Source organism: Pseudomonas sp. OF001 (assembly GCF_904426495.1).
Lineage (GTDB): Bacteria > Pseudomonadota > Gammaproteobacteria > Pseudomonadales > Pseudomonadaceae > Geopseudomonas.
In genome coordinates this window covers 115,344-161,197 of the sequence record NZ_CAJGBM010000056.1, presented here as the reverse complement: position 1 = coordinate 161,197, position 45,854 = coordinate 115,344, and the positions used below count along the sequence as shown (strand labels likewise).

The window sequence follows — 45,854 nt, the reverse complement described above, 5'->3', positions numbered from 1 at the left end:
GTGATATCAGTCATTACCTGATGTATCGGTACAACTGGATCAGGCCGCATCAAGCCAACGACGGACTCCCGCCCGCCGTGGCCGAGAAAAAACTTAACCCACTGTCCGGGATGGCTTGACCACTACAATCTATCCAATGGACTAACCCCCCCACCCGGCCCATTAGGGGTCTCCTAATGGTCTGACCGGGGGGGGCGGCCCATTATATATAGGGCCGGTGGGTAGCTAGGTGTTTTTCCCGAAGCGCTTCTCGCTGATGCTCGCTACGCGACCGACCCCCCCACTCGGTCCATTATATATAGGGCGGATGGGCTCCCCATTTTACTAAGCGACCAACCCCCCAAACTGCTCCATTGACTCAAAGGCTTTTTACGGCCCGCTTCGGACAGCATTTTTCCTGTCCATGGGGGGAGTTCGTGATGCGCAGGGCTTGTTAACGGGGATGGCGTTGCAGGAATCGCAAAGTGCTTTAAAAGTGCTCTCAGTGTACTTTTCGATGCTTTTTTTTGAGGGCGCCATCTTTTCGTTTTCACAAAGAAACGAAGTCAGGTCATTTCAGAGACGCAGAGTGCGCGAAAAGTATTCTCAGTGTACTTTTTACGCACCCGCGGCTAGGGAAGGTCTGAAATAGTCCCGACTTCCGTCTTCGCCCTGCCCGGCAAGCCGAAAAACGAAGGTCTCTTACGTCAATCGCCGGCTATCTCAGCGCTCCGACGCTATTCCTTGCCCTTCACGAGCACCCTGTGGGCTACTGCCTGCATCACAGACGCACCTCACCCGCCATCAGCAGTCGTTTCCGCATCATCCAGAGGTTCGACAGGGCAAACAGGGTGACCAGTTGAGCCGTGCTCTTCGCCAACCCACGGAAACGCGCCTTGGTGTAGCCGAACTGGCACTTGATAACCTGGAACGGATGTTCAACCTTGGCTCGCGTCTGGGCCTTGGCCTTCTCGATCTGGCGAATCATGCGCCCGAGCAGGCTGCTCTTGCCGAGCGGCTTGTAGATACTGCGGCGAGCGGCAACCGACCAGATGACCTTGCTGCACTCATGCTCGGCGCGTTTTTCGACGCCGGTATAGCCGGCGTCCGCGCAGACATACGACTCTTCGCGTGCAGCAATTTGTCGACCTGGGTGACGTCAGCGACGTTGGCCTCCGTGCCGATCACGCTGTGCACCAGCCCCGAGTCGTCGTCGACGCCGATGTATGCCTTCATTCCGAAGTAGTACTGGTTGCCCTTCTTGGTCTGGTGCATATCCGGATCGCGCTTGCCATCCTTGTTCTTGGTCGAGCTGGGCGCATGGATGATGGTCGCGTCGACGGATCGCTGTAGCCGAACCAGTTCTGCATGAGGTGCACCCGCAGAATGGCAGCCAGCGGGTAGGCCGGACGCCCACCTTCGCCTCTCGGGTAGTGTCCGATGAGCAAATGGAGTTCCAACTGCTCGACCGCATGAGCTTCCAGCACTTTGCCGGACTGAAGCACTCCGGCCGGGTTCCGGACCGCAACACGATCTGGTGTTTTCACGAACGTCTGGTGCAGGCCAATGTCGAGCATCAGATCTGTGCCGAGGCACAACTCCAGTTGCAGGCGCAAGGCTCCCAGGCACGCGAAGGGCAGATCATCGATGCCAGCATCGTTCGCACACCGACCCAGCACAACACAGCCGATGAGCAGGTTCGTGGTGAAGGAGCTGGCGATGCCAGTCGAGTGGGTGACCAGCCAAGCGCCGGCAAAAGGATGTCGAGGCACGCTGGACGAAGAAGCACGGCAAGTCGTACCTCGGCTACAACCTGTCGGGGAGCATGGATCGCTGGCACAAGCTGATCTGCTGCATGAGGGGGAGCGATGCCAGCGAGGCCGACACCCTGTATCTGGTGGCTGTGTTCAACCGGGGCAACAGCAGCTATGGCGAATCACGCGCCCGAGCAGGCTGCGCTTGCCGAACGGCTTAATAAGTTAACCGGATAGCCCTCGGTAGTGGTTGTAGCCTCGCTCGACTTGGGTAATGCGCCAAAAAACTCAATTACCCTCAACACATACTGAAGCATCTCCTGCAGAGTCTACTTATCAGTTCAAACGCACACCGAACCAACAATGAACACGACTCTGATTCTGCTCGCTCAGTACAACGCCCAGGCTATCATTCCGCTCGATAAGATATGCGCAGACTATTTTCGTCACCTTACGCCGGAGAAACTGCTGCGCAAAGTGATGGCTGGCGAAATCGACCTGCCAATCGTGCGGATGGAAGGCAGCCAGAAAGCCGCGCGCGGGGTACACCTGAACGACCTCGCCCAGTATCTCGATACCCAGCACCAAAAAGCACTCGCCGAGAACGACAGACTCCATGGCCGGACGCCGCACAAGACCCGCTGAGCAGGCATCAGCTCGCCTTCGCAGTCTCCCGAGCACCGAGCACGACGGGGGCAGCGATGATCTTCTCCAACCAGAGCCACCCTTGGTAGGGATCACCCCGCCCTTGCAAGTGTGTGTAACGGCGCAGCGAATTCCAGTCCCGATGTCCCGAGACACTGGCAACTCGCGGAATGTCCCACTCCATCTCGAACAGTCGACTGATTCCATCATGGCGAAGGTCGTGGAAGTGCAGGTCTTCAATTCCGAGGAACTTGCATGCCCTGGTCCACGCAGTGGAGATCGAATCACCGTTGTAGGGAAAAATCTCAGGGCAGCTGCGCGGCATGCTGTGCAGGATAGCCCAAGCTTCGTCAGGTAAATGACACCACACATTGTTGCCGACTTTCTGGCCAGGGTTCTTCATGTCCCTCACCAGAACCGCCTGCCGGCGCTCGTCGAGATCGTCCCAGCGGATCCGGGTGATCTCCTCCTGGCGGCGGGTGGAAAACAAGGCGAATGCCAGTACCTTGGGCATATTGATAGAACTCGGGCGGCGCTGCTGCATCTCGAAGAAATACTCGAGTAGGCGATCAAGCTCTACCTTCGTCGGCCGACGATCCCGCTCGGCACTCTTGGCGACCATGCCCAACTTGCGCAGCACCTTGCGCGCGTCCCCCATGGCGTGAGGGTCAACTTCATAGCCCCATGCGGGCTTGGCTACCGATAGCACGGAGCCAAGGTGCGACAGGTCATTATTGATGGTTTGCGGTTTGATCGCTCCGCCGGCAGGCTCCAGCCTCCATCGCGCGTAATCGACCAGGATCTGGCTGGTAATGTTCTGGTCGAGAACCTCGCCCAGCCAGGTCTCACCGATCGCTTTCAGCGTCGCCCGCTTCGTCTTGCCCAGCGGCCTGATCCGCTCATACTCGTCGAGATAGCGATCGATCATCTCCTTGACCGTCGCTCCCTTTCGATTGGCGCGCTCGAGCGCACCGGGCTCTGACAACTCGGTCTCCCGTCGCTTAATCCAGGCCTGAGCAGTCTGCTTGCGATCGAAGGTCTGGCTTTCCTGATAGACTTTCGCGCCATCACGCATGATCCTGATCTGTGCCGTATAGCCGGTGGTGCCGTCCTTGCGGCGCCGCGATGTGATCGTGCCCATTTCGATTTGCTACATGACCCTTTTGATTTGCTACATTGTAGCAACGCCCCTCAAAAAACAAGCAAAAACGGGGCAAAACGGGCCAGAATCAGACATCCAAGAATGCTATCAAAATCAGCCTCAAACCCAGCAGTCACGCGGCCTGAGCCGTCCCGCCGCTTTTCCGTTGCGCCGATGATGGACTGGACCGACCGCCACTGCCGCTTCTTCCTGCGCCTGCTCTCCCGGAACACTCTGCTCTACACCGAGATGGTCACTACCGGCGCGCTGCTGCATGGTGATCGCCAGCGCTTCCTCGGCTACGACCAGAGCGAGCATCCACTGGCGCTGCAGCTCGGCGGCAGCGTGCCGGTCGAGCTGGCGGCCTGTGCGAGGCTGGCCGAGGAATGGGGCTACGACGAGGTGAACCTCAACGTCGGCTGCCCCAGCGACCGGGTGCAGCACAACATGATCGGCGCCTGCCTGATGGGCCATCCGGCGCTGGTCGCCGACTGCGTGAAGGCCATGCTGGATGCGGTGAGCATCCCGGTGACGGTCAAGCACCGCATCGGCATCAACGGCCGCGACAGCTATGCCGAGCTGTGCGATTTCGTCGGCCAGGTGGCCGAGGCCGGCTGCCGCAGCTTCACCGTGCATGCGCGCATCGCCATCCTCGAGGGCCTGTCGCCCAAGGAGAACCGCGAGGTGCCGCCGCTGCGCTACGAAGTGGCGGCGCAGCTCAAGCGCGACTTCCCCGACCTGGAGTTCGTCCTCAACGGCGGGATCAAGACGCTGGAGGAGTGCCAGACCCATCTGCAGACCTTCGACGGCGTGATGCTCGGCCGCGAGGCCTACCACAACCCCTACCTGCTGGCAGAGGTCGACCAGCAGCTGTTCGGCATCGAACGCCCGGTGCCCAGCCGCGGCGAGGTGCTGCGCCAGCTGCGTCCCTACATCGAGCGGCACATGGCCGCGGGCGGCGCCATGCACCACATCACCCGCCACGTGCTCGGCCTGGCCCAGGGCTTCCCGGGGGCGCGGCGTTTCCGCCAGGTGCTGTCGGTGGACGTGCACAAGAGCGACGATCCGCTCGGGGTCTTCGACCACGCCATCGAATTGCTCGGCAGCCACTGACCAACTGCGCACCGGCGAAAATACGCCTGCGCCTTGCCCGGCGTCACCGAAATGGCGTTGAGCACAGGGGCTCAGCTCGGTTAATGTCGGATGATCTGTAACGACAGGGTTTCGTCTGATGTCATCCAAGCTGGAGCAACTCAAGCAGTACACCACCGTGGTCGCCGATACCGGCGACTTCGACGCCATCGCCCGCCTGCAGCCGGTGGACGCCACCACCAACCCGTCGCTGCTGCTCAAGGCCGCCGCCCTGCCCCGCTACGAGGGTCAGCTCAAGGCGGCCATCGCCGGCGCCGGGCAGGACCTGGGCCTGGCCTGCGACCGCTTTGCGGTGGCGGTGGGCAGCGAGATCCTGCAGATCATCCCCGGCCGGGTATCCACCGAGGTGGATTCGCGGCTGTCCTTCGACAGCGCCGCCACCATCGAGCGCGCCAGGCGCCTGATCGGCCTGTACGAGACCGCCGGCATCGGCCGCGAGCGGGTGCTGATCAAGGTCGCCTCGACCTGGGAAGGCATCCGCGCCGCCGAGCAGCTGGAACGCGACGGCATCCAGACCAACCTGACCCTGCTGTTCTCCTTCGCTCAGGCCCAGGCCTGCGCCGATGCCGGGGTGTTCCTCATCTCGCCCTTCGTCGGCCGCATCTACGACTGGTACAAGAAGGCCGAGGGCCGCGATTTCGTCGGTGCCGAGGATCCCGGCGTGCGCTCGGTGACGCGCATCTACAACTACTACAAGGCCAATGGCTACGCGACCGTGGTGATGGGCGCCAGCTTCCGCAACATCGGCCAGATCGAGCAGCTGGCCGGCTGCGACCGCCTGACCATCAGCCCCGAGCTGATGCAGCAGCTGGCCGACGACCAGGGCGAACTGCCCCGCCATCTCTGCGCCGAGGGCGCCGCAGGCGAAGCCCGCGAGAGCCTCGACGAGCGCGCCTTCCGCTGGAAGATGAACGAGGACGCCATGGCCACCGAGAAGCTGGCCGAGGGCATCCGCCTGTTCGCCCGCGACCAGGAGAAGCTGGAGGCGCTGCTGGCCAGCAAGGCCTGAGTCCCCCTGCAACGAAAAAAGCCGACCTGCTCAGGTCGGCTTTTTCATTCACGGCCGGATCAGTGTCGCTCCAGCGCCGTCACCAGGTCGCGGAAGGCCTCGCGGTTGTGCTCGTTGAGCCCCATGAGGATGCGGTGTGCTTCGAGCACCTTGGCCTTGACCAGCTCCTCGGAAACATCCTGCGCCGGCAGGTCGCTCAGGCAGTCCGGGCAGGGCACCGGGGTACCGAGGATGTTGAACACCTGGTCGAAGCCCATGGACTCGAGCAGGCGGGTGATGTCCGGATTGGTGGTCACCAGCGCCGGCAGCAGGCCGACCTTCTGCCGCGAGAGGATCGACAGCTTGGCCAGCAGGCCGAGGGTGGTACTGTCGATGCTCGAGGTTTCCGTCAGGTCGATGACGATCGACGAGAAATTGCGCGCCCCGAAGATCTTCTCGATGGTCGCATCCAGCGCCGAGCACAGGGTCAGACGCACTTCACCGACAAACTTGAGAACGAAGGTGCCATCCTGCTCGGCAAACTGGATCTTACCCGTACTCATGCAAACTTCCTGCTCAGCACCAGCAAGGCGATATCATCCGGCATCTCGCCGAGGTTGGCCAGCCCGAACACCTGGCGCAGCCCTTCCAGACTGCCGCCGGCCTGGCCGACCATCAGCGGCAGGATGGCTTCCTTGGCCTTGAGCGTGTCGCCCGGCAGCAGATCAAGGATGCCATCGGAGAACAGGGTCAGGCTGAAGCGCTCGGGCAGCTGCAGCTCGCGATCCTCGAAGGTGGCCTCCTCGAACAGGCCGACCGGCAGGCCTCGCCCTTCCAGGTAACGCGCCTGACCATCGCAGTAGAGCACCGGCAGCGGCAGGTGGCCACCGACGCTGTAGGTCAGGGTGTTGGTGCTTTCGTCGATCACTCCGCCGAGCATGGTCACGTGCTTGCCCAGCTTGCAGTTGATCAAACCGCGGTTGATGTGGCCGAGCACGTCGGAAGGACGGAACTCGGGCAGCGGACGGTTGCGGTGACGGCGCGACTCGTAGAGCAGGCGCGTGGTCATGAACTTGAGCAGCACGGTGACGAAGGCCGAGGAGGCGCCATGCCCGGAGACGTCGGCCAGATAGAAGCCGATCCGCCGTTCATCGACCCGAAAGTAGTCGACGAAGTCGCCGGACAGGTAGAGCGACGGGATGATCTGGTGGGCGAAGTGGAATTCGCCGGCCTCCCAGGGCGTCACCGGCAGCATGTTCATCTGCACGTGGCGCCCGGCGTTCTGGTCTTCCTGGAGAAGACTCAGGCTGGCCTGCAGCTCGCGGTTGGTAGCCTCCAGACGCTCGCGGTAGCGGCGATTCTCCTGGCGCAGGCGCGCGCGGTCGAGCGCGCGGCGCACCGAATGCTCGAGCATGACCAGATCGTCCAGCGGCTTGACCAGATAGTCGGCCGCGCCGCGGCGCAGGGCCTCGAGAGCGTCGCTCATCACCCCGGCGGCGGAAATGACGATGACCGGCACCTCGCAGTCGCGCTCGGCGATCTGGCGGATCATTTCCAGCCCGTCGAGCTGCGGCGTGGCCAGGTCGCATATCACCAGATCGGGGCGCTCGAGTTCGAGCAACTGCAGACCGGCACTGCCAGTGGCAGCCTGCAGTACACAGAATCCGGCATCCTCGAGGTAGCTGTGCAGGCTGGCACGAACCTCGTCGTCGTCATCAATGACCAGCAGCTTGGCACTGATTGTGTGCATGAATCATCCAGGCAAACGGCGCCGCGGGCGGCTCGAAACTCGGTTTGATCACAGCGGCGGCCGGGGCCGCCGATCTATGGCGCGACACTACTCGCATCGGCTGCGGGGTTCAAGCCGGGGGCCGGCTGCCGACATGGCTGCTTGCAGCGGCCCGATGCCGCACGGCGACAGCTCCCGTCAGGCAGCCAGGTTCAGAAGTCGTCCTCGACCTGGCCATCCTGGACCTTGAACTCGCGGTTCTGCAGGTAGGCGTTGCGAATGAACACGTACTTGTCGCCGGTGACGACCTTCTCGGCCGACAGCAGCTCGGCGCGGGTATCCACCACGTCGACGGCACGGGTGGTGTTGCGCGTCGGCACATGGTCGATGGCCCGATAGAACGAGTGCAGGCTGTCCACCGCCAGCCCGGAAGCATCGCGCGGCGAGCTCGGGCCGAAGAACGGCAGCACCAGATAGGGGCCGGAGGAAACGCCCCAGGCACCCAGGGTCTGGCCGAAGTCCTCGTCGTTGCGCAGCAGGCCGGCGTGGCGGGCCACGTCGAAGAAGCCACCCACGCCGACGGTGGTATTGATCAGGAAACGCGCGGTGTCGACACCAGCAGCGTGGAACTTGCCCTGCAGGCTGTTGTTGGCGAAGTTGCCGACCTCGCCGAGGTTGGCGAACACGTTGCCGATACCGTCCTCGAGAAACTGCGGCGTCACGGCCTGGTAGCCCCGCGCCAGCGGCTTGAGCGCCCAGATGTCGAGGGTATCGTTGAACACGAAGACCGGGCGGTTGAAAGCCTCCCAGGGATCTTCCTCGCTGGCCTGGGTGACGGCAGGCAGCAGCGCCAGGCCGGCCACAGCCAGCAGACCGGCCGAACGACTCAGCCAACGAGCGCAACGATCGCGCATGTACCTTCTCCTCGTGCTTCCACACGACCAGCCCTCTTGGCCGGCCACTTACCATCCGCGCAGTATACGCCTGCCGCGATTTCTTGCAGCCACTGCCGACCCGCGGCGCTTGACGCCGATCACCCGCGAGCTCGCGCGGTGGGTTAGTCTTGAAAACACGGGACGGCCGCAGTGTCGCCACCCCTCCACCGCAAAAGGAACCACGTCATGCCCGCACGCCAACTCCAGCAGCAACTGCAAGACCTGCGCGACCAGCTGGCCGAAGATCCGCCTCTGAACGATGAGGACAGGGCCGCACTGATCGAGCTGATGAGCGAAATCGAAGTGCAGCTGGCTCGCGAGATCGCCAGCGAGCCGGACGCCAGCCTGGTGGACGGGGTCAACCTGGCGGTGGAGCGCTTCGAGGCCAGCCATCCCACCCTGGCCGGCAGCCTGCGCTCGATCCTGCAGACCCTGGCCAACATGGGCATCTGAGCCGGCGACAGGACGACGAGGCCGACTCGTACCGGTCGGCTTTCGCCTGTCCGGCTACTGGCGCACCAGCCGGCGGTTGTCAGGATTGACCGGATGGGTGCTGCGGTAGGGGTTGATGTCCAGGCCGCCGCGGCGTACGTAGCGGGCATGCACGCAGAGATGCTCTGGCGCGAGCAGTGCCTTGAGGTCGAGGTAGATGCGCTCGACGCATTGCTCGTGGAAATCGCCGTGCATGCGCAGCGACACCACGTAGGCCAGCAGCGCGGCGCGATCCAGTGCCGGACCGCGATAGTCGATCACCACCGTGCCCCAGTCAGGCTGGCCGGTGACCGGGCAGTTGGACTTGAGCAGGTGGCTGTACAGCGTCTCGCTGACCACCTGCGCACGATCGCAGGCCAGCAGTCCGGCATCCGGCGGGCCGTAGCAGTCGATGGCCACGTCCAGCTCGTCGAGGCATTCGCCGGCGGGGCGTGCCACGCCCTCCTCCGCCACCTCGTCCAGCGTGCGCACGCGCACCGCCACCGATGCGCCGGCCGCCGCCGACAGGTCGCGCGCCAGCACCTCGGCGAGCGCCTCGCGGCTGGCGAAGCGGGTCTGGTTCAGCGAGTTGAGGTACAGCTTGAACGACTTGGACTCGATGATGCAGGGCGAATGGGCGGGAATCGCGAACTCGCCGATGGCCACCAGCGGCTTGCCCCTGTCGTTCAGCCAGGACAGCTCGTAGCAGCTCCACAGGTCGACACCCTGGAACGGCAGCGCCTGCGGGTCGATGCCCAGCTCGCGCCACTTGGGCTCGCGCGGGATGGGGAACAGCAGCTCGGGGGCGTACTCGGCCACGTACTCGGTGGTCTTGCCCAGCGGGGAATGGTGGACGTCTTGCGCCATTGCGAAACTCGACAAACGTAAAAGTGGAAGCCTGACGGCCGCGGGCGGCAAAGGCAAGCCCGCCCGGCGACCATCCGGCCGGAGTCACTGGCGCATGCCCACGCCACGCTTGAGCAGCTGCAGGCTGACCGTGTAGAGGATCGCCGCCGCCAGCAGCATCAGGATGATGGCGGTACCGATGTGGATGTCGGAGACGCCGAGGATGCCGTAGCGGAAGGCGTTGACCATGTGCAGGATCGGGTTGGCCAGCGATACCGTCTGCCAGAACTCGGGCAGCATGTGGATCGAGTAGAACACCCCACCCAGGTAGGTCAGCGGCGTCAGCACGAAGGTCGGGATGATCGAGATGTCGTCGAAGTTGCGCGCATAGACCGCGTTGATGAACCCGCACAGCGAGAAGATGGTCGCCGCCAGCAGGATCACCGCGAAGGTCACCAGCGCGTGGTGGATCTGCAGGTGGGTGAAGAACAGCGACAGCGCGGTGACGATGGCTGCCACCGCCAGACCGCGCAGCACGCCGCCGATGACGAAGCCGACCAGGATCACGTGCGGCGAGGCCGGCGAGACCATCAGCTCCTCGACGGAGCGGTGGAACTTGGTGCCGAAGAAACTCGACACCACGTTGCCGTAGGAGTTGGTGATCACCGACATCATGATCAGACCGGGAACGATGTACTCCATGTAGGAGAAGCCGTTCATATCGCCGATCTGCCGGCCGATCAGGTTGCCGAAGATCACGAAGTACAGAACCATGGTGATCGCCGGCGGCAGCAGGGTCTGCGGCCAGATGCGCATGAAGCGGCGCACTTCCTTGCGCACGATGGTTTGCAGCGCCACCCAGTTGGCTTGCAGTTCAACGGACATTCACTGGCCTCCGGCGAGATTCTTGGCCACCAGGGAGACGAACAGCTCCTCCAGGCGGTTGGTCTTGTTGCGCAGGCTGAGCACCTCGATGCCCTGCGCGGCGAGCTGGGCGAACAGCGCGTTCACCCCCTGGCTCTTCTCCACCTGCACCTCGAGGGTCAGCGGGTCGACCAGGCTCACCGGGTAGCCCTCCAGGCGCGGCGCCGCCGGCTGCGGGCTGCGCAGGTCGAGCAGGAAGGTCTCCACGTGCAGCTTCATCAAGAGCTCGCGCATGCTGGTGTGCTCGACGATGCGGCCGTGGTCGATGATGCCGATGTTGCGGCACAGCTGTTCGGCTTCCTCGAGGTAGTGGGTGGTGAGGATGATGGTGATGCCCTGCTGGTTCAGCTCGGTGAGGAAGCGCCACATCGAGCGGCGCAGCTCGATGTCGACCCCGGCGGTGGGCTCGTCGAGGATCAGCAGGCGCGGCTGGTGGATCAGCGCGCGGGCGATCATCAGGCGGCGCTTCATGCCGCCGGAGAGCATGCGCGAGGGCACGTTGCGCTTGTCCCACAGGCCCAGCTCGGTGAGGTACTTCTCCGCGCGCTCGCCGGCGAGACGCGCCGGGATGCCGTAGTAGCCGGCCTGGGCGACGAGGATGTCGAAGGCCTTCTCGAACTGGTTGAAGTTGAACTCCTGGGGCACCACGCCGAGGCAGCGCTTGAGCCCGGAGGGATCGCGGTCGAGGTCATGGCCGAACACCTCGACCGTGCCGCCGGTCTTGTTGACCAGGGTGGAGAGGATGCCGATGGTGGTCGACTTGCCCGCCCCGTTGGGACCGAGCAGGGCGAAGAAGTCGCCTTCGGCGACCTCCAGGTCGATGCCCTTGAGGGCCTGGAAGCCGTTGCCGTAGGTCTTGGTCAACTGGCGGATGGTCAGTGCGGAAGTCATTGAAAGGAGGCACGCGCGACAATTCGAGCGCACTAGATAAGGGCTGGGGAAGGCAAATGCAACCACGGAGCACCGGCGAGCGGGCATTTGCGGGCGCTAATCGCACGAAGGCCAGCTGCTATACTCGCCCGCCGTTCCACTGCCGGATTCTGCCATGGCCACTTCCTATATCGACCATCACCTCGCCCTGCTCGCCCATCTGCGCACCATCCTGGCCGCCCTGGGCGAGGCCGAGCAGGTGCCGGAAGACAATCACGCGCTGTTCCTCGAGCGCTTCGACGAGCTGCTCGCCGAGCTGCCGCGCCAGACCGAGGACGCCATCTACCTGGGCCAGGAACTGATGGCCCAGGTGTTCCACCGCTATCCGCAGATCGCCCACCTGGTGCCGCGCGACCTGCTGTGGTTCTTCGGCGGCGACTGCCTGCACTACATGCCCGACGAGGAAATCGAGCTGTACCAGCAACTCGACGAGCGCCGCTTCGCCGCCGAGGAGAATGACGAGCCGTTCGACTGGGAGCGCGAGAAGCAGCTGCTGGCGTTGCCCGACGACAGCCCGCGCCACTGAAGCCGTGCCCGCCTCTCCCCACAAGGGAGAGGCTGCGCCGGCAAAAAACGCGCACAAAAAAAGACGCCACCCGAAGGTGGCGTCTTTTTCGATTTGGAGCGGGAAACGAGACTCGAACTCGCGACCCCGACCTTGGCAAGGTCGTGCTCTACCAACTGAGCTATTCCCGCAGTGCCTTGACGGCTCCCGGATCTCTCCGGGGTTACGCTGCGCTTGCGCGCGGCGCCTGGTGCAAACTGGAGCGGGAAACGAGACTCGAACTCGCGACCCCGACCTTGGCAAGGTCGTGCTCTACCAACTGAGCTATTCCCGCATTGCCTTGACGGCTTCCGGATCTCTCCGGAGTTACGCCCCGCTTGCGCGTGGCGCCTGATGCAAACTGGAGCGGGAAACGAGACTCGAACTCGCGACCCCGACCTTGGCAAGGTCGTGCTCTACCAACTGAGCTATTCCCGCAAAAGTGGCGTCCCCTAGGGGACTCGAACCCCTGTTACCGCCGTGAAAGGGCGGTGTCCTAGGCCACTAGACGAAGGGGACGCGGCCTGGAACTTACAACAGCTTTTGACTGCCACACTTTCCAATCCTTCCGGCTTTCTCTCGAATCGGCTTTCGCTTCGTCGTGGGCTTCGTTCCGGAAGTGCGCGCATTCTAGAAAGCGCCTCCCCAGGCGTCAACCCCTGTTTCGAATTTTTTTTCAAATCAATGGCTTGCACACGATTCGCAGCGACTGCGGCGGATCGCGAAGCCGCTTGGCGAACGCGGGCCACATGCTATAAACGATGCCTCCGACCACAACAAGGAATCGCTCCATGAGCCTGATCCTCTACGGTGCCACGCTCTCGCCCTTCGTCCGCAAGGTCCGCCTGCTGCTGGCGGAAAAGGGTCTCGACTACCAGCTGGAAATCGTCGCCCCGTTCAACCAGCCGGACTGGTTCATGGAGATCAGCCCGCTGGGGCGCATCCCGGCCCTGCGCGACGGCGAGCTGACCCTGGCCGACTCCGGCGTGATCGCCCAGTACATCGAGGAGCAGTATCCGGAGGCACCCGCCCTGTACGGCCGCGACGCCGTCGAGCGCGCGCGCATCCGCTGGCTGGAGAAGTACGCCGACTACGAGCTGGCGCCGCTGACCACCTTCTGCGTGTTCCTCAACCGCGCGCTCAACCCGACCATGGGCAAGCCGTGCAACGAGGAGGCGGTGCAGAAGGCTCTCGCCGAGAAGCTGCCCAGGCACTTCGACTATCTGGAGAAGGCCCTCGGCGGCGCCGACTACTTCGTCGGCGACCGCCTGAGCGTGGCCGATCTGGCCTTCGCCTGCCAGATCGCCAACCTCCAGCACGGCGGCGAGTCGATCGACGCCGCGCGCTGGCCGGGCCTGGCCGCCCTGTACGCGCGCCTGTGCCAGCGCGCCAGCCTGCAGGGCGTGCTGCCGGACGAGTGCACCCTGCTGGCCAAGCTGCTGGCCCGCGCGCAGAACGCCACCCCGGCCTGATCGAGCGCCGGCCCGCTCAGCGCGCCTCGCCCTCGAGCAGGGCGAGCCCCACCCAGTGCCGTGCGAACTGCTGGGCGCAGCGACCGTTGCGGTTGCCGCGTCCACTGGCCCAGCGGATCGCCGCCTTCTCCACCGCCTCGTCCCACTGCCAGTCCAGTCCGGCACGCGCCGCCAGCACGCCGATCCAGTGCTGCACCACCTGCAGATACTCCGGCTGGGTGAACGGATAGAAGGACAGCCACAGGCCGAAGCGGTCGGACAGGGCGACCTTGTCCTCCACCGCCTCGGAGGGATGCACCTCGCCGTCCACCTGCTGCCAGTCGAGGTTGTCGCTCAGCCGCTCGGGAACCAGGTGGCGGCGGTTGGAGGTGGCGTAGAGCAGCACGTTTTCCGGCGCCTGCTCCAGCGAGCCGTCCAGCACGCTCTTGAGCACCCGGTAGTCGCCCTCGCCGGCGTCGAACGACAGGTCGTCACAGAACAGCACGAAGCGCTGCGGCAGGCCGGCGAGCTGGGCGACCACCCGCGGCAGGTCGGCCAGGTCATCGCGCTCGATCTCGATCAGGCGCAACCCCTCGGCGGCGTAGGCCGCCAGCAGGGCGCGCACCAGCGACGACTTGCCGGTGCCGCGCGCGCCCCACAGCAACGCATGGTTGGCCGGCAGGCCGGCGACGAACTGCCGGGTGTTGCGCCCCAGCTGCTCGCGCTGACGGTCCACGCCGAGCAGATCGTGCAGCTGCAGATCGAGGCGCACCTCGAGCGGGCGCAGCGCACCATGACTACCGTTGCGCTGCCAGCGCGCCGCCAGACAGGTCTCCCAGTCGATGGTCTGCACCGGCTCGGGCAACAACGGCCGGACGCGCTCGAGCAGGCCTTCGACCCGCCCCAGGAATTCATTCAGACGACTTTCCACGCAAGACTCCCTGAAAATGACGGCGACGCGCCGGCCGCCGACACCGGCGACCGGGCGGCCACGCCACCCGCAGCCACACAGCGTCGCCCTTCGTATATGGATATCCCCTTCAGCCGGCGCCCTTCCTCCAGGCAGGCCAGCGCCGCGAGACGCTGGAAACCATGCCGACCCGCCAGCCGGCCCGCACCGCGACGGGCCGCCTCAGGCGCGGGGCTTGAGGCGCAGGGCCACCGAGTTGATGCAGTAGCGCAGGCCGGTCGGCGCCGGGCCGTCGGGGAACACATGCCCGAGGTGGGCATCGCAGCGCGCACAGAGCACCTCGACGCGGTGCATGCCATGGCTGAAATCCTCCACCTGGCGCAGCGCCTCCGCGGAGGCCGGCTGGAAGTAGCTCGGCCAGCCGCTGCCGGAGTCGTACTTGGCGTCCGAGTCGAACAGCGGCGCATCGCAGCAGGCGCAGTGGTAGGTGCCCGGCGTGGTGCAGTGGTAGTACTCGCCGGTGAAAGGCCGCTCGGTGCCCTTGAGCCGGCAGACCTGGAACTGGCTTTCCGACAGCTCCTCGCGCCAGGACTCCAGCGGTTTCTCGACCTTGTCCATGTAATTCACCTCGCCTTGGAAAAAAGCCCGCCCCTTCCCTTTCACCGGGCACGGGGCAGTCGTATGATGCGTGGCTTTCAGTCTGTCACCCGCGTCTGCGCCTGCCAAGCCGCCCCCCGGACGATTTGCGCCAGCGCCGAAGCGGGCGGGTCATATCGGGGTCCCCTCATGCAGGTCAGCAAATCCAACAAGCTCGCCAACGTCTGCTACGACATCCGCGGGCCGGTACTCAAGCACGCCAAGCGCCTCGAAGAGGAAGGCCACCGCATCCTCAAGCTGAACATCGGCAACCCCGCGCCGTTCGGCTTCGAAGCCCCGGAGGAAATCCTCCAGGACGTGATCCGCAACCTGCCGATCTCCCAGGGCTACAGCGACTCCAAGGGCCTGTTCAGCGCGCGCAAGGCGGTGATGCAGTACTGCCAGCAGAAGAACATCGAAGGCGTCACCATCGAGGACATCTACCTCGGCAACGGCGTGTCCGAGCTGATCGTCATGGCCCTGCAGGCCCTGCTCAACAACGGCGACGAGGTGCTGATCCCCGCCCCCGACTACCCGCTGTGGACCGCGGCCACCAGCCTGGCCGGCGGCAAGGCGGTGCATTACCTGTGCGACGAGCAGTCGAACTGGTACCCGGACATCGACGACATCAAGGCAAAGGTCAGCAGCAACACCAAGGCCATCCTGCTGATCAACCCGAACAACCCGACCGGCGCGGTGTATCCGAAGGAAGTGCTGGAGCAGATCGTCGAGGTCGCCCGCCAGCACAACCTGGTGATCTTCTCCGACGAGATCTACGACAAGATCCTCTACGACGGCGCCGAGCACATCTCCACCGCCTCGCTGGCCCCGGACGTGCTGTGCCTGACCTTCAACGGCCTGTCCAAGTCTTACCGGGTGGCCGGCTTCCGCTCCGGCTGGGTGATCATCTCCGGTCCCAAGCACAAGGCGCAGAGCTACATCGAGGGCCTCGACATCCTCGCCAACATGCGCCTGTGCGCCAACGTGCCGGCCCAGCACGCGATCCAGACCGCGCTGGGCGGCTACCAGAGCATCAACGACCTGGTCCTGCCGCATGGCCGCCTGTACGAGCAGCGCAACCGCGCCTGGGAACTGCTCAACGACATCCCCGGAGTCAGCTGCGTCAAGCCGATGGGCGCGCTCTACGCCTTCCCGAAGATCGACCCCAAGGTCTGCCCGATCCACAACGACGAGAAGTTCGTCCTCGACCTGCTGCTCTCCGAGAAGCTGCTGATCGTCCAGGGCACCGCCTTCAACTGGCCGTGGCCGGACCACTTCCGCGTGGTCACCCTGCCGCGGGTCGACGACCTCGAGCTGGCCATCGGCCGCATCGGCAACTTCATCAAGGGCTACCGTCAGTAAGCCACTCCCGGCCCGCCGCCCCTTCCGGGCGGCGGGTGCGAGCCTCGCCATGCACCTGCAGATCGACGATTTCTACCAGGACGCCAGCCGCGCCCTGCTCGCCCTCTACCGGGCCTTCCCGCGCAAGACCACCCTCTACATCGACGACCTGATCGGCTACCACGAGCCCGACGAGTACGGCCTGCCCGCCGTGCGCCACCAGAGCTGTCTGGGCACCCTGCTGTGGCTCGGCGAGGAAGGCTACCTGCGCCACGAAGGCACCATCCGCCACGAGGCGCTGGAGCAGGCGGTACTCAGCGAGAAGGGCTTCCTGCGCCTGAGCGGCCGCATCGCCGACGCAGCGCTGACCGACAGCCATCTGCCGCCCAGCGTGCTGCGCGTGCACGCCACCCTCGCCTGGCAACTGCAGGAGAGCCTGGCCAGCGGCGACAGCGAACGCCTCATCCAGCTCGCCCGCCGGCTGTTCGCCCCGAGCCAGAGCGGCGCAGGCGACACAGTTTGAAATAGCGCTGCGGTTGAATTGCCCCCCGGGGCAGCCTTATATAGCCGCCTAGACTCATCGCGACTCTGCCGCAAGGAGACGGTTCAAATCATGATGCGTATTCTGCTGTTCCTGGCCACCAACCTGGCCGTACTGGTGATCGCCAGCATCACCCTGAAGCTGCTCGGGGTGGATCGCTTCACCGGCCAGAACTACGGCAGCCTGCTGATCTACTGCGCCGTGTTCGGCTTCGCCGGCTCGCTGATCTCGCTGTTCATCTCCAAGTGGATGGCGAAGATGAGCACCGGCACCGAGATCATCAGCCAGCCGCGCACCCGCCACGAGCAGTGGCTGCTGCAGACCGTCGAACAGCTGTCGCGCGACGCCGGCATCCGCATGCCCGAGGTCGGCATCTTCCCGGCCTACGAGGCCAACGCCTTCGCCACCGGCTGGAACAAGAACGACGCGCTGGTCGCCGTCAGCCAGGGTCTGCTCGAGCGCTTCTCGCCCGACGAGGTGCGCGCCGTGCTGGCCCACGAGATCGGCCACGTGGCCAACGGCGACATGGTCACCCTGAGCCTGATCCAGGGCGTGGTGAACACCTTCGTGATGTTCTTCGCGCGCATCTTCGGCACCTTCGTCGACAAGGCGATCCTCAAGAACGAGGAAGGCAACGGCATCGGCTACTTCGTCGCGACCATCTTCGCCGAGCTGGTGCTGGGCATCCTCGCCAGCATCATCGTCATGTGGTTCTCGCGCCATCGCGAGTTCAAGGCCGACGCGGCCGGCGCCGACCTGGCCGGCACCGGCGCGATGATCGCCGCCCTGCAGCGCCTGCGCGCCGAACAGGGCCTGCCGGTGCACATGCCCTCGAGCATGACCGCCTTCGGCATCAACGGCGGCCTCAAGCACGGCCTGGCCGGCCTGCTGATGACCCACCCGCCGCTGGAAGACCGCATCGAGGCACTGATGCAGCGCGGCCGCTGACCAGCGACTGCAGCAAGGTTTCACACTGGGGGGCGACGCGAGTCGCCCTTTTTTTGTCCGCTCGCTACCATGGCACCGTCATCCGTCAGCGAGATCTCCCGATGCGCCAACCCCTTCCCCTGCTGTTTGCCGCCGCCCTGCTCCTGCTGGCCGGCTGCCAGAGCACCTACTACGCCGCCATGGAAAAGGTCGGCGTGCACAAGCGCGACATCCTCGTCGACCGCGTCGAGGCGGCGCGCGACGCCCAGCAGGAGGCCAAGGAGCAGTTCCGCGACGCCCTGGAGCGCTACCGCAGCGTGGTGCAGGTCGACGGCGGCGAGCTGGAGGAACGCTACCGGGCGCTGGACAGCGAATACCGCTCCAGCGAGGACAGCGCCAACGCAGTGCGCGCGCGCATCGCGGCGGTGGAGGACGTGGCCGAGGCGCTGTTCGACGAATGGGAAGGCGAACTGGCGCAGTACAGCAACGCCAGCCTGCGCAGCGCCAGCGCCCGCGAGCTGGCGCGCACCCGCCAGGACTACCGCAGCCTGATCCAGCGCATGAAGACCGCCGAACGGCGCATCGAGCCGGTGCTCAGCGTGCTGCGCGACCAGGTGCTGTTCCTCAAGCACAACCTCAACGCCCGCGCCATCGGCGCACTCAAGGGCGAGTACCGCACCCTGCAGGGCAACGTCGACCAGTTGCTGCGCGACATGCAGCGCGCCATCGACGAATCCGACGCCTTCGTGCGCCGCCTGCAGAGCGCCGGCTGAGGCTGGCGGGGCCGCCGCGCCCCGCCTTCCCCCCCGGATCAGCGGCGGGTCAGTCGGTAGACCCGCTCGTGCAGACGACTCAGGCCACGCTCGACGAAGCGCCAGTTCTTGTCCCGCACTTCGTACTCACCCAGCAGCTCGATCTGCCAGCCCTCCCCGTAGAGCGCGTGCACCTCGGCGTCACTCACCGCGAACGGCGGACCATCCATCTGCTCCTGGGGATAGTCGAGGGTCACCAGCAGGCCGCGACAGCCGCTGGGCAGCAGTGTCTGCAAGTGAGCGACATAGCGCCGACGCATCTCCGGCGGCAGGGCGATCAGTGCGGCACGATCGTAGTAGCCGCTGCAGCCGGCGGCCTGCGCCGGTGCCAAAGCGAAGAAGTCCCCCTGCAGGAGCGCAATGCCCTCCGCCTCGTGCCGCTGCAGCCCGCCGTCGCTGCTGACTGTGGCGTGCAGCCCCTGCTCGGCGAAGAAATCACCGACCGCCTTCGCGGCCAGCTCGACACCGAGTACCCGGCAACCCTGCGCAGCCAGCCAGGGCATGTCCAGGCTCTTGCCACACAAAGGCACCAGCACCTCACTGCCTGCCGGCAGCTGCAAATTGGCCCAGTGGGCCTGCAGATAGGGGTTCACCTCCCGGAGGTGAAAGCCGATCTCGTTGCGCGTCCAGCGCGCCTGCCAGAAATCTTCGTGCATCGGGGCCTCCCTTCGATTGCCGGATTCGATATCAATGGTCGAAAACTTATGCTGGATTTCGATCATTGGCCTGCCGAAGATAGCAACATCGCCATCCGGAGACACCCCATGCTGCCCAGCCTGTTCATTTCCCACGGCTCGCCGATGGTCGCCCTGCAGCCGGGCGACACCGGCCGCGCCCTCGCCCGCCTGGCCCGCGAGCTGCCCAGGCCCAGGGCCATCCTGGTGGTGTCCGCGCACTGGGAAACCAGCGACCTGCGCCTGACCTCGGCGCCGCGCCAGCAGGCCTGGCACGACTTCTACGGTTTCCCGCCGGCGCTCTACGCGCTGGACTACGAGCCGCCGGGCGCCCCCGATCTGGCCCTGGAGATCGTCGAACTGCTGGAGGACGCCGACCTGCCGGCGCACCTCGACCCGCAGCGCCCGCTCGACCACGGCGCCTGGGTGCCGCTGCTGCTGATGTACCCCGAGGCCGACATCCCCGTGCTGCAGCTGTCGCTGCCCAGCCGCCAGGGGCCGGCGCTGCAGACCCGACTCGGCCGCCTGCTCGGCGACCTGCGGGCGCGCGGCGTGCTGCTGATCGGTTCGGGCAGCATCACCCACAACCTGCGCGAACTGGACTGGGACGCCACCCCCGGCACGGTCGAGCCCTGGGCCCGCGAGTTCCGCGACTGGCTGGTCGCGCATCTGGCCGCCGACGACGAGGCCGCCCTGCACGACTACCGCCAGCAGGCCCCCTGGGCGGTGCGCAGCCACCCCAGCGACGAGCACCTGCTGCCGCTGTTCTTCGCCCGCGGCGCCGGCGGCGCCTTCAGCGTCGAGTACGAGGGGTTCAGCAAGGCCACCATCGCCATGGACATCTACCGCTTCGACTGAGCGCCGGGAATTCGCCGGCACAAACAAAAACGCCCCGAACCAGTCGGGGCGTTTTCGTGTCAGCGCAGGATCAATCCTCGTGGTAGCGACGCAGGCGCAGGGCCTTGCCGCCGACACGGGTTTCCTTCAGGCGGCCGAGCAGGCGCTCCAGGCCCTCTTCCGGCAGCTCGACCAGGCTGAAGGTCTCGCGCACCTGGATGCGACCGATGGCTTCGCGCACCAGCTTGCCTTCGTTGATGATGGCGCCCAGCAGGTTCTTGGCGGCAATGCCGTCGCGCTTGCCCAGCGCGGTGCGGCAGCGCACGCGGCCTTCGGCCAGCGGCTCCATCGGGCGGCGGGCGCGCGGCTCGCCGCTGCGCTCACCACCACGCTCGCCGCGCTCGCCAGCCGGCGCACGCTCGCGGGCCGGAGCCGGGGCCAGCGGCTGCTCGCGGCGCACGCCTTCCAGATCAAGAGCCTGGCCCTGGGTCTGCTTGGCCAGCAGCACGGCGGCCAGCACCTCGGGGGTGCACTCCAGGCGACGGCACAGCTCGGCGCAGACCTGGCCGCGGCTGGCTTCGGCGTCTGCCAGCAGCGGCTGGAGGCTGTTGGCCAGACGCTGCAGACGCGCTTCCAGCACGGTTTCGGCATCCGGCATCTTGATCTCGGCGACCTTCTGCCCGGTGACACGCTCGATCACCTGCAGCATGCGGCGCTCACGCGGGGTGACCAGCAGCAGGGCACGGCCTTCGCGACCGGCACGGCCGGTACGGCCGATGCGGTGCACGTAGGACTCCGGGTCGTACGGCATGTCGATGTTCAGCACGTGGGTGATGCGCGGCACGTCGAGGCCACGGGCGGCCACGTCGGTGGCGATCACGATGTCCAGCACGCCGTTCTTCAGCGACTCGACCACGCGCTCGCGCTGGGCCTGGGCGATGTCGCCGTTCAGCGCGGCGGCACGGTAGCCGTTGCGCTCGAGCATCTCGGCGATGTCGAGGGTGGCCTGCTTGGTGCGCACGAAGCCGATCAGCGCGTCGAACTGCTCGACCTCGAGCAGGCGCAGCACGGCGGCCTGCTTCTGGTCGGCATGCACCATCAGGTGGGCCTGCTCGATGCGCTCGACGGTCTGGGTCTTGCTGGCGATCTTGACGTGCTTGGGCGTCTTCAGGTTGCGCTCGGCGATGGCGCGGATCGACGCCGGCAGGGTCGCGGAGAACAGCACGGTCTGGCGGCTTTCCGGCAGGGCCTGGAAGATCGCCTCGATGTCCTCCATGAAGCCGAGCTTGAGCATCTCGTCGGCCTCGTCGAGGACCAGGCGCTGGACGCTGTTCAGCAGGTTCTCGTCGCGGCGCAGGTGGTCGCACAGGCGGCCCGGGGTGGCGACCACCACCTGGGCGCCCTGGCGCAGGGCCTTGAGCTGCGGGCCCATGGGCGCGCCGCCGTACACCGCCACCACCTTCACGCTGCCCATGTCGCTGGAGTAGCGCTCGAAGGCCGCAGCGACCTGCAGGGCCAGCTCGCGGGTCGGGGTGAGGATGAGGATCTGCGGCTCGCGACGGGCCGGGTCGAGCAGCGACAGCATCGGCAGGGCGAAGGCCGCGGTCTTGCCGGTGCCGGTCTGCGCCTGGCCGATCATGTCGTGGCCGGCGAGGATCACCGGAATCGACTGCGACTGGATGGCGGACGGCTCTTCATAGCCGACCGCGGTGATCGCAGACAGCACGGCCGGGTGAAGATTGAGCGCGGCGAAGCCGCCAACGATGGATTCGGTCATGGGTATTTGCCTCGTGTAATCCGCAAAGACCCATGGCCAGCGCTGCGCCAGCCAAAAGCAAGACCCGTGGGGTCACCCTGGCAGCCTGGTCGGCGGGGATTTGCGAAATCGCGTGAAAGGATAGTTCGTCAAGAAATGTCCGTGGGGACGGACGCACAGCAGAAGCAGCGCTCCCGGGAAAAGATGTTCCGGAAGGGCGCGTGTCAAAGCCGGCGCGCATCATAACGCAAAATGTGTGCCGAGTCGCGCCCTTTTTGTCCCGCCCCGTCAGCTCGCCGGGCGCAGCGCCGCGATGAGCCGCTCCAGGGAATAGCCGAGCGCCCCCTCCAGCACCGCGGCGCGCTGGCGCAGACGCTCCTCGTCCAGCTCCTGCCCGGCGTCGGCCGGAATGAAGAGGATCACGTTGCCGTCGCTGACCGGGATCTCCCAGTAGCTGCGGCGGAACAACCCGCGCAGCAGCGCCGCGCCCAGCGGCTTGCCGTCGGCGGTGCTCCACTGGTTGATCACCAGCCAGCCACCGGGGCGCAGGCGCGCGCGGCAGGCCTCGAGAAAGCCCCAAGCGAGGTGCGCCGCCGCCGGCCCGGTGTCGGTATAGAGGTCGAAGAAGATCACGTCCGCCGGCGCGCACTCGTCCAGCCGCTCCTGGGCGTCACCGATGCGGATGCTCAGGCGCGGATCGCTGGCCAGCCCCATGAACTCGCGGGCCAGGCGCGGCACCTCGGGGCGCAGCTCCACCGCCTCCACCGTGGCGAACGGCAGGTGCTTCAGGCAGGCCATGGTCAGGCTGCCGCCGCCCAGGCCGAGGAACAGCGCATGCTCGGCGCGCTCGGGCAGCAGCGCGCCGAGCAGCATGGCGCGGGTGTAGTCGTACTCCAGCCAGGCCGGATCGGGGACATAGCTGCAGCTCTGCTCGACCTCGTCGCCGAACTCGAGGAAGCGGTAGTCGCCGGACTGCACCACGCGGATCACTCCGTAGTCGTCGTGCACCTCGGCCAGCTGCTGGTAGTCGCTCATCTCGTGCCCCCGGAAAAATGGCCCGGCATCCTAGCAGAGCCGCCCTGGCGATGCAGGGACTCTATCGGAACCATCGGCCCGGCGGGCGGATCGATCGGTTACCATAGCCGGCATACCGACACACGCAAGGCGAGCAGTGATGAGCCAGACCTGGAGCCCCGACAGCTGGAGAGGCAAGCCGATCCAGCAGCAACCCGTGTACCCCGACGCCGAGCACCTGGCGCGCGTCGAGCGGACCCTCGCCGGCTATCCGCCGCTGGTGTTCGCCGGCGAGGCGCGCGAGCTGCGCCGGCAGTTCGCCGAGGTCACCCAGGGCCGCGCCTTCCTGCTGCAGGGCGGCGACTGCGCGGAGAGCTTCGCCGAGTTCTCCGCCGGCAAGATCCGCGACACCTTCAAGGTGCTGCTGCAGATGGCCATCGCCATGACCTTCGCCGCCGGCTGCCCGGTGGTCAAGGTCGGACGCATGGCCGGCCAGTTCGCCAAGCCGCGCTCGGCCGGCGAGGAGACTATCGAAGGCGTCACCCTGCCCGCCTACCGCGGTGACATCGTCAACGGCATCGGCTTCGACGAGAAGAGCCGGGTGCCGGACCCGGAGCGCCTGCTGCAGGCCTACCACCAGTCCACCGCCAGCCTCAACCTGCTGCGCGCCTTCGCCCAGGGCGGCTTCGCCGACCTGCACCAGGTGCACCAGTGGAACCTCGACTTCATCGCCAACGCCGAGCTGAACGAGAAATACGGTCAGTTGGCCGACCGCATCGACGAGACCCTGGCGTTCATGCGCGCCTGCGGCCTGGAGGATGCCCCGCAGCTGCGCGAGACCAGCTTCTTCACCGCCCACGAGGCGCTGCTGCTCAACTACGAGCAGGCCTTCGTCCGTCAGGACAGCCTGACCGGCGGCTGGTACGACTGCTCGGCGCACATGCTGTGGATCGGCGACCGCACCCGCCAGCTGGACGGCGCCCACGTCGAACTCCTGCGCGGCGTCGGCAACCCGATCGGCGTCAAGGTCGGCCCGAGCATGCAGCATGACGAGTTGCTGCGCCTGATCGACATCCTCAACCCGGACAACGACCCGGGGCGCCTCAACCTGATCGTGCGCATGGGCGCCGACAAGGTCGAGGCGCACCTGCCGCAGCTGATCCGCGCGGTCGAGGACGAAGGCCGCCTGGTGCTGTGGAGCTCGGACCCGATGCACGGCAACACCATCAAGGCCAGCAGCGGCTACAAGACCCGCGACTTCGCCCAGGTCCTGAACGAGGTGAAGCGCTTCTTCCAGGTGCACCAGGCCGAGGGCAGCTACGCCGGCGGCATCCACATCGAGATGACCGGGCAGAACGTCACCGAGTGCATCGGCGGCACCCGCCCGATCACCGAGGCCGGCCTGTCCGACCGCTACCACACCCACTGCGACCCGCGCCTCAACGCCGACCAGTCGCTGGAGCTGGCGTTCCTGATCGCCGAGACCCTCAAGCAGGTACGGCGCTAATCCTGACGCGAGCCCCGGTCGTCCCAGAACGGCCGGTGGCTCTCCACCCAGATGTCCGCACGGCTCAGGCCGATATCCTTGAGCGTCGCGTCGCTCAGCATGGCCAGCTGGCGGCGCTGGCGCGCCAGTTGCCGCCAGCGCCGCACCCGCTGCCACGCCCGTCGCCACCAGGGTGGCAGGACCTCCCGCCGCCCGCTTCCCACTACCTGCATTTGCCCTTTCATCGCCTGATCCTCCTCTGCCTGTGGATTCAGTCTCGGCGCGGGCATAGGATCAATCCAACGAATACTTGTGATGACAGACATCTCGGGGGTTGATGAATGAGCTATCCGAGCATCGACAGCGAGCTGCTGCGCACCTTCGTCGCCATCGCCGACCACGGCGGCTTCACCCGCGCGGCGGAGGCGGTCAACCGCACCCAGTCGGCAGTGAGCATGCAGATGAAGCGCCTGGAGGAGGACGTGCTGCAGCGCGCGCTGTTCGCGCGCGACGGCCGCCAGGTACGGCTGACCGCCGAGGGCCAGGTGCTGCTCGGCTACGCGCGGCGCATCCTCAAGCTGCAGGGCGAGCTGCTGGCCACCCTGCGCGAGCCGCACATGGTCGGCGCGGTGCGCATCGGCACCCCGGACGACTACGTGATGCGCTTTTTGCCCGGCATCCTCTCGCGCTTCGCGCAGAGCCACCCGCTGGTGCAGGTGGAGGTGCACTGCGAGCCGTCGTACCAGTTGCTGCAGCGCCAGGACCTCGACTTCAGCATCGTCACCCGCGAGCCGGGCAGCGAGATCGGTCGACTACTGCGCCAGGAGCGCTTCGTCTGGGCCGAGGCGCGCGGCTTCAGCCCCCACGAGCAGTCGCCGATGCCGCTGGCGATGTTCAACAGCGGCTGCTTCTGCCGGGCCTGGGCGTGCAACGCCCTGGACGCCCTCGGCCGCCCCTACCGCATCGCCTACAGCAGCCCGAGCCTCGCGGCGCTGCTGGCGATAGTCGGCGCCGGCCTGGCCGTCACCGCCCAGCTGCAGAGCCTGATCCCTGCCGACCTGCGCATCCTCGGCGAGGCCGAGGGTCTGCCGCCGCTGCCGACCACCAGCATCGCCCTGCTGCGCCGCCCCGGCTCGGAGTCGCCGGTCACCGACGCCCTCGCCGAGCACATTGCCGACGGCTTCAGGCCTTGAGGCCGAGCAGCGCGGCGCACAGCAGCAGGAACAGGGTGAACAGGCCGCGCAGCAGCCGCTGCGGCAGGGCATGGGCCAGTCGGACGCCCCAGCCGATGCTCAGCAGGCCGCCGACCGCCAGCGGCAGACCGGTCGCCCAGTCGACCTGGCCGTGGCCGGCGTAGGTCGCCAGCGCCACCGCCGTGCTGGGCGCCGCCAGCGCCAGCGACAGCCCCTGGGCCACCACCTGGCTGACGCCGAACAGCAGGGTCAGCACTGGCGTGGCCACCACCGCGCCGCCGACGCCGAACAGTCCGCCGACCAGCCCGGCACCGCCGCCGAGCGCGCCCAGCCATGGCCAGGGGCGGCTCAGCCCGGCGCTGCCGGCGCCGGTGCGCAGGAACACCTGGGTCAGGTTCCACGCGGCCAGCGCCAGCAGGAAGCCGACGAAGCCGCGACGCATCGCCTCGGCCTCCAGCCCCACCGCCAGCGCGGCGCCGATCCAGGCCAGGCAGAACGAGGACGCCCCGAGCAGCAGCGCGTGCCGCCACTCGATGCGGTTGCGCTGGTGGTAGCGCCACAGCGCCAGCAGCACGTTGGGCACCACCATCACCAGCGCCGTGCCCTGGGCCAGCTGCTGGTCGAGGCCGAACAGCAGAGCCAGCGCGGGAATGGCCAGCAGGCCGCCGCCGATGCCGAACAGGCCGCCCAGCGCGCCGAGCAGCAGGCCGAGGCCGAGATCGAGAAAGAACACCGAGAGAGTCATGGCACCTCCGGAAAAGGCGCATGCTACGCAGCCATGGCTGGCCGGGAAACGCAAAGCCACGCACAATGGCTGTGCAGATCCTGCAAAGCAGATACGCCATGAATCCCGACGCCCTGACCACCCAGCTCGCCCTGTTCCTCGATGTGCTGGCCTGCGGCAGCTTCTCCGCCGCCGCCCGCCGCCAGCAGCTCACCCCCTCGGCGGTGGCGCGGCGCATCGACGCCCTCGAGCAGTCCCTCGGCAGCCCGCTGTTCCAGCGCAGCACCCATGCGGTCAGGGCCACCCCGGCAGGATTGGCCTTCGCCGAACGCGCCCGGCGTATCCTCGACGAGCTGCGTCTGGCGCGCGCCGAGGCGGTGTCGCTGAGCGAGGCCCCGGAGGGGCTGATCCGCATCGACGCCCCGGCGCCCTTCGGCCGCCGCCACCTGGCGCCGGCGATCGCCGAGTTCCTGGTGGCCTGGCCGGGACTGGACGTGCAGCTGCGACTGATCGACAGCTTCGTCGACCTGCAGGGCGAGCATCTCGGCGAGGTCGACCTGGTGCTGCGCATCGGCCCGCTGGCCGACACCCGCCTGGTGGCCACGCCGCTGGCGCCGATGCGGCGCATCGCCTGCGTCAGCCCGGACTACCTGAAGCGCCGCGGCACGCCCAGCGATCCGCGCCAGTTGCCCGAACACGACGGCCTGGACTGGGATGCCCTGGCGCCGCCGCACGCCTGGCGCTTCGAGATCGACGGACAGAGCCGCCTGATCCGCCCCGGGCGCCTGCGGATGACCGCCAACAACGCGGAGACCCTGCTGTTCGCGGCGGTCGCCGGCCTCGGCATCGCCCACCTGCCGACCTGGCTGATCAGCGACCACCTGCTGCGCGGCGAACTGGTGCCGCTGTTCTGCCACGCCGGCCTGCCGCCACCCGAACCCAGCGGCATCTACGCCCTGCGCCTGCCGCAGCCCGCCGCCTCGCGCACCCGCCTGCTGCTGGAGTTCCTCAAGGACCGCTTCGGCTCGCTGCCCCCGTGGGACCTGGCGCTGCAGGCCCGCTTCGACAGATAGGCCGCGCAGAAACGACAGAGCCCGGCGCTAGGCCGGGCTCTGGGGTACTCGCGTCAGACTCAGGCTTGCGGAGCCTGGGTACGGCCCTTGTAGGAGCCGTCGCGGGTGTCGATTTCGATCCAGTCGTCGATGTTGACGAAATCGGCCACCTTGACTTCGGTGCCGTTGCGCAGCTTGGCCGGCTTCATCACCTTGCCGCTGGTGTCGCCACGGGCAGCGGTTTCGGTGTAGACGACCTGACGCACGATGGTGGTCGGCAGGTCGACGGAGATCACCTTGCCTTCGAAGAACACGGCTTCGCAGACGTCGGTCATGCCTTCCTCGATGAACGGCAGGACGCTCTCCAGATCTTCCGCACGCAGTTCATAGGAGTTGTACTCCGGATCCATGAACACGTAGTCCTCACCGCTGATGTAGGACAGGGTCACTTCCTTGCGATCGAGGATGACCTGCTCCATCTTGTCGTCGGCCTTGTAAACGGTCTCGGTCTTGGAGCCGTTGATCAGGTTGCGCAGCTTCATCTTGACGATGGCGCTGTTACGACCGGACTTGGTGAACTCGGCCTTCTGGATCAGCCACGGCTGGCCGTCGATCAGGGCAACGTTGTTGGCCTTCATTTCTTGTGCGGTTTTCATGCGAAATATCCGGATGTGACTGGAGGTACAAGATCTAAGCCGCGCATGATAGCGAATTTTGGTAAAACTGTTCCAGCGCAGCGGCAAGATCAGGACGAGAGGCCTGCTCCGCGCACCAGTTCTGCGCATGCTCCTGCCACTCCGGCCAGTGCCGCTGCGCCGCCAGCCAGGCTTCCCCCATGCCCGCCCCGGCATTCCACGCCCGCCACAATTGCTGCAGGGCATGCCCCGCCCCGGCGGACAGGTCCTGCCGGTAGAGCGCCAGGAACGCCTCCAGCTTGTCCCAGTGGGCGTCCTCCTGCTGCGGGTAGATGTGCCAGAGCAACGGCCGCCCCGCCCACTGCGCGCGCACGAAGGAGTCCTCGCCGCGCACCGCATTGAAATCGCAGCACCACAGCAGGCGGTCGTAGTCATCCTGAGAGACGAACGGCAGCACCTGCAGCTGCAGATTGCCGCGGCGGGCGACGAACCCCGGCTCCAGCTCCGCCGTCTCGCCCAGCCACTGGCGCAGATCGCCGAGAATGCGCCCGCGCGGCACCAGCAACTGGGTCGGCTGCGCGTCGGCGACCAGGGCATCCAGCCATTCGCCAAGACCGGGATTCTCATAGGCGAACAGCGAGATCAGCCGCGCCTGCGCCTGCACGGTGACGCCGACGCCGGCGAGAAACGCGCGCCGCGCCGCTTCATCGGCCTGGAACGCCTGCCGCCGCGCCAGCAACTCGCGCTCGCGCAGCAGGCCACCGGTACCGGCGACGAAACCGGGAAAGAAGAAGTACTTGCGCAGCCCCTGGCCCTGGGGCGACGGCAGGCCATGGCAGCCGACCACCCAGTCCTCGGCGCTGAGATACTCCAGGTTCAGCCACAGGGGCTGGCGCTCGGCGGCGCGCATGTCCGCCACCAGGGCCTGCGGCAGCGTGCAGCCGAAGGCTTCGATCACCACGTCGGCCAGGGCCCGGGGCTGCCAGTCCGCCGCCCAGTGGCAGACCTCCACCCCGGCCACCACCTGGCAGGCCAGCCCGGCATCGGCCTGGGGACAGAGCGCGACAAACGCCGCCGGCTCGTCGACCCACAGGCGCACCCGGTGGCCATGCTCGGCCGCCAGCTGACGGGCCAGCCGCCAGGTCACCCCGATGTCGCCGTAGTTGTCCACCACACTGCAGAAAATGTCCCAGCTCGCCATGCGCGCCTCCGTCACTTGCCGGCGCGCAGTCTAGCAGGAACCCCGCCACGCCTCTGCGCAGCCCTAAGCCAATGAAAAATTTGAAAAAACCTTTGCTTTTCGAAAAGGCTTCGAATACATTGTGCGCCGTCGACAGGGCAACGCCCCGGCGATGTCAAATATGGTGAGGTGTCCGAGCGGTTGAAGGAGCACGCCTGGAAAGTGTGTATACGGGAAACCGTATCGAGGGTTCGAATCCCTCCCTCACCGCCATATTTGAAAGCCCCTGATTCTCCTGGAGAATCAGGGGCTTTTTCGTTTCCCCCCGATCAACCTCGGGGCGGCCGCGCCACCGCGCGCCAAGCCAGGCCGAGCAGGGCAATCACGCAGAAACCGGCCCCCGCCTGGAACGTGGCCGCCGCCCCCAGCCTGTGCCACAGCAGACCGGCGACGACGCTGGCGAACAGCATGGCGATGCCGCTGACCAGGCTGAAGAAGCCGTAGGCCGTGCCGCGCAGGTCGGCCGGCGCGGTATCGGCCACCATAGTCGCCAGCAGTCCCTGCGTGATGCCCATATGCCCCCCCACAGCGCCACACCGGCGAGGACGACGCTCCAGTGGTCGCTCGCCGCGAGCACCAGGTCGGCCGCCATCAGCACGACCAGCCCAAGGGCCAGCAGGCTGCGCCGACGCCTTTCTTCCGCCTCTGATACCATACCCCCCTATACCATATCCGGGCGGCGAGCATGGGCCACATCATCCATCAGAAGTCGAAGCTACTGGGACGGGTGCGACGCATCCGGGGTCAGGTCGAGGGCCTGGAGCGCGCGCTCGAGGCCGAGAAGGGCTGCGCCGACATCCTGCACCAGATCGCTGCCGTGCGCGGCGCCATCAACGGCCTGATGGTGGAGGTGCTCGAGGAGCACGTGCGCGCGCACATCGCCGACCCGGCGATCACCAGCGACGCCGAGCGCCGTCAAGGTGCCGATGAGTTGATCGCCGTCCTGCGCACCTACCTGAAGTGAGAGCTGCCATGCACGCCGACAAACTGTCCCGATGGATGCACGACCACGTCTTCGATACCGGCAACTCCGCCGCCGAACGCAGCACCCGGGTGGTGATGTGGATCACGGCTGCGACCATGGTGGTCGAGATTGCCGCGGGCTGGTGGTTCAACTCGATGGCCCTGCTGGCGGATGGCTGGCACATGAGTTCGCATGCCGTGGCGATCGGCCTTTCCGCGCTGGCCTATGCCACGGCCCGGCGCTACGCCAGGGATCCGCGCTTCGCGTTCGGCACCTGGAAGATCGAGATCCTCGGCGGCTTCTCCAGCGCCATCTTCCTGCTCGGCGTGGCCGTGATGATGGTGGTGGGTTCGGTGGAGCGCATCCTCTCGCCGCAGCCCATCCAGTACCTGGAGGCGATCGCCATCGCCATCCTCGGCCTGCTGGTCAATCTGGTGTGCGCGCTGATCCTCGGCAAGGCGCACCATCACGACCATGGTCATTCCCATGGCCACGGGCACGGCCACGATCACCACGACCATCATCACGACCTCAACCTGAAGTCGGCCTACCTGCACGTCATCACCGATGCGGCCACCTCGGTGCTGGCCATCGTGGCCCTGTTCGGCGGCTGGCTGTATGGCTGGGCCTGGCTGGACCCGCTCATGGGGATCGTCGGTGCCGTGCTGGTCGCGGTGTGGGCCCGGGGGCTGATCGTCGACACCGGCAAGGTGCTGCTCGACCGCGAGATGGATCACCCGGTGGTCGACGAGATCCGCGAAGTCGTGGAAACCGCGAGCGACGCCGGGGCAACCCGGATCGCCGACCTGCACGTCTGGCGGGTGGGCAAGCAGGTCTACTCCTGCGCCATGACGGTGGTGACCCAGGATGCGACGCTGACGCCGGATGACGTGCGCGAGCGCCTGTCGGTGCACGAGGAAATCGTCCACTCGACCATCGAGATCCATCACTGCCCCGAGCTGTCCGCTGGAGCGAGCGCATGAAAACGCTGCGACGGTCACCAGAAGGGATCGCCCGCAGGCTTGCCGGGCGAGTGCGCTCTGCGGGCATTTCGCTGTACTGAGCGACGGGGTAAAGTCGGGAACCCCCACGCCAACCGGCGCTTCGCCATGCCGCAGCAGACCCCGCCACCGATCACCCCCGACCTGTTCGCCAGCCTCGCCGAACCGCTGCCTGCCACGGAGCGGCTGGGCGCACAGGCCTGGCTGCTGCGCGGCTTCGCCCTGCCCTTCGTCGAGGCGCTGCTACCGGCGCTGGCGGAAGTCGAGCAGGCGGCGCCGTTCCGGCAGATGCTCACCCCCGGAGGGCAGACGATGTCGGTGGCGCTGACCAACTGCGGAACCCTGGGCTGGACCAGCGACCGCCGCGGCTATCGCTACGAGCCGCTCGATCCGCTGAGCGGCCGCCCCTGGCCGGCGCTGCCCCCGGCATTCCTGCATCTGGCCCGGGAAGCGGCGGCGGCCGCGGGCTTCGCCGACTTCGCGCCGGACGCCTGCCTGGTCAACCGCTACCTGCCCGGCACGCGCATGGGCCTGCACCAGGACCGCGACGAGCGCAGCCTGGCGCACCCCATCGTCTCGGTTTCGCTGGGCATCCCGGCGGTGTTCCTGTTCGGCGGATACACGCGCCGCGAGCCGGCACGGCGGGTGCCGCTGGCCCACGGCGATGTGCTGGTGTGGGGTGGCGAGGACCGCCTGCGCTTTCACGGCATCCTGCCGGTCAAGGCGGCAGTGCACCCGCTGCTCGGCGCCCGGCGGATCAACTTCACCCTGCGCAAGGCCGGCTGAACGTCTAGCTAGCGGGCGATGGCGTAGCGCTCGAGCGGCGCCGTCACCGGGCGGACCAGGCTGGCGCCGCAATACTCCTGCAGATCGGCCTTGAGCCCCTGGGCCACGCCGTACAGGTAGTCGCTCTCGGTCTGCGCGTGTCCCTGGACGATCACCAGCACCGAGCGGGTCTCGCTGCGCACCGCGGTGGCGGCCGACTGCAGCGCCTCCAGGCGGCTCAGCACCTGGCCGCGACCGTCGAAGCAGGCGTACTCGCCAGCCGGCAGCGCCACCGGCGGCAGACTGTCGCGCACCTGGAAGCGCTCGCCGCCGCGGGTCAGGGCCAGGGTCACCGGCAGGCGCAGGTGCGCCAGATCATGGGTCGAGATCGACAGACCGCTGTTCAACGACCACTGGTTGGCCAGATCGACCAGCGGCGAGACGTTGGGCAGGCGGCCGCGGGCCTGGTACAGATCGAGCAGGGCCTGCGGCGACGGCGGCAGGGCCGCGGGCAGCCGCCCGATCTGCCGGCGCAGGACGCCGAAGCCCTGCTGCACGCCCCGGCAGCGCTCGGCGTCGAAGGCGGCGCGCAGCTCGACCAGACGATGCTGCAGGCGGGCCGTCGCCAGCCGGTTGTTCAGCCCGTGGAGGGTGAAGGCGATGGCCTTGAGGCCGAGTTCGGCGGGAGTATCGAGACGGAAAACTGGCATCAGCATGGTGGGAGCTCCGATGGGGACTGGCGCCGTGACGATGCGTTGTGGTCCTGCCCCGGGCAGGCCGTGTCGAGCGGCAGCATATGGCGCATATCCAAGCACTATCCGTGCCAGACGGCGTTTTCCTTGCAGATCAAGGTCATTGCCGAGGCTCTGGCTGCATCTGCCGCCGCGCAGTGCGACAAAACGAAGCAAGTGTCACAATGGCGACCACAACGCACTGCAAAGGATCGCTCCCGTTTCGATTAAGTCTGCCTTAAGTCTCCCGCGCTACCGTCTCCGGTCATCCTGACCGGGAAACCCTGTCCACCCGGTCCTACCCAACAACAACCCGACAACGCAAGGATCAACCATGCCGCTTGCTGTACCGCGCCGCCCCGGCGCCTTCTACTGGCTGCTCACCTGGCTGGCCGTGGCCGTCAACCTCGGGCGCTTCTTCGATCTCGCCCCGTCTTCCTGGCTGCTGGTCTACCAACTGGTGCTGATCGGCAGCTATGCGCTGCTGTTCGTCGCCCCGGCCTGGGCCATCAGTCGCCTGGTGGGCCGCTTCGCCCCCCGGACCGGCGCGGCGCTCTCCGTGCTGCTGGCCGGCGTGGTGCAACTGGCGCTGTACGGCGACCACCTGCTCTGGCAGCTGTACGGCTTCCACCTCAACGGCTTCGTCTGGAACATCGTCACCACCCCGGGCGGCATCGAGGCACTGGGCTCCTCGGCGTCCACCGAGCGCGAGGTGGCGTTGCTGGCTGTCGGCATCTTCGCCGGCCAGGGCCTGCTGCGCCTGCTGGCCCACGGCATGGCCCGCCTGCGCCTGCCGGCGCCGCGGCTGGCCTGGGTGCTGCCGCTGTTCCTGGTCGCCACCCTCGGCGAGCGCGTGAGCTACGGGGTCGGCCACTTCTACGGCTACAGCCCGCTGCTGGAAAGCGCCCAGCGCGTGCCCTTCTACCAGCCGCTGACCATGCGCCGCGTGCTGGAGAAGCAGTTCGGCCTGGAGCGCCCGCAGCGCATGGAAGTGGCCAGCGCCGAGCTCAAGGGCCAGCTGCGCTACCCGCAGGCACCGCTGCGCATCGAGGCTCCGGCCAAGCCGCTGAACATCGTCTGGCTAGTCGCCGAGTCGTGGCGCGCCGACACCCTGAACGAGCGGGTGATGCCGCAGACCCACGCCTTCGCCCAGCGCGCCCAGCATTTCGTCAGCCACTTCTCCGGCGGCAACGGCACGCGCATCGGCATGTTCAGCCAGTTCTACGGCCTGCCGGCCAACCTGTGGTTCCCGGTGCTCGACGCCCGCGTCGGCAGCCCGCTGATCGACGTGCTGCAGCAGCAGGACTACCAGATCAAGCTGTTCACCAGTGCGCGCTTCAGCTATCCGGAGTTCGACAAGACCCTGTTCGTCAAGGTGCCGCGCGAGCAGATGGTCGAGGACGACAAGGGCAATACCTGGGAGCGCGACCGCCGCAACGTCGACCGCCTGCTGGAGTTCGTCGACCGGCGCGATCCGGCCAAGCCGTTCATGACCTTCCTGTTCTTCGAGTCGCCGCACGCCAACTACAACTTCCCGCCCGAGTCGGTGATCGAGCCTGACTATCTGCCGGACTTCAGCTACGCCAGCATGGATCTGTCCCGCGACATCAAGGGCATCCACAACCGCTACCTGAACGCCGTGCACCACCTGGACAGCCAGCTGGCGCGGGTCACCGCGCACCTGGAGCAGAACGGCCTGCTGGACAACACCCTGGTGGTGATCACCGGCGACCATGGCGAGGAGTTCATGGAGAAGGGCCGCTGGGGCCACAACTCCACCTTCGTCGACGAGCAGATCCGCGTGCCGCTGGTGCTGTGGATTCCCGGCCGCGAACCGCACCGGGAGAGCCTGCGCACCAGCCACGTCGACCTGCTGCCGACCCTGCTGCCGCTGCTCGGCGTGCGCAACCCCGGCCAGGACTACGCCATCGGCCACAGCCTGTTCGAACCCAAGGCCGACCGCCTGCTGCTGGCCGGCGACTGGGACCGCCTGGCCTTCCTCGGCGAGCAGTACAAGCTGGTGCTGCCGTTCGCCAGCGGCAGCTTCGCCGGCATGGACGTCAGCCACGCCGACGACCGCCAGGTGAGCAACAGCACCAGGGTGCTGCAGACCAAGATGCCGCTGATCCAGGTGGAAATGGGCAGCCTGCGCCGCTTCCTCGCCCACTGAGCCGCGCGTCTACGGCCGGCCGCTGCCGGCCGGGCCGCCGGGGACCGGCGGTGCGTCGTCCTCGCCGCCCCCGCCGGACTGCGGCGTTTCGAGGAAGGCGCTTTCGGCCACGAAGCGCCAGCCTGAATAGCTGGCGGTGCCGGCGAAATCCGTCCATTGCGGCGGAAAGCCGGCCACCTTCAGCGGCGCGCGCTCGGAGCGGCTGTACACCCCGGTGATGCGCCCGTCGAAGGAGCGCACCAGTCCCCAGTCGAGGCTGTTGGTGATGGGATCGGGATACAGGCGGCGCAGATGGCGGCGCACGTTCGGCACGCGCTTGTCCTCCAGCAGCTCCTCGAGCCGCTGCGGATACTGGGCGACGCCGACCGAGGCGCGGTAGTAGCTGCGCAGCGCCTGGGCGTACTGGGTGCCGACCCACAGCAGCTCGCGTTCCCGGGCCCGCTGGCTGACGGTCGACCACAACTGGCCGGCGCCGGCCAGCGCCGCGCCCATCAGCATGACCAGGAACAGCACGCCGAGGTAGGTGAAGCCAGCCTGGCGACCGCCTGCCGCGCTACCACTCCGCATAGGCCGTCCCGTCCCGCGCCATGCCGGGCGCACCGCTCTTGACGTCGCCCACCGCGCCCTCGGCCCCGGCCGGCGGCGGCAGCGTCACCCAGCTGTCGCTGCGCTCGACGATGGGGTCCACCGGCAGCTGGCGCAGGTAGCGCTTTTCCACCAGCGCCTGCAGCGAATCGGGGTAGCGCCCGGTATCGCCGTAGTGGTGGTCGAGCGCCTCGCGCATCACTGCCAGGCTCTGGCGCAGCGACGTCTCCCTGGAATTCTCCAGGCTGGTGAAGTAGCGCGGGACGGCGATGGTCAGCAAGGTGGCGATGATCACCATGACCACCATCAGCTCGATGAGGGTGAAGCCGGCCTGTCTTCTCATGCTGTCACCACTCCCGGTAGGGAATCCCGTTGAGCCCGACGCCATCGACCAGCGAGTAGACGTCGAACACGTCCTCGCCCTCCTCCGGGTCGTCCGCCGGGCTGTCGTAGCTGCGCAGGCCCCAGCTTTCGGCTGCCGGCAGCTCGGGGTCGGCGAAGGGGTCGCGGGGGATGCGGCGCAGGAAGTAGACCTTGGCGCCCTTGGGGCTGCGCAGGTCGCGCACCCCCTCCACCAGCACCTCGAGCGATTCCGGATAGCCGGAGCTGTCGGCGCTCTTCTCGATGTAGCCGGCATCGGCGGCGACCTTGTAGGCGTCGATGGCGTCGCGCAGCTGATAGAGCGCCTGCTTGAGGTCCTGCTCCTTGCCGCGGCGCACCACCGTCTCGGTCAGGGGGGCGGCGATTCCGGCGAGCAGGGCCACGATGGCCACGGTCACCACCACCTCGACCAGCGAAAAGCCAGCCTGGGCGCGTTTCATGGCTCAGGGTCCGACCGCCAGGGTCATCGGCTGCGGCAGGGCCGCCGCGACCAGGCGGTTGCCCTGCCCCACCGCCGAGAAGGTCAGCAGGCGGATCGGCGCCGCCTCGCTGGGCGCCAGCGCGCGGACGCGCAGGCGCAGCAGGCCGCCTTCGCCGGTCGCCCCGCTGCTGCCGCTGCGCGACAGGGCGACGTACACCCGCCCGCTGTCCGGGTCGAGGCGCGGAGCGAACGAGGTACCCGCTTGGCCCTGCTTGAGGAAATCGCCCTCGACCACCTCGGTGACCTGCAGCGCGGCCGGATCGTAGGCCAGTTGCAGGGTCGAACTGCGCAGCGGCTGGCTGCCGGCGACATGCAGGACGATGGTCGCCTCCTCGCCGGCGCGCAGATGGGTCGGCCCTTCCCAGGACAGCGTGAGGCCGCTGGCGGCAGGTGCCGGCGTCGAGGCCGACGGCGCCGTCAGGGCGGCCGGCGCAGCGGACTCCGCCGGCAGCTCGAGGGTCAGGCTGTCGCCGGTGACCGGGCGCAGGTTGGCCGGACGCACGCGCATGCTGCCCTCGGTGCCGGAGGGAAACTCCATCTCGTGGGGGCTCATGTACGGCAGGTTGCGGACGATGCGCGGAGTGATCGACAGCACCAGTTCGGACTTGCCGAAGGTGTCCTTGTTGCTGCCGAACAGCCGGCCGACGCCGGGAATGTCGCCGAAGCCGGGGATCTTGTCGCCGCTGTTGCTGTGGTCGTTGCGCATCAGCCCGGCCAGCACCTGGGTTTCGCCGTCGCGCAGGCGCAGCATCGTCTCGGCGTTGCGGGTATCGACCTGCACCGGGATGGTTCCCGAACGGGTCTCCGCCAGCGGCGTGGCGTTGCTCACCTCCAGCGCCACCTTGATCGCCACCTCGTCGTTGAGGTGTACGGTCGGCTCCACCTCCAGCTTCAGACCGACGTCCAGGTAGGTGATGCTCTCGGTGATCACCGGGCCCTGGTTGGAGGGCGTCGAGGTGGCGCTGACCACCGGGACGCGCTGGCCGATGTGGATCTTCGCCTTCTCGCGGTTGGTCACCCGGATCACCGGGCTGGCCAGGGTGTTGATGTCGTTGTCGTTGGCGTTGATCTTCAGCTGCGGCGGCGGCGAGATGGAGATGCGCCCGGAGTTGATCCCGCGCAGCTGGTCGAGCAGGTTGACCGCGCTGATGGTCTGGGTGCCGTCGGCGTTGCTGATCACGTTCACCACGCCGAAGGTATTGGGCCACTGCAGGCCGAGATCGAGGATGCGGGTGCGCGAGATCTCCATCACCTGGACCTCCAGCACCACCTCGGGGTTGGACTGGTCCTGGGCCTGGAACAGCTTCTCGGCCAGGCGCACCGCCTCGGCGCTGTCGCGCATGGTCAGGGTGTTGAGGCGCTCGTCGATGAACACGTCGCGGGTCTTGAGCATGGTCTTGACCATGTCCTGCGCGGTCTTGGCGTCGGTGTTGGTCAGGTAGAAGGTGCGCATCACCAGGTCCTGGTAGTCGCGCAGCTTCTGCGGGGTGTCCGGGTAGATGACGATGGTGTTGTCGTTGACCACCTTGCTGAGCAACTGGTTCTGCTGCAGCAGCATGTTCACCGCATCCTCCACCGCCACCTGGCGGACGAAGATGGTGGCCTTGAGATCGGGGCGCACGTCCTTGTCGATGATGAAGTTGAGCCCGGCGGTCTGGGCCAGCACCTCGAAGATCAGCTTGAGGCTGGCGTCGCGGAACTCCAGCGATACCGGCTGGCCGAGCTTGGAGCGCAGCTGCGGGTAGGGCTGCACGGTACGCATCCGCACGGCGTCGACCCGCCGCTTGAGTTCGCTGGCGCCCTCGTGTCCGGGCTCCAGCGCCTGGATGGCCTCCACCTGGCGCTGCGCTCCCTCCAGGTCGCCGCGGCGCATGGCGAGCTGGCCCTGGCGCTGCATCTCGGCCAGGCTGCCCATCTGCTCGAGCTGGTGCAGCGCATCGGCGGCGCGGCTGTTGTCCGGCTCGATGGTCAGCACCCGCTGGTAGCCCTCCGCCGCGGCGGCATAGTCGCGACCGGCCCGCGCGCGGTCGGACTGGGTCAGCAGGGTGGTCACCACGCGGCCGCGCTGGGTGGTCAGCGCCATCTGCGTGCGGGTATCGCGCGGCGCGGCGCGGGCCGCCTCCTCGAGGGTCGCCAGACCCTCCTCGTATTGCCCCTCGTCGATCAGCTCGACCCCCTCGCGCACGGCGTTGCCGGCGCAGCCGGCCAACATCACCAGCGAGAAAGCCACCCCACACCAGCGTCCCGCCGGATGCCCCATGGTCGTCGTCATAACTTGCCCCCCACGGACAAAGTCTGGGTAAGGTTCAGCGGCAGATAGGTCAGGACCATCTCGCTACCGCCGATCCGCTCCACCCGATAGGTGCCGTCGATCACGTCGCCGACGGTCACCGTGTAGATCTTCTCGTCGCGGGTGAGGAACACCCGCAGGCGCTCGGCATCGTCCAGCTTGCCGATGAACTCGAAGGGCAGCGCCGGGGCCGTCGGTGACGGCGGCGCGACCGGCGGCGCTGGCGGCGGCGTCCAGGCCGGCACCGGGGCCGGCGGCGGTTCCACCCGCCAGCTGTGCGGGCTGAACAGCCCGCTGCCCGGCGTCAGCATCGCCAGCGAAGGCGCCGGCGCGGCTGCCGTCCCGGCCTCGACGGGCAACGGCGCGGCGATCGGCGCCGCCACCTTGCCGTCGCGGGTCGCCGGCGGTACCAGCAGCGCCTCCTCCTCCGGCGCGAAGAAGTACTCCGGAATCAGCGCCACCACCGCCGCGCCGCCGAGAAACAGCAACCAGAACACGGCTCGCCTGTTGTCCATGGCTACCTCGTCAGGTACAGGGCCATACGGATACGGCCATCCAGTTGGCTTTCGGAAATCTGCTTGCGCTGCAGGTCGATGTCCTCCAGTACCAGCGCCGGCAGCTCGCGGCGCACGGCGGCCAGGAAGCTGCGCAGCTGCGGGTAGCTGCCGTGCACCGGCAGGAGCATCTGGTAGCGCGCCAGGCGGGTCTGCGGATCGAGTGCCAGGGCGTATTCACCGCGGGCCAGGGCGATACCCTCGCGGGTCGCGGTGGCGTAGATGCGCTCGATGGCGGCGGTGGCCTCCTGCTGCGCCGGCAGGTTCTGCTGCAGGCTGGCCAGTTGCTGCCCCGGCCGCAGCGGCGCCGCCTCGGCCCCGCTGGCGACCCGCGTCACCCGCTCGCGGGCGGCGGCGGCGCGGGCCTCGAGCTGCTGCACTTCGCGGCTCGCCGGCCACAGGCCGAACAGGCTCCAGCCCAGGGCGACCAGCAGCAGCGCGGCGCCGACGGCTCCGGGCCGACCAAGCCGCTGGCAGGCTTCGCGCAGGATCAGGCTATGGCTTCGCATGCTGCACCATCCAGGTGGCGGTCAGGTTGAAGCGCACCGGGCGTTCGGGCACCTCGCTGACGATCTCGTGGTTGACCAGCGCCACGTCGCGCAGGTCGTCGCTGTCCTCGAGGCTGCGGTGGTAGGCCAGCATGGCCGCCAGGTCGCGCGCCTCGGCGGTGATGCGCAGCTGCTGCTTGCGCGCATCGGGAGTCAGGCTCAACAGCGCGATGTCGTCATTGGCCAGGGCCTCGAGGGTGCCGAACAGCCGCTCCCAGGGCAGGCTCAGTTGCGCCGAAAGGCGCTGCATCTCGGCCAGCGCCGCCTGCTGGGCGCGCGTCTCGGCCGCCGACAGCGGCAGCGCCGCCACCCCCGGCAGGCGCCGCTCGCTCTCGGCGAGGTCGGCGCGCGCCGCGGCGCCGGCCATGGCGAGCTGCTGGCGGGCCAGCAGCACCAGGGCGAGCAGCAGCACCCCGGCGGCCAGCAGCAGCCAGCCCGCCGGGCCGGCCAGCGGGCGGCGGAAGTCGAGATCGAGGGGCCGCATCCGTTTCGTCTTCATCTCAGTTCACCGTCGCCGCCATGGCCCACAGGGGGTTGACCGCCTCGCCGGAGGGGCCGCGCGCCGGCGCGCCGAGCACCTGCGGCCGCACGCCGTGCACCCTGGCCGGCATCAGGTCCGGACGCCCCGGCGCATGCACGTAGATCGCCGTGGGCGTGCTGGCATCCAGCTCCTGCAGCTCGCTCTCCCGCTCCAGCAGCACGGCCAGCGCCGCATCGGCGTCGCTGCCGGCCACCGAGCGCACCGCCACCCAGCGCCCCTCGCGGGCCACCAGCAGGCAACTGCGCTCAGGCTCGGCCAGCAGGAACAGGAAGTCGTCGCCGGCCAGCGGGCGGCACAGGCGGTTGAAGGCGCTCATCAGGTAGGGCTGCACCGACGCCAGGCGCAGCCCGGCCCCCCTGGCCAGTGCCGCCAGCCGGTCGAGCAGGCCGCTGGCGACGGCCACCGCCAGGCGCGGCTGGCCGGCCGCCTCCGGCGACAGCTGCAGCGCCCAGCCGGCCGCATCGCTGCCGTAGATCTCCTCGAAGCGCAGGCGCGCATAGGCACAGAGTTCGGCAGGCGAGACGATGGCCTCGCTCCAGGGCACCAGGGTGAAGCGGGCGAAATGTTCGGACAGCACCACGCTGAGGCTGCCGCGCCGGCGCGGCTGGCCGGCCAGCAGGCGCTCCAGGGCGTCGGCCGGAGCGGCCCAGTCGCCGAGGTCGCGGCTGGCATAGTCGGCGCTGCCCAGGTCGAGCAGCTGGCCGGCACGGCGGCGCACCAGTTGCACCCGCGTGGCGCCGAGGACGGCGATATAGCGTTCAGGCGACAAAAGTGACACGGTTGATCTCCTCCAGTGAGGTCCGCCCTTCGCGCACCAGCTGCAGCGCCGACTCGCGCAGCAGACGCAGGCCGCGGCGGCGTGCCAGTTCCTTGACCTGGGTGATCGGCTGGCGCTCGATGATCATCTGCCGCAGCTCGTCGTCGAGCAGCAGCAGTTCGGCGATGGCGGTACGCCCGCGGTAGCCGGTGCCGCGGCAGCGGCCGCAGCCCGTGCCGTGCACGAAGCGGTAGTCGCCGACCCGCTCGGGATCGAGGCCGGAGGACAGCAGCAGCTCGCGGTCGGGCTGGTGCGGCTGGGCGCAACCGGGGCAGACCAGGCGGATCAGGCGCTGGGCGAGGATGCCGTTGAGGGCGGAGACGAAGCTGTAGGGATCGACCTCCATCTGCACGAAGCGGCCGATCACGTCGAACACGTTGTTGGCGTGGATGGTGGTGAACACCAGGTGGCCGGTGAGCGCCGACTGCACGGCGATCTGCGCGGTGTCCGGGTCGCGGATCTCGCCGACCATGATCTTGTCCGGGTCATGGCGCAGGATCGAGCGCAGCCCGCGGGCGAAGGTCAGGCCCTTCTTCTCGTTGACCGGGATCTGCAGCACGCCGGCCAGCTGGTACTCGACCGGGTCCTCGATGGTGATGATCTTGTCGACGCCGTGGTTGATCTCGCTGATCAGCGCGTACAGCGTGGTGGTCTTGCCGCTGCCGGTGGGGCCGGTGACCAGCACCATGCCGTAGGGCTCGCCGGCCAGGCGGCGCAGGGTGCGCTTGGTGGCCTCGTCGAAGCCCAACGCCTCGAGGCGCACGCCGCTGATCTGGTCGCTCAGGTCCTGCTTGTCGAGCACCCGCAGCACCGCATCCTCGCCGAAGATGCTCGGCATGATCGACACGCGGAAGTCGATCTGCCGGCCCTTGATGCCGACCTTGAAGCGGCCGTCCTGGGGCACGCGCTTCTCGGCGATGTCCAGCTCGGCCATCACCTTGATCCGCGAGATGACCTGCTCGGCCACTTCCGCGCCCGGCACCCGGCTGATGCCGTTGAGCACGCCGTCGATGCGGTACTTGATCACCAGCCCGTTGCCGGTGACGCCCAGGTGGATGTCGCTGGCGTGCATCTTCAGGGCGTCGTAGAGGGTCGAGTTGACCAGCTTGACCACCACGCTGGCGTCCTCGCTGATCTGCGCCAGCGACAGGGTCTCGACCGCCTCCACCTCGACGCTGCCTTCGGCCTCGCCGGCCAGCGACTCGACGGCGTGGAAGTCCTCCTCGTGGCGGGCCAGGTAGCCGGCCAGGTCGGCCGGATGCACCAGGTACAGCGGCGCGCCGCGCAGCTGCTCGTCGATCCAGGCCAGGCGCTGGGCATCGAAGGGGTCGCTGAAGACGCCGACCGTCTCGCCGTCGCGGCTGACCAGGGCGAACTCGCGCTTGAGCGCCTGGGCGAGGGAGACCCGGTCGAACAGCGGCGCGCAGGCGAACAGCGCATCGCCGGCCAGTACCGGATAGCACAGGGTCGCCCCCAGACGACGGATGAACTCCGCAGGCTCGCCCCCCAGCCCCTCCTCCAGCTCGTCCAGCACCCGCCGCCCGCTGGCCGCGGCCCGCTCGCGGGCGGCATGCAGCTGGACGGTCTCGATGCGCTCTGGATGGATCTCGGCGGAAACGTTCGGCGCAGGTGTAGTTATTGTTATCACTCGATCCATGGTGATGCTCTCCGACCCCGTCCGGCAGACTGAGTATAGTTGGCGTTGCAACTCCGCACGGCCGCGCTCCCCTCAGCGGCGGCCGACCTTCACCCCGAGCACCTGGGCAGCCAGATCGGCCAGCGCGAAGGGCTTGAACAGCACATGCGCGATACCGCGCCGACGTACCTCCTCGCTGACCCGATGCCCGGGATGGGCGGTGATCAGCACGCAGGGCGACAGGCAGCCACAGCGCCGCAGGCCATCGAGCACCTCGAAGCCGGTCATGTCCGGCAGGCTGTAGTCGAGCACCAGCACGTCCGGCGCGAAGCTGCAGCCAAGGCCTACGGCGCTGGCTCCGTCGCTGGCCACCCGCACCTCGCCGCCCAGGGCGGACAGATAGATGTTCATGTTCTCCGCCAGGACCGACTCGTCCTCGACGACCAGAACCTTGACTGCCGCACTGGGTCTGGAGAAGGCATCCACGGCTGGGACTCCGGATACGCTGGGGGCCGGGTGTCCGCAAGCTGCGCACACCTCCTGCGATGCCTGTGGCCAGCGGGCCGCTCGCCATCGCACGCTCGTCCATGCACGCTCCACGCCAGCGCCGAGGCGCCCGCAATTGGCTCTCAAGTCATTGATCTGGAAGGGATTATTTCGAACGCGAGGGACGTGGGGGAAGTGCGTGGGGGCAACGCGCAGCGGGGGCGCGGGCCATCCCCCATTTTCTCCGGCGGTTTTCCCCGAAAGTGGGGAAAACCGCCCCGGCCGCTACAGCGGCACCAGGCGCTCGATGCGGGCTCCGGCGCGCAGCCGCTCGAGCACGGCCTGGCGCGCCTCGGCGGTGCGCCGGTCGAGCAGCAACTGGCGGACCACGGCCAGCCGCCGGGTCTCGTCGCCGCCCTGCTCCGCGCCGGCCGCCTGCAGCTGGGGGCCGAGGGCCTGGTAGAAACTGCGCACTTCCTCGTCGCTCACCGTGACGACGGGCAGCAGGCGGTCGAGCACGCGGCTGGCGGCGATCTCGCGACGCAGGTAGGCGGCGTAGCCCGCCTCGTCGAAACCGGCCGCCTGCAGCCGGCGCTCGAAGGCGGCCGGGTTGGCGAAGCCGGCCGCCACCGCGGCGCGGGCGCGCGCCACTTCCTCGTCGCCGACCTCGATGGACAGCCGCCGGGCTTCCTGCCAGAGCAGTTCCTTGTCGATCAGTTGCTCCAGCGCCTCGCGCTTGAGGCGCTTGTACACCGAAGGGTTGCGGATCTGCGCGACGCTGCGCTGCTGCTCGCGCAGGTAGTCCTCGAAGTGCCGCTCGAGGCGGAACTGGCTGATCTCGGCGCCATTGACCCGCGCCGCGCTGCCGTACTCCTGCGCCGACAGCTCGTAGCCCACCAGCAGTACCAGAAACAGCGCCATCAGCGCCTGGAAGAGTCCCTTGATCATGGCGTCTCCACCTTCAGGTAACGACCGGTGGGACGGAACAGTTTGCGCTGCAGATCCACCGTCACTATGTGTGCACCCGGCGCGCCGATGCGCCGGCCCGGCCCGAAGCCGAGTTCGGGCGTCACGCCGGTCTGGAAGGCGTGCAGGTTCTCCAGCGCGGTCAAGAGCTTCTCCCGGCTGGCGTCGCGCCCGGCGCGCTTGAGTCCCTCGACCAGCACCAGCGCGGCGCTGTAGGTGCTGACCTGCAGGGCCGCGTGCTGGCCGTTCAGCCCGCCGCGCCGGCGCACCGCCTGCAGGGCCGCGCTGCCCGAGGGCGTCCAGTCGCCGGGCAGGAAGGGATAGGCGAGGAACAGCCGGCCGCTGAAGCTCGCCGGAATGCCCAGCGCCGAACCGGCCACCTGGTTCGACGAGGCGAACAGCAGCGGCGCCTGGCCGGCCTCATCCAGGGTCGTCGCCAGGGCGACGAAGGCCTCGGGCAGGCCGAGGAAGAACACCGCCGCAAGCTCGCCGGCCAGCGGCCTGTCGAGGCTGGCCGGCGCGCCGCCGTAGCGCATCAGCCCCACCTTGCGCCAGCCGCGCTGCTGCAGGTGCCCGGCCAGCATCTCGGCCAGCTCCCGGTGGCGCGGCTCGTCCGGATAGGCGATCAGCGTCTGCCCCTCGCCCATCCCCAGCTGGTCGTCGGCATAGGCGGCCAGGGCGAACAGCTGCTCGCGCAGCCCCGGCAGCGGCTCGAAGACGAAACGGCTGTCGGCGCCATCGGCGAACTGCACCAGCGGGCCGATCAGCGGCACTCCGGCCGGCGCCAGCAGCTCGCCGTAGTGGCCCTCGAGCACCGGCGCCAGCGGCGCGACCAGGGCGAACACGTCGCGCCTTTCGATCAGCTCGCGCAGGGCCGCCTCCGCGCTGGAGCGGTCGGCGCCGGGGTCGGCGATCACCAGCTCCAGCCGCCGGCCGTGGACCCCACCGGTCTCGTTGATGCCGCCGATCGCCCCGCGCAGCACCGCCTCCACGGTCCAGCCCAGGCTCGCCAGCGGCCCCCTGGCCGGCAGCAGCGTACCTATGCGCACCACGTCCTCGTGCAGGCCGGGGTCGCGATCCTCCTCGATACGCTTGATGTAGGCGGTGAGGTTGGCCATGTCGCGCTGCGACATGACGAAACGCGGCATGGCCGGGTCGAGGCGGTTGCCGGCCGGGTCCCGCCCCTCGACCAGCGCCCGGGCGAAGGCGGCCTCGTCGTAGGCCGGGTGCCGGCGCCCGCTGGGCAGCACCTGGCCGTAGGGCGCGCTCAGCCGCCGCCAGGTGATGTCCGGCGGCCGCACGCCGCCCTCGCGCCGGCCGCGACCGTCGCTGCCATGGCAACTGGCGCAGGGCACCACCGCCGCGGGCATCGAGGTGCCGGCGGCGCCGATGCGCGCGTGGATGAGCGCATCGGCCGAGGCGCTGGTGCCGTGCAGGTAGATCTGCCGGCCGGCCGCCTCCTCGGGCGTCAGCTGCAGAGCCACGGCCATGCCGGCCCAGCCCAGCAGCACGCCCAACAGCAACGCCCGGATAGCACCCATGCCCGTTCCTCCCTGTCGCTCCTCCACTTGGCGGCCTGTTGCGCCCCAGCCCCCGTCCGCGCGTCAGCGCCCCGCCACCGGCAGGGTCAGCAGTTGCAGGCGCTGGGCGATGGCCTGCGGCGGCGCATCC

The 45,854-nt window shown here is 67.8% G+C and carries 48 protein-coding genes, 5 tRNA genes and 3 pseudogenes (1 of these 56 only partly in view); 20 read left to right on the top strand and 36 right to left on the bottom strand.

Going from position 1 to position 45,854, the window contains the following annotated elements; all coding sequences use genetic code 11:
- Nucleotides 1-760: 760 nt before the first annotated feature.
- Nucleotides 761-1,427 (bottom strand): annotated as a pseudogene (locus RA210_RS19425) (IS5 family transposase); the annotation flags it as partial.
- Between RA210_RS19425 and RA210_RS19420 the strand changes: the two are divergent.
- Both RA210_RS19420 and RA210_RS19415 read left to right on the top strand, forming a co-directional pair.
- Nucleotides 1,428-1,826, top strand: coding sequence for a transposase (locus RA210_RS19420; RefSeq protein WP_328821124.1), 399 nt, complete (start codon nt 1,428-1,430; stop codon nt 1,824-1,826). It abuts the pseudogene before it with no gap.
- 270 nt (nt 1,827-2,096) lie between these two features.
- A complete protein-coding gene (locus RA210_RS19415) occupies nt 2,097-2,378 on the top strand; it encodes a pyocin activator PrtN family protein (protein ID WP_201487707.1) in 282 nt (93 codons plus the stop codon).
- 7 nt (nt 2,379-2,385) lie between these two features.
- Here the strand turns inward: RA210_RS19415 and RA210_RS19410 are convergent, their stop codons facing one another.
- On the bottom strand, nt 2,386-3,519 hold the full coding sequence (locus RA210_RS19410) for a site-specific integrase (protein ID WP_201487706.1): 1,134 nt from the start codon (nt 3,517-3,519) through the stop codon (nt 2,386-2,388).
- 102 nt (nt 3,520-3,621) lie between these two features.
- Here RA210_RS19410 and dusA point away from each other — a divergent pair, with 102 nt between their 5' ends.
- Nucleotides 3,622-4,632, top strand: a complete 1,011-nt coding sequence (dusA, locus tag RA210_RS19405) for a tRNA dihydrouridine(20/20a) synthase DusA (RefSeq protein WP_201487705.1) — start codon at nt 3,622-3,624, stop codon at nt 4,630-4,632.
- Between the two features lie 118 nt (nt 4,633-4,750).
- Nucleotides 4,751-5,680: a transaldolase gene (tal, locus tag RA210_RS19400; RefSeq protein WP_136490060.1), complete on the top strand. Its 930-nt coding sequence runs from the start codon at nt 4,751-4,753 to the stop codon at nt 5,678-5,680.
- Nucleotides 5,681-5,739: 59 nt separating this feature from the next.
- Here the strand turns inward: tal and rssC are convergent, their stop codons facing one another.
- The 3 genes from rssC to RA210_RS19385 all read right to left on the bottom strand — a co-directional run bounded on the left by rssC (nt 5,740) and on the right by RA210_RS19385 (nt 8,302).
- Complete coding sequence (gene rssC / locus RA210_RS19395) at nt 5,740-6,222, bottom strand: anti-sigma factor antagonist RssC (protein WP_136490059.1); 483 nt, start codon at nt 6,220-6,222, stop codon at nt 5,740-5,742.
- Entirely contained in the window at nt 6,219-7,409 is a 1,191-nt protein-coding gene (rssB, locus tag RA210_RS19390; protein ID WP_136490058.1) for a two-component system response regulator RssB, read from the bottom strand. The genes rssC and rssB overlap by 4 nt, the downstream gene beginning before the upstream one ends.
- A gap of 191 nt (nt 7,410-7,600) precedes the next feature.
- Entirely contained in the window at nt 7,601-8,302 is a 702-nt protein-coding gene (locus RA210_RS19385) for an MlaA family lipoprotein (RefSeq protein WP_136490057.1), read from the bottom strand.
- A gap of 207 nt (nt 8,303-8,509) precedes the next feature.
- On the opposite strand from RA210_RS19385, the gene RA210_RS19380 reads away from it, so the two are divergent.
- Nucleotides 8,510-8,776: a DUF4404 family protein gene (locus RA210_RS19380; RefSeq protein WP_136490056.1), complete on the top strand. Its 267-nt coding sequence runs from the start codon at nt 8,510-8,512 to the stop codon at nt 8,774-8,776.
- Nucleotides 8,777-8,830: 54 nt separating this feature from the next.
- On the opposite strand, the gene queF is transcribed toward RA210_RS19380, so the two are convergent.
- From queF to RA210_RS19365, 3 genes are all read right to left on the bottom strand, one after another.
- The gene (gene queF, locus RA210_RS19375; RefSeq protein ID WP_201487704.1) at nt 8,831-9,661 is read right to left on the bottom strand and encodes an NADPH-dependent 7-cyano-7-deazaguanine reductase QueF; all 831 of its coding nucleotides are present in this window, start codon (nt 9,659-9,661) and stop codon (nt 8,831-8,833) included.
- Nucleotides 9,662-9,745: 84 nt separating this feature from the next.
- Complete coding sequence (locus RA210_RS19370; protein WP_136490054.1) at nt 9,746-10,525, bottom strand: ABC transporter permease; 780 nt, start codon at nt 10,523-10,525, stop codon at nt 9,746-9,748.
- Nucleotides 10,526-11,455, bottom strand: a complete 930-nt coding sequence (locus tag RA210_RS19365) for an ABC transporter ATP-binding protein (protein ID WP_201487703.1) — start codon at nt 11,453-11,455, stop codon at nt 10,526-10,528. It lies immediately after the preceding gene.
- A 154-nt stretch (nt 11,456-11,609) separates the two neighbouring features.
- Here RA210_RS19365 and RA210_RS19360 point away from each other — a divergent pair, with 154 nt between their 5' ends.
- The gene (locus RA210_RS19360; protein ID WP_136490052.1) at nt 11,610-12,020 is read left to right on the top strand and encodes a PA2817 family protein; all 411 of its coding nucleotides are present in this window, start codon (nt 11,610-11,612) and stop codon (nt 12,018-12,020) included.
- A gap of 94 nt (nt 12,021-12,114) precedes the next feature.
- On the opposite strand, the gene RA210_RS19355 is transcribed toward RA210_RS19360, so the two are convergent.
- From RA210_RS19355 to RA210_RS19340, 4 genes are all read right to left on the bottom strand, one after another.
- A tRNA-Gly gene (locus tag RA210_RS19355) sits at nt 12,115-12,190 on the bottom strand.
- Nucleotides 12,191-12,257: 67 nt separating this feature from the next.
- A tRNA-Gly gene (locus tag RA210_RS19350) sits at nt 12,258-12,333 on the bottom strand.
- Nucleotides 12,334-12,400: 67 nt separating this feature from the next.
- Nucleotides 12,401-12,476: transfer RNA gene (locus tag RA210_RS19345), tRNA-Gly, on the bottom strand.
- A 5-nt stretch (nt 12,477-12,481) separates the two neighbouring features.
- Nucleotides 12,482-12,557: transfer RNA gene (locus RA210_RS19340), tRNA-Glu, on the bottom strand.
- Between the two features lie 272 nt (nt 12,558-12,829).
- Here RA210_RS19340 and RA210_RS19335 point away from each other — a divergent pair.
- On the top strand, nt 12,830-13,510 hold the full coding sequence (locus RA210_RS19335) for a glutathione S-transferase family protein (RefSeq protein WP_201487702.1): 681 nt from the start codon (nt 12,830-12,832) through the stop codon (nt 13,508-13,510).
- Nucleotides 13,511-13,526: 16 nt separating this feature from the next.
- Here the strand turns inward: RA210_RS19335 and RA210_RS19330 are convergent, their stop codons facing one another.
- Nucleotides 13,527-14,420 carry an ATP-binding protein gene (locus RA210_RS19330; RefSeq protein WP_136490050.1) on the bottom strand — a complete coding sequence of 298 codons (894 nt, stop codon included), beginning with the start codon at nt 14,418-14,420 and terminating at the stop codon, nt 13,527-13,529.
- A gap of 201 nt (nt 14,421-14,621) precedes the next feature.
- The gene (gene msrB / locus RA210_RS19325; RefSeq protein ID WP_201487701.1) at nt 14,622-15,017 is read right to left on the bottom strand and encodes a peptide-methionine (R)-S-oxide reductase MsrB; all 396 of its coding nucleotides are present in this window, start codon (nt 15,015-15,017) and stop codon (nt 14,622-14,624) included.
- 168 nt (nt 15,018-15,185) lie between these two features.
- Here msrB and RA210_RS19320 point away from each other — a divergent pair, with 168 nt between their 5' ends.
- The 4 genes from RA210_RS19320 to RA210_RS19305 all read left to right on the top strand — a co-directional run bounded on the left by RA210_RS19320 (nt 15,186) and on the right by RA210_RS19305 (nt 18,617).
- Nucleotides 15,186-16,397, top strand: a complete 1,212-nt coding sequence (locus RA210_RS19320) for a pyridoxal phosphate-dependent aminotransferase (protein ID WP_136490048.1) — start codon at nt 15,186-15,188, stop codon at nt 16,395-16,397.
- A gap of 49 nt (nt 16,398-16,446) precedes the next feature.
- On the top strand, nt 16,447-16,899 hold the full coding sequence (locus RA210_RS19315) for a hypothetical protein (protein WP_201487700.1): 453 nt from the start codon (nt 16,447-16,449) through the stop codon (nt 16,897-16,899).
- Between the two features lie 90 nt (nt 16,900-16,989).
- Nucleotides 16,990-17,865 carry a protease HtpX gene (htpX, locus tag RA210_RS19310; protein WP_201487699.1) on the top strand — a complete coding sequence of 292 codons (876 nt, stop codon included), beginning with the start codon at nt 16,990-16,992 and terminating at the stop codon, nt 17,863-17,865.
- Between the two features lie 101 nt (nt 17,866-17,966).
- Nucleotides 17,967-18,617, top strand: coding sequence for a DUF2959 domain-containing protein (locus RA210_RS19305; RefSeq protein WP_201487698.1), 651 nt, complete (start codon nt 17,967-17,969; stop codon nt 18,615-18,617).
- Between the two features lie 38 nt (nt 18,618-18,655).
- Here RA210_RS19305 and RA210_RS19300 read toward each other — a convergent pair whose 3' ends face one another.
- Nucleotides 18,656-19,312: a thiopurine S-methyltransferase gene (locus tag RA210_RS19300; RefSeq protein ID WP_201487716.1), complete on the bottom strand. Its 657-nt coding sequence runs from the start codon at nt 19,310-19,312 to the stop codon at nt 18,656-18,658.
- Nucleotides 19,313-19,420: 108 nt separating this feature from the next.
- Here RA210_RS19300 and RA210_RS19295 point away from each other — a divergent pair, with 108 nt between their 5' ends.
- Nucleotides 19,421-20,188 (top strand): DODA-type extradiol aromatic ring-opening family dioxygenase, encoded by a 768-nt coding sequence (locus tag RA210_RS19295; RefSeq protein WP_201487697.1) that lies wholly within the window; start codon nt 19,421-19,423, stop codon nt 20,186-20,188.
- 70 nt (nt 20,189-20,258) lie between these two features.
- On the opposite strand, the pseudogene RA210_RS19290 reads toward RA210_RS19295, so the two are convergent.
- Together RA210_RS19290 and RA210_RS19285 are read right to left on the bottom strand one after the other, a co-directional pair.
- Nucleotides 20,259-21,978 (bottom strand): annotated as a pseudogene (locus RA210_RS19290) (DEAD/DEAH box helicase).
- A gap of 233 nt (nt 21,979-22,211) precedes the next feature.
- Nucleotides 22,212-22,958 (bottom strand): spermidine synthase, encoded by a 747-nt coding sequence (locus RA210_RS19285; RefSeq protein ID WP_201487695.1) that lies wholly within the window; start codon nt 22,956-22,958, stop codon nt 22,212-22,214.
- Nucleotides 22,959-23,097: 139 nt separating this feature from the next.
- Here RA210_RS19285 and RA210_RS19280 point away from each other — a divergent pair, with 139 nt between their 5' ends.
- Nucleotides 23,098-24,444: a class II 3-deoxy-7-phosphoheptulonate synthase gene (locus tag RA210_RS19280; protein WP_201487694.1), complete on the top strand. Its 1,347-nt coding sequence runs from the start codon at nt 23,098-23,100 to the stop codon at nt 24,442-24,444.
- Here RA210_RS19280 and RA210_RS19275 read toward each other — a convergent pair.
- Nucleotides 24,441-24,656, bottom strand: a complete 216-nt coding sequence (locus tag RA210_RS19275) for a DUF1127 domain-containing protein (RefSeq protein ID WP_236574816.1) — start codon at nt 24,654-24,656, stop codon at nt 24,441-24,443. The genes RA210_RS19280 and RA210_RS19275 overlap by 4 nt on opposite strands.
- A gap of 108 nt (nt 24,657-24,764) precedes the next feature.
- On the opposite strand from RA210_RS19275, the gene RA210_RS19270 reads away from it, so the two are divergent.
- Complete coding sequence (locus RA210_RS19270; protein WP_201487692.1) at nt 24,765-25,616, top strand: LysR substrate-binding domain-containing protein; 852 nt, start codon at nt 24,765-24,767, stop codon at nt 25,614-25,616.
- On the opposite strand, the gene RA210_RS19265 is transcribed toward RA210_RS19270, so the two are convergent.
- Entirely contained in the window at nt 25,606-26,361 is a 756-nt protein-coding gene (locus RA210_RS19265) for a sulfite exporter TauE/SafE family protein (protein WP_201487691.1), read from the bottom strand. The genes RA210_RS19270 and RA210_RS19265 overlap by 11 nt on opposite strands.
- Before the next feature lie 98 nt (nt 26,362-26,459).
- Here RA210_RS19265 and RA210_RS19260 point away from each other — a divergent pair, with 98 nt between their 5' ends.
- Complete coding sequence (locus RA210_RS19260) at nt 26,460-27,413, top strand: LysR family transcriptional regulator (RefSeq protein ID WP_201487690.1); 954 nt, start codon at nt 26,460-26,462, stop codon at nt 27,411-27,413.
- 59 nt (nt 27,414-27,472) lie between these two features.
- Here the strand turns inward: RA210_RS19260 and efp are convergent, their stop codons facing one another.
- Both efp and earP read right to left on the bottom strand, forming a co-directional pair.
- Nucleotides 27,473-28,048, bottom strand: coding sequence for an elongation factor P (efp, locus tag RA210_RS19255; protein ID WP_136491432.1), 576 nt, complete (start codon nt 28,046-28,048; stop codon nt 27,473-27,475).
- A 34-nt stretch (nt 28,049-28,082) separates the two neighbouring features.
- Complete coding sequence (gene earP / locus RA210_RS19250) at nt 28,083-29,228, bottom strand: elongation factor P maturation arginine rhamnosyltransferase EarP (protein ID WP_201487689.1); 1,146 nt, start codon at nt 29,226-29,228, stop codon at nt 28,083-28,085.
- Between the two features lie 162 nt (nt 29,229-29,390).
- On the opposite strand from earP, the gene RA210_RS19245 reads away from it, so the two are divergent.
- Nucleotides 29,391-29,480, top strand: a tRNA-Ser gene (locus RA210_RS19245).
- A 56-nt stretch (nt 29,481-29,536) separates the two neighbouring features.
- Here the strand turns inward: RA210_RS19245 and RA210_RS19240 are convergent.
- The gene (locus RA210_RS19240) at nt 29,537-29,782 is read right to left on the bottom strand and encodes an MFS transporter (RefSeq protein ID WP_328821122.1); all 246 of its coding nucleotides are present in this window, start codon (nt 29,780-29,782) and stop codon (nt 29,537-29,539) included.
- A 170-nt stretch (nt 29,783-29,952) separates the two neighbouring features.
- Here RA210_RS19240 and RA210_RS19235 point away from each other — a divergent pair, with 170 nt between their 5' ends.
- The 3 genes from RA210_RS19235 (at nt 29,953) to alkB (ending at nt 32,018) form a co-directional block, all read left to right on the top strand.
- Nucleotides 29,953-30,231 carry a metal/formaldehyde-sensitive transcriptional repressor gene (locus RA210_RS19235; protein ID WP_136490952.1) on the top strand — a complete coding sequence of 93 codons (279 nt, stop codon included), beginning with the start codon at nt 29,953-29,955 and terminating at the stop codon, nt 30,229-30,231.
- Between the two features lie 8 nt (nt 30,232-30,239).
- Entirely contained in the window at nt 30,240-31,214 is a 975-nt protein-coding gene (gene dmeF, locus RA210_RS19230) for a CDF family Co(II)/Ni(II) efflux transporter DmeF (RefSeq protein ID WP_201487688.1), read from the top strand.
- A gap of 126 nt (nt 31,215-31,340) precedes the next feature.
- The gene (gene alkB, locus RA210_RS19225; RefSeq protein ID WP_201487687.1) at nt 31,341-32,018 is read left to right on the top strand and encodes a DNA oxidative demethylase AlkB; all 678 of its coding nucleotides are present in this window, start codon (nt 31,341-31,343) and stop codon (nt 32,016-32,018) included.
- A gap of 8 nt (nt 32,019-32,026) precedes the next feature.
- Here alkB and RA210_RS19220 read toward each other — a convergent pair whose 3' ends face one another.
- The gene (locus RA210_RS19220; protein WP_136490954.1) at nt 32,027-32,713 is read right to left on the bottom strand and encodes a phenylalanine--tRNA ligase beta subunit-related protein; all 687 of its coding nucleotides are present in this window, start codon (nt 32,711-32,713) and stop codon (nt 32,027-32,029) included.
- Nucleotides 32,714-33,062: 349 nt separating this feature from the next.
- Here RA210_RS19220 and RA210_RS19215 point away from each other — a divergent pair, with 349 nt between their 5' ends.
- Nucleotides 33,063-34,898, top strand: a complete 1,836-nt coding sequence (locus tag RA210_RS19215; RefSeq protein ID WP_201487686.1) for a sulfatase-like hydrolase/transferase — start codon at nt 33,063-33,065, stop codon at nt 34,896-34,898.
- A gap of 9 nt (nt 34,899-34,907) precedes the next feature.
- On the opposite strand, the gene RA210_RS19210 is transcribed toward RA210_RS19215, so the two are convergent.
- From RA210_RS19210 to RA210_RS19150, 13 genes and pseudogenes are all read right to left on the bottom strand, one after another.
- Nucleotides 34,908-35,465 carry a type II secretion system protein gene (locus tag RA210_RS19210; protein WP_201487685.1) on the bottom strand — a complete coding sequence of 186 codons (558 nt, stop codon included), beginning with the start codon at nt 35,463-35,465 and terminating at the stop codon, nt 34,908-34,910.
- The gene (locus RA210_RS19205) at nt 35,452-35,826 is read right to left on the bottom strand and encodes a type II secretion system protein (RefSeq protein WP_136490957.1); all 375 of its coding nucleotides are present in this window, start codon (nt 35,824-35,826) and stop codon (nt 35,452-35,454) included. Before RA210_RS19205 ends, RA210_RS19210 begins: the two co-directional genes overlap by 14 nt.
- A gap of 4 nt (nt 35,827-35,830) precedes the next feature.
- Nucleotides 35,831-36,304 (bottom strand): type II secretion system protein, encoded by a 474-nt coding sequence (locus tag RA210_RS19200; RefSeq protein WP_136490958.1) that lies wholly within the window; start codon nt 36,302-36,304, stop codon nt 35,831-35,833.
- Nucleotides 36,305-36,733: 429 nt separating this feature from the next.
- A pseudogene (locus RA210_RS19195) lies at nt 36,734-38,605 on the bottom strand (secretin N-terminal domain-containing protein); the annotation flags it as partial.
- Nucleotides 38,606-38,613: 8 nt separating this feature from the next.
- Nucleotides 38,614-39,150: a hypothetical protein gene (locus tag RA210_RS19190; RefSeq protein WP_201487684.1), complete on the bottom strand. Its 537-nt coding sequence runs from the start codon at nt 39,148-39,150 to the stop codon at nt 38,614-38,616.
- A 2-nt stretch (nt 39,151-39,152) separates the two neighbouring features.
- Nucleotides 39,153-39,698, bottom strand: coding sequence for a type 4a pilus biogenesis protein PilO (gene pilO / locus RA210_RS19185; protein ID WP_201487683.1), 546 nt, complete (start codon nt 39,696-39,698; stop codon nt 39,153-39,155).
- Nucleotides 39,685-40,221 (bottom strand): PilN domain-containing protein, encoded by a 537-nt coding sequence (locus RA210_RS19180; protein ID WP_201487714.1) that lies wholly within the window; start codon nt 40,219-40,221, stop codon nt 39,685-39,687. The genes pilO and RA210_RS19180 overlap by 14 nt, the downstream gene beginning before the upstream one ends.
- Nucleotides 40,222-40,237: 16 nt before the next feature.
- Complete coding sequence (locus tag RA210_RS19175) at nt 40,238-41,056, bottom strand: hypothetical protein (RefSeq protein WP_178084076.1); 819 nt, start codon at nt 41,054-41,056, stop codon at nt 40,238-40,240.
- On the bottom strand, nt 41,037-42,752 hold the full coding sequence (locus RA210_RS19170; RefSeq protein WP_201487682.1) for a GspE/PulE family protein: 1,716 nt from the start codon (nt 42,750-42,752) through the stop codon (nt 41,037-41,039). The genes RA210_RS19175 and RA210_RS19170 overlap by 20 nt, the downstream gene beginning before the upstream one ends.
- Nucleotides 42,753-42,824: 72 nt before the next feature.
- On the bottom strand, nt 42,825-43,217 hold the full coding sequence (locus tag RA210_RS19165; protein ID WP_236574815.1) for a response regulator transcription factor: 393 nt from the start codon (nt 43,215-43,217) through the stop codon (nt 42,825-42,827).
- 285 nt (nt 43,218-43,502) lie between these two features.
- Nucleotides 43,503-44,165, bottom strand: a complete 663-nt coding sequence (locus RA210_RS19160) for a SurA N-terminal domain-containing protein (RefSeq protein ID WP_201487681.1) — start codon at nt 44,163-44,165, stop codon at nt 43,503-43,505.
- Nucleotides 44,162-45,724 (bottom strand): cytochrome c/ABC transporter substrate-binding protein, encoded by a 1,563-nt coding sequence (locus tag RA210_RS19155; RefSeq protein WP_201487680.1) that lies wholly within the window; start codon nt 45,722-45,724, stop codon nt 44,162-44,164. The genes RA210_RS19160 and RA210_RS19155 overlap by 4 nt, the downstream gene beginning before the upstream one ends.
- Before the next feature lie 63 nt (nt 45,725-45,787).
- Nucleotides 45,788-45,854, bottom strand: partial view of an SCO family protein gene (locus tag RA210_RS19150; RefSeq protein ID WP_201487679.1) — the final stretch only. The gene runs 569 nt beyond the window's last position; the window shows 67 of its 636 coding nt (coding positions 570-636); its start codon lies off the right edge, out of view; it ends in the stop codon at nt 45,788-45,790.

Coding starts and splice junctions, on each gene's coding strand:
- RA210_RS19420 (WP_328821124.1), top strand. CDS start 1,428: ATGGAGTTCCAACTGCTCGACCGCATGAGCTTCCAGCACTTTGCCGGA.
- RA210_RS19415 (WP_201487707.1), top strand. CDS start 2,097: ATGAACACGACTCTGATTCTGCTCGCTCAGTACAACGCCCAGGCTATC.
- RA210_RS19410 (WP_201487706.1), bottom strand. CDS start 3,519: ATGGGCACGATCACATCGCGGCGCCGCAAGGACGGCACCACCGGCTAT.
- dusA (WP_201487705.1), top strand. CDS start 3,622: ATGCTATCAAAATCAGCCTCAAACCCAGCAGTCACGCGGCCTGAGCCG.
- tal (WP_136490060.1), top strand. CDS start 4,751: ATGTCATCCAAGCTGGAGCAACTCAAGCAGTACACCACCGTGGTCGCC.
- rssC (WP_136490059.1), bottom strand. CDS start 6,222: ATGAGTACGGGTAAGATCCAGTTTGCCGAGCAGGATGGCACCTTCGTT.
- rssB (WP_136490058.1), bottom strand. CDS start 7,409: ATGCACACAATCAGTGCCAAGCTGCTGGTCATTGATGACGACGACGAG.
- RA210_RS19385 (WP_136490057.1), bottom strand. CDS start 8,302: ATGCGCGATCGTTGCGCTCGTTGGCTGAGTCGTTCGGCCGGTCTGCTG.
- RA210_RS19380 (WP_136490056.1), top strand. CDS start 8,510: ATGCCCGCACGCCAACTCCAGCAGCAACTGCAAGACCTGCGCGACCAG.
- queF (WP_201487704.1), bottom strand. CDS start 9,661: ATGGCGCAAGACGTCCACCATTCCCCGCTGGGCAAGACCACCGAGTAC.
- RA210_RS19370 (WP_136490054.1), bottom strand. CDS start 10,525: ATGTCCGTTGAACTGCAAGCCAACTGGGTGGCGCTGCAAACCATCGTG.
- RA210_RS19365 (WP_201487703.1), bottom strand. CDS start 11,455: ATGACTTCCGCACTGACCATCCGCCAGTTGACCAAGACCTACGGCAAC.
- RA210_RS19360 (WP_136490052.1), top strand. CDS start 11,610: ATGGCCACTTCCTATATCGACCATCACCTCGCCCTGCTCGCCCATCTG.
- RA210_RS19335 (WP_201487702.1), top strand. CDS start 12,830: ATGAGCCTGATCCTCTACGGTGCCACGCTCTCGCCCTTCGTCCGCAAG.
- msrB (WP_201487701.1), bottom strand. CDS start 15,017: ATGGACAAGGTCGAGAAACCGCTGGAGTCCTGGCGCGAGGAGCTGTCG.
- RA210_RS19320 (WP_136490048.1), top strand. CDS start 15,186: ATGCAGGTCAGCAAATCCAACAAGCTCGCCAACGTCTGCTACGACATC.
- RA210_RS19315 (WP_201487700.1), top strand. CDS start 16,447: ATGCACCTGCAGATCGACGATTTCTACCAGGACGCCAGCCGCGCCCTG.
- htpX (WP_201487699.1), top strand. CDS start 16,990: ATGATGCGTATTCTGCTGTTCCTGGCCACCAACCTGGCCGTACTGGTG.
- RA210_RS19305 (WP_201487698.1), top strand. CDS start 17,967: ATGCGCCAACCCCTTCCCCTGCTGTTTGCCGCCGCCCTGCTCCTGCTG.
- RA210_RS19300 (WP_201487716.1), bottom strand. CDS start 19,312: ATGCACGAAGATTTCTGGCAGGCGCGCTGGACGCGCAACGAGATCGGC.
- RA210_RS19295 (WP_201487697.1), top strand. CDS start 19,421: ATGCTGCCCAGCCTGTTCATTTCCCACGGCTCGCCGATGGTCGCCCTG.
- RA210_RS19285 (WP_201487695.1), bottom strand. CDS start 22,958: ATGAGCGACTACCAGCAGCTGGCCGAGGTGCACGACGACTACGGAGTG.
- RA210_RS19280 (WP_201487694.1), top strand. CDS start 23,098: ATGAGCCAGACCTGGAGCCCCGACAGCTGGAGAGGCAAGCCGATCCAG.
- RA210_RS19275 (WP_236574816.1), bottom strand. CDS start 24,656: ATGCAGGTAGTGGGAAGCGGGCGGCGGGAGGTCCTGCCACCCTGGTGG.
- RA210_RS19270 (WP_201487692.1), top strand. CDS start 24,765: ATGAGCTATCCGAGCATCGACAGCGAGCTGCTGCGCACCTTCGTCGCC.
- RA210_RS19265 (WP_201487691.1), bottom strand. CDS start 26,361: ATGACTCTCTCGGTGTTCTTTCTCGATCTCGGCCTCGGCCTGCTGCTC.
- RA210_RS19260 (WP_201487690.1), top strand. CDS start 26,460: ATGAATCCCGACGCCCTGACCACCCAGCTCGCCCTGTTCCTCGATGTG.
- efp (WP_136491432.1), bottom strand. CDS start 28,048: ATGAAAACCGCACAAGAAATGAAGGCCAACAACGTTGCCCTGATCGAC.
- earP (WP_201487689.1), bottom strand. CDS start 29,228: ATGGCGAGCTGGGACATTTTCTGCAGTGTGGTGGACAACTACGGCGAC.
- RA210_RS19240 (WP_328821122.1), bottom strand. CDS start 29,782: ATGGGCATCACGCAGGGACTGCTGGCGACTATGGTGGCCGATACCGCG.
- RA210_RS19235 (WP_136490952.1), top strand. CDS start 29,953: ATGGGCCACATCATCCATCAGAAGTCGAAGCTACTGGGACGGGTGCGA.
- dmeF (WP_201487688.1), top strand. CDS start 30,240: ATGCACGCCGACAAACTGTCCCGATGGATGCACGACCACGTCTTCGAT.
- alkB (WP_201487687.1), top strand. CDS start 31,341: ATGCCGCAGCAGACCCCGCCACCGATCACCCCCGACCTGTTCGCCAGC.
- RA210_RS19220 (WP_136490954.1), bottom strand. CDS start 32,713: ATGCTGATGCCAGTTTTCCGTCTCGATACTCCCGCCGAACTCGGCCTC.
- RA210_RS19215 (WP_201487686.1), top strand. CDS start 33,063: ATGCCGCTTGCTGTACCGCGCCGCCCCGGCGCCTTCTACTGGCTGCTC.
- RA210_RS19210 (WP_201487685.1), bottom strand. CDS start 35,465: ATGCGGAGTGGTAGCGCGGCAGGCGGTCGCCAGGCTGGCTTCACCTAC.
- RA210_RS19205 (WP_136490957.1), bottom strand. CDS start 35,826: ATGAGAAGACAGGCCGGCTTCACCCTCATCGAGCTGATGGTGGTCATG.
- RA210_RS19200 (WP_136490958.1), bottom strand. CDS start 36,304: ATGAAACGCGCCCAGGCTGGCTTTTCGCTGGTCGAGGTGGTGGTGACC.
- RA210_RS19190 (WP_201487684.1), bottom strand. CDS start 39,150: ATGGACAACAGGCGAGCCGTGTTCTGGTTGCTGTTTCTCGGCGGCGCG.
- pilO (WP_201487683.1), bottom strand. CDS start 39,698: ATGCGAAGCCATAGCCTGATCCTGCGCGAAGCCTGCCAGCGGCTTGGT.
- RA210_RS19180 (WP_201487714.1), bottom strand. CDS start 40,221: ATGCGGCCCCTCGATCTCGACTTCCGCCGCCCGCTGGCCGGCCCGGCG.
- RA210_RS19170 (WP_201487682.1), bottom strand. CDS start 42,752: ATGGATCGAGTGATAACAATAACTACACCTGCGCCGAACGTTTCCGCC.
- RA210_RS19160 (WP_201487681.1), bottom strand. CDS start 44,165: ATGATCAAGGGACTCTTCCAGGCGCTGATGGCGCTGTTTCTGGTACTG.
- RA210_RS19155 (WP_201487680.1), bottom strand. CDS start 45,724: ATGGGTGCTATCCGGGCGTTGCTGTTGGGCGTGCTGCTGGGCTGGGCC.